This is a genomic window from Acanthopleuribacter pedis (assembly GCF_017377855.1).
GTDB lineage: Bacteria > Acidobacteriota > Holophagae > Acanthopleuribacterales > Acanthopleuribacteraceae > Acanthopleuribacter > Acanthopleuribacter pedis.
The window spans coordinates 1-57,671 of sequence record NZ_JAFREP010000012.1; the positions used below are offsets into that span (position 1 = coordinate 1).

Genomic DNA, 57,671 nt, shown 5'->3' on the forward strand with positions numbered 1-57,671 from the left:
CTTCTACCTTTGGGGGTTGGGTACCCCTTGTGGTTTGGGTCCCCACGCCCGCGTTTTTTAAGGTTTCGTGCTTGTTGCGGCACGAACCACCGTTTCGTCGGCTCAGGCCGCCTGGCGACGCTGGGCACTGAAGATTGCGCCGCCCAACATGAGCGCGGCCATCAGCGCGATGACTGCCAGTTCCGGGGCGATGTGCAGGAGGGCCTCGGCCAGATTGTGGTTGGGATCGGCGCGCCAGAAGATTTTGAGGTACCCGTCGATGGCCCAGCCGTTAAAGGTGAACTTTCCCGCGGTGGCCATGGCGGGCGGCATGATAAAGCGCGGGACCATGCTGCCGCCGACAGCCGACATAATCAAAATGACCACCGTCGACAAACCGCTGAGTTGGGCGCGGCTTTTGCTCACCGTGGCCAGGAACATGCCGAACGCCGCCGCCCCCATCGCGGAGACCGTGGTCATCAGCAGGAAGGCGGTCATGGTTTTGACCGTAAACAGCGGGATCGCGAACACCAGCGCGCCGTAGACAAACATCACCGTGAGTTGCAGCCCGCCGGAGATGGTGTAGAACAGCCATTTGCCCAGCATGAGTTGGTTGATCCCGAGCTGGGAACTGAGCAGGCGGTCGAGGGTGCCGCTTTCCTCTTCCTCGAGGATCGAACCCCCGGCGGCGGTCATGCTGAACAACAGGAACATAATGCCGATGCCCGCGGCGTAATAGGCCACGGTGCTCGGGCTTTGCTTTTCTTCGCCCGTTTCGCCCGAGTCGCGCGCGTCGCGGGCGTCGAGGGGGAGCAGTTCCGCGGTACCGCCGGCTCCGGTACTTGCCGGAGCGCCCTCCGCGTTGAGAAAATCGCGGGCCTCGTCCACCAGTTGTTGCTGTTGCGGGGTGAGCGGTGCGCCCTGGTCGCCGAACATGCTCATGCCGCGGTTCAGCATGATGTCCGGCGCGGTTTGCATCACGTTGGCCTGAATCAGGCCGGCCAAGGCGAAGCGGGCGACGGGATTGGCCGCGTCGTAAACCAGTACCGCTTTGTCGCCGCCGCCGACGCCGAAATTGCCCACGGATTGTTCCAGGGGACTGGGCAGCATGAGTGCGGCGTCATAGGTTCCGGCGCGAACCTGTTGGTGCGCAACGGTTTCAGGGTCCCCTTGCGGGACCGGGTCGAGGTTTTCGAAGCGGGTGATGGTGAGCGAGGGTTGTTCGGCCAATTTGGTGACGAACTTTTCGGCAAAGGCATCGGTTGGTTCGGCGACGACCAGCACGTTGATCGGGTTCATGCCGCCGTTGCTACCGCCGCCCCCGCCAAAGATGACCGCGAAGATCGTGAAAAAAATCAGCGGCATGATGAAGCTGAGCGCTAGGGCGACCGGGTCGCGTTTCAGCGTGAGCCAATTGAGTTTGAGGATGGTTCCGATCATTCGCGCAAATCCTTTCCGGTCAGGTGTAGAAACACCGCTTGCAGGCTGGGTGTTTGGATCCGAAGGTCGAGGAGCTGTTTGTCGCCACCTTTCAAATCGGCAAGAATGCCTGGCAACGCATCGGCGAGGTCGTCGACGGTGTGCTCTTCCTCGGCGACCGTGCCTTCCGCGTTCTTGACCTTGCAGAACACGCCGCGGCGGCTGCCGATGGTTTGTTCGATCAGTTCGTCGAGGGTGCCGGCGGCGATGGTTTGCCCGCCGTCGATAATGACGATGCGGTCACAGATCGTTTGGGCCTCGTCCAATTGGTGGGTGGTCAGCATCAGCGAGGCGCCGTCCGCGCGTAACTCGTTGAGCATTTGCCAGATGCGTTCGCGGCTTTGGGGGTCAACCCCCACGGTCGGTTCGTCGAGCAGGATTACGCTGGGCTGGTGCAAGACGGCGGCGGCAATGTTGAGCCGTCGTTTCATGCCGCCGGAAAAACCTTTGACGTGGTCATGGGCACGGTCGCTGAGCGCGATCCAGTCCAGTGCCCAGCGGATTTTATCGCGCAGGGTCGCGCCGGAGACGCCGTGGAAGCGGCCGAACACCTCGAGGTTTTCCACCGCGGTTAAGTTGGAGTAGAGGGCCAGCTCTTGGGGCACGATGCCCAGCTTGGCGCGTTGTTTTTGGTCGCCCGCTTGTAAAGCGTTGCCGTGGAGCAGAATCTCGCCTTGGTCCAGCTTAAGCCGGCCGGCGATGGTGCGCACCAGCGTGGTTTTACCGGCGCCGTTGGGGCCGAGCAGGGCCAACCACTCGCCTTGGTGAAGGGCGAAGGCGGCGCCGTTGAGCGCGGCGCGATCACCATAGCGTTTGTGGGCCGCGCGAACCTCGAGTACGACCGGTTCGGTTTTGGTCATGGGTATTGCCTCACAAGGAATCGATGGAACGGAACGGGATGGCGTTGTTCCATCCTAGCATTCGGGATAGGGTGTGAAAAGTGAGGCGGATGCAAGCGGGGTAAAGGGCCGGTCGAGACGGGAAATTGATGCGTGTGCCGGAGACAAGCGGACAACGGTGATCGGGCGCGGGGGAACCGTACAGGGGCATGGACGGTTGGCATGTGATCCGGCGTGTGCCGAAGGTACACGCACACCGCAATGCGTGGCCCATTCTTTATTTAAACGCGAGGCGTAGTCTCGCCACCCCCGGCTCTTTTGCCGGCACTTTCAGCGCCTGCTTTTTGGGTACCGCGGTGACCCAGGGTAGGCCCCTTTTTCAAAGGGCCCGACCCTTCGCTGCCATAGTTAGTCGTTACAGGACAGCGGGTTGAGGTCCGCCTGCGGCGAACGTTTAAATCAATGGTGGGCCCGGCATGGCGGTGTGTTCGTCCCGTCAGGACGAACCGGTTCAACGGCCCACATTTGCCTTCGCACCCAACCATGATGTTCACGCGCAATTGATCCCGGTCTTCGCCTACGGCCACCCGCCATCTTCACTTGGGGGTTGATCCGGCGTGTGCCGAAGGTACACGCACACCGCCATGCGTGGCCCATTCTTTATTTAAACGCGAGGCGTAGCCTCGCCACCCCCGGCTACCCTGTAAGGGTTACCTATGACAGCCCAGGGCAACGCCCTGGGTGCTTGGGGTTCACACCAAGCAGGCGCTGAAGGTGCCGACATCCGGGCGGTTAAAAAAGCAATGTTAAGCCGATTGCTCCAGGCTGATGGTGGTGACGGCGGGTGTCTCGGCTTCAGGCTCGGCGGCGGGTTCTGGTGGGGCTTCTTCCACTTCAGGCGCTTCAACCTGCTCGGTTACTTCTTCAACGTCAACGGCGATTTCTTCGGTGGCCAATGCCGTGGTGACGACGGGCTCGGCGGCGGGTTCTTCTTCAACCGCGACTTCTTCCGCTTCCCCATCGTTTTCGTCTTCGCCGATTGCGGCCAGGTCGGCGCGTTCCGCTTCTTCCGTCTCGGCGGTTTGGGCCTCATCTTTCTGTTCCGCTAGAATGCGCGCCATATCGCTGATGACCACTGCATCCAAAACGCTGTCCTTGTTGTCCTCGCCCTCGGGCGCGTCCAACTCAGCCGTCGGTGGCAGCGGCTTAAAAACTTCTCTCAGTAATTGGATGGGATTGGCGTCGATTCTCAAGAGGTGTCCCCTGTGGTTTGTGTCCCGAGGACTACAAACCGTATCGTCTACAACATTCTATCGGTTGGACGACGGATTTACACAAATGTTTCGGCGGAAATTCTAACATATTTGCATTGAAAACTAAAATTTCACCATGCCGCCCTGTTCCTTCCGTTGGGTATGTTGTATCGACTCTGGGGATTAGCTCTTGCCGGTTGGGCGTGTGGGCTAGATCACATTGTGGTGGGCGGCGACCCAAATCCCCCGGCGCTTCGTTACCAAAAAATTGGAAGGGCGCCGCGGCCACCGCCACAACGGCCCCCCCTTTTTTTGCTTAAAGGCTGCAACAGCAGTGGTTTTTGCTTTGTGCGAGAAAAGTTGACACCGCTTCTTTTTTATGTTTCGGTTTCCTTCCGCCAAATCTTTTGCTTTGCGGTTTGTGTCCGATACGAACAAGAAAACCGCCTCACCTCGGAGGGACCTATGGCTGTTCGTGAACCGCAATCGCTGCAAGGGGAACTGACCTTCCAAACCCAGCTTAACGCCGTGAACCAGGAAATTCATGCCGCGCCGGATATTTCCACGATCTTGGCCACCATGTCCGAACCCATCGCCAAGCTGCTCAACGCCGAGCGCATCACCATTTTTGCCGTGGATACCAAACACGACCGCCTCTTTTCGATTAAATTCGGGAGCTACCCGCGGCAAATTATCCGCGTCGCCAAGGACACCAACAGTTTGGCCGGTTTTACCGCGGTCGCCCGTCAAACCATTAACATCGCCAACGTCTATGACGCCGCTTCCCTGAAAGCGATTCATCCCCAGTTGCGTTTCGACGGTCGCTGGGACAAAGCCACCGGGTTCCGCACCCGCCAAGTCTTGGCTGTACCGCTCCTCTTTGAAAAGCGCCTGCTCGGTGTCCTTCAGGTCATCAACAATCGGGCCGAGCCGGAGGCGGCCTTTCCCGACAAGGTCGTGGTTGGCGCGCGTCACCTCGCGAGCACCCTGGCGATTGCTTTTTTTAACCAGAACAAGTGTCGGCGCGCGGAGGGTGGGCGCCGCCGCCTTTACGGTGATTTGGTCGACGGCGGTCTGCTCACCGAGGAGCAACTGGAAGAAGCGGTCACCCACGCACGGGTGAACCACCAATGCTTGGGCCGCCACCTGATGAACCGCTATAAGCTGGACAAAAGCCAACTGACGCAGTCGCTGCAAGACTTCTACAGCGTGCCCGCTTTTGCTTGGGACGGCGAAGCCAAGATGCCCGCCGATCTGGTCGAACGCGTCAAAATGGATTTTTGGCGCAAACACGGCTGTGCACCCATCGCCCGTCAGGGCGGCGTGATGCAGGTCGCGGTGGTCGACCCCTTCGACCTCAACAAAATCGACCTGATCAAATCGGTCAACCTGGCTCCCCGCCTTGAGGTCCACGTCGCCCTGCTGGGTGATATTCAGGATTACCTGAACCAGTCCTACGGGGTGACGGCGGAAAGCGAAGATGATCCTGTTGTTGAGGAAAACGAGTTCGCGGAGATTTTGACCGAACTGTCGGCCGGCGAGATGGGCGAGGTGATCGATCAGGACGACGACGATGCCGAAAGCGACGAGGTTCAAGGGGTCGTGGTGCGTCTGGCCAACAAAATTATTTCCGACGCCTATCGCGCCGGGGTTTCCGACATTCACATCGAACCCCAAGGTAAAAATTTGCCCTGTCGCATTCGCTTCCGTCGCGACGGCAGTTGTTATACCTACCAATCGATTCCGGCCTCGCACCGTACCGCGCTGGTTTCGCGGCTTAAAATTATGGCCCAGCTCGACATTGCCGAGCGACGCAAACCCCAGGACGGCAAAATCCGCTTTCGCATGGCCGACGGCAAGGTCATTGAACTGCGGGTGGCGGTGATTCCCACTTCCGGCGTCAACAACGAGGACATCGTGATGCGGATTCTTGCCGCGAGTAAGCCGATCCCGCTGGATAAACTCGGGATGCATCCCGATAACTACGAACGCTTTAGTTCCATCGTGCGCGAACCCTACGGGTTGATTCTGGTGGTGGGACCGACCGGTTCGGGGAAAACGACCACCTTGCACTCGGCGCTGGGGTTCATCAACCGCGAGGACATTAAAATTTGGACGGCCGAGGATCCGGTGGAAATCACCCAGCCCGGTTTGCGTCAGGTCAACGTCCAGCCGAAGATCGGCTTTGATTTCGCCGCCGCGATGCGTGCCTTTTTGCGGGCCGACCCCGACGTGATCATGATTGGTGAGATGCGCGACCACGAAACCGCGGCGACGGGCATCGAAGCCTCGCTGACCGGCCACTTGGTATTCAGCACGCTGCACACCAACAGCGCGCCCGAAACGGTGACGCGCCTGCTCGACATGGGCTTGGATCCGTTTAACTTTGCCGACGCCTTGCTGGCGGTTCTGGCGCAACGCCTGACGCGCACCCTGTGCAAAGCCTGCAAGCAGGAGAAGCCGGCGAGCAAAGATCTGTTTGATGAATTGCGCAACGCCTACGGGCCCGCCGAGTTTGATCGCGACCTGAAGCGGACCTGGAGCCCTGATTTTCAGTTGCAGACCGCGGTGGGTTGCGGTGAATGTGCGGATACGGGTTACCGCGGCCGCATGGGCATTCACGAGTTGCTCATGGGTTCGGATGGATTGAAAAAAGTCGTGTTGGAAAGCAAAACGGTGGATGAAATCCGCAAGGTCGCCATTGCTGAAGGCATGCTGACCCTGCTGCGGGACGGCATTATCAAAGTACTCGACGGCCACACCGATCTCAGCCAGGTCCGCGCCGTGTGTATGAAGTAATCGATTAGTTGGGAAAGTTCGCGGCCTCGGTATTGAGGGGGGTTGCCGGTTGCCGCTGCAGCCACTCTATGAGCGGGGTTTCCCCGGGTTTGGGCCGGTAGAGTTGGGTGAATGGGTGGTCTTGGCCCAGCGGGGTGCCGTCCGGGTTGACCAAGGACACGCGTGGTTCGTAGTCGAGCGAGACGCCGTCGAAGCGGTAACCGAAATGGAACAAGGAGCGTTCGCGCAGCGTGCGCCAACCGTCGTGGGACCCAGCCATCGCAGAAAAGGGTTCCAGTTGGTTGAGGCGCCAGAAGCGCAGGGTGCCGTCGTCATGGGCCGAGACCAGGGTGTCCCCGTTGGGTGAGAAGACGACATTGTTGGCGTTGCCGCCGGCGGCGTGAAACCCGGCAAAAGGGCGTTGGGTGGCCAGGTTCCAAACACGCACCGTGTCGTCGACGGAGGCCGAGGCCAAGAAGCGACCGTCCGGTGAGAAGTCGACCGACCAGATGGGGGCCTCGTGACCGGAGAGCGTCCCGCGCGGCGTCAGGGTTTCGCTGTCCCACAGGCTGATGGTTTTGTCCCGTGAGGCGGTGGCCAGCAGGGTGCCGTCGGGGGAAAAGGCCACGTCCCAGACCTCGGAGGCGTGGGCGCGCAACGCGTTGGTTGGTTTGAGGGTTTCCATGTCCCAGAGTCGCACGGTTTGGTCGATGGACGCGCTGGCGAGGCGTTTGCCGTCGGGTGAGAACGCCAAACCCCAGACTTCGTTGATGTGACCGTCGAAGGTGATGACGTGTTTTCCGGTGTCCGTGTCCCAAATTTTGACCGAGCCGTCGTAGGCACAGGAGGCGAGGCGATTGGTGTCCGGTGAAAAAACCACGTTGCGGATTTCGCCCTGGTGGTCTTCCAGGCGGTGGAGCAGACGGCGCGATTCCTTGTCCCAAACGGTGATGGACTGATCGTAGGAGGACGATGCGATGAGGCGGCCGTCGGGTGAAAAAGAAATGCACCAAACCGCGGCGCTGTGTCCGAGCAGGGTTTGGATGGGTTTGCCGGAGGGGAAATCCCAGAGTTTGATGGATTGGTCCATGGAGGCCGAGGCGACGGTGCGGCCGTCGGGCGAGAACGCCAGGCCGAGGATGGCCGCCGCGTGGGCTTTGATGGTATCGGCCTGGTCGGATTCGTGAACGGCCCAGCGTTTGAACGTGTTGTCGTAGGAGGCCGTGGCCAGCTCGCGGCCGTCGGGTGAGAAGGCCAGATTCCAGACACCGTCGTTGTGGTCACTGAGTTTGGTAACCAGCGCGCCGTCGTCCACGCGCCAAATGGCGACGGTGGCATCGTAGGAGCCGGAGGCCAGCAAACGGTTGTCGGGAGAAAAGCGGACCGCCAGGGAGGAAGCCGTGTGGCCGCGCAGTTCGTGGCGAATGGTGAAATCGGCCAGGTTCCAGACCAAAACGCGGTGGTCGGCCGAACCTGTTGCCAGCATGCTGCCGTCGGGGGAAAAAGCCGCGGTCCAGACATCGGCGTCGTGGCCGCGCAGCACGCGGCGCTGCTTGCCGGCGGCCCAGTCCCACAGGATGACTTGGCTATCGGCCGAGGTCGAGACCAGGGTTTGGCCGTCCGGGGAAAAGGCGATGCTCCACACCACGCTGTCGTGGCCCTGGAGAATCGCCGCCGTGCCCTTTGCCAGGTTCCAGATTCGGATGCTGTGGTCGTAGGAACTTCCCGCGAGGAAAGCACCGTCCGGGGAGAAGGCCAAGTCGCGTACGGCGAGCGTGTGGCCCTTGAGAATGCGTGGCGGGGCCTCGGGTTGTTCCAGGTCAAACAGTGCGATGGTGCTGTCGGAGGAACCGCTTGCGAGGAAACGGCCGTCGGGCGAGAAGGCAATCGTGAAGATATCGTCTTTCTGATTGAGGAGAACGCGTTTTTGCAAACCTGTTTCGCGGTCCCAAAGGATGACGCGGCGGTCGCGGGAACTGCTGGCAATGAGGCGACCGTCGGGTGAATAGGCCACGTCCCAGACGGCGGCACGGTGCCCGCCCAGCGCGCGTCGGGGACCGTTTTGGTGGGCTTGCCACAGGCTCCATTCACCGTTGCTGAGCGCGGCGCGGCCGTGGTGGCGATCCATCGCCAGCTGCGGTTGCTTGGGCGCGGGGAGTTCGTCGTTTTCGGTGAGCGTTTGGAACAAGTCGGTGGCTTGACGCCAGGTGTTTTTTCCGCTTTTCAGATCCCACAAACGCAGCGTTCCCGAGGCGTGGTAAGTCATGAGTTGCGTGCGGTTGGGCAAAACTGCCAGCGCGAGCGCGTTGTCGGGTGCGGTGCTCGCGGGGCGAACCGGGTCTTGAGGGCCGTCGCGCCACAGGTAGAAGTCACCGTCCTCGTGCAGCGTGATCCAACCTTGTGCCGTCGCCTCGAGGCCGATGATTGCCGCATAGGTGAATCCGGTGCGTTTGCTCCGCGTCTGGTCGTCCAGATGAAGGAAATGAAGCCGGCCCTGGCTATCACCGGCGATAAGCTGATCACCCTCGGCGTTGAAGCGGACGACCCGGAAGGGAACCGCCTCGGACGGGTGGTACTCGGCCGCGGCGCGTGTTTGCTCGGGTTGCCGTGGGTCGACTTGGTAGAGAAAAATCCCGCCTTGGTCCGTGAGTGCGGCCAGCAAGGAACCGTCGGGCGAGAAGGCCAGGTCAACGACCGGGTGTTCGTGGGTCAGGGTTGCCACCGCGGCGGCCATGACCCAAGGCTCGCTGGGTAAGCGCCACAGCCGTACCGCGTAATCGTCTCCGGCCGAGACCAGCAGCGGTTGGTCGGTGTTGGGATGGAAGGCGAGAGCGTTGATCAGGTTGTTGTGACCCTGCAACATGCCGCGTGGGCCGCCGTTGTTCAGATCCAGCAGGCGGATGCGGTGATCCGAACTTGCGACGGCGACGCTTTGTCCGTCGGGGTGGAAGGCCGAGCGGACCGCGCCGGGATTGGCCGGGGAGGACCATATCAGGCGGTCCACGTCGCCCATCTTGGGATCGGCGAAGCGCCCTAGCGCCGTCGGCAGGTCGCGGTCGGCCGGAATTTCGTGGGAGAGGGCCGCGAGGGTATACAACCAGGCGCGTCCGCTTTGGTGTTTTTGCAAGGCGAGGCCCGCTTCTTCCGTGAGCATGGTGGCCAGGCTGAAATTGCCGGCCAGCGTTTGCGCCTCGGCTTCTCGGAGCGCCGTCTCCGCCCGTTGGCGTTCGTGGTTGGCGCGGTCGCGTTCGTGGTTGGCTTGGAACAGCATGGCGAAGGCGAAGGCGGCGAGCAGCAAGGCCGCCAGCGAGGCAACCTGGGCGTGGTTTTTGCGCCGCCGCAGGGCGGTGGCCGTTGCCTCAACGTTCCGGCTCTGTTGGGCCGCGAGGGCCAGACCCGCCGCCACAAACGCCTTCTCCCGCTCGCCCAAATGGGCTTCTTCCGTGCGCACCAGCTCTTGCATTTGGAACAAGGGCCCGCCGCGCAACAGATGGTCCTCGTCGCGGCCGGCTTCGTCCCAGGTGGTTGCGAATTGGCGCAGGCGGTTGAGCAGGCGCGCCGTTTCGCGGCCTTCCTCCATCCATTCCTTGATGCGCGACCAACTGCCGATCAGCGCCTCGTGGGCGACCTCGTAAACTTCCGCGTCGCGGGCCGTATCGCGCGACGCCGTGAGCAGGTGAACCTCGGTCCAGGTCCGCAGGAGCGGCGGAACCTCGGCACCGCCGATGGCGATGAGTTCGGGGCCTGTTGCTTGACGGCGCGTGTCCTCGGTGCCTTCGCCCGGCTGGATCAGGGCAAGGATGAACATTTTGCGCAACACGTGCTGTTGGGTCGGGTTGAGGCGGCCGTATTCGTACTCGGCGCGTTTGGCGAGGGCGCCTTTGATGCCGCCGATCTCGTCGTAGGCGCGCCGCGTCAGTAAGGGACCTTCGCGTTTTTGGTAGAGCTCCAGCAGTGCGTGTTCCAGCAGGGGCAGGGCGCCGGGTGCACCGCTGACCTCGTTGAGCACCTGTTCGAGCAGGCCGGCCTGCAGGTTGAGTCCGGCAAGGCGGGCCGGGGCTTCCACCGCGCGCGCCAGCTCCTCACGGTTCATGGGACCGAGTTGGAGGAAATGGTCGGTGATCAGGTCGTTGAGGTCGTGGAAAACGGCACATTTGCCCAGGAAATCGGAGCGCATCGTGACCAGCAGGTGGAGGTGGTCGTTGCTGTGTTCCACCGCGTTGCAGAGCGCGTCGACGAAGACCTTGCGTTCCGCCAGGTTTTTGCATTGGGTGAAGATTTCCTCGAATTGATCGACCACCACCAGCAGGCGGCGACCGTGTCGCAGGCGGAACTCGGCCGCGAGGGCGCTGAGCCGGCCCGGTACCGTGCGCAGTTGGTGTTCGAGGACTTGGTGGGAGCGGCCGAAGAAGTCGGGCAGCACCTCGCGCAGGGCGCCGACCAGATGGGCGGTGGGTAGGTGGCCGGGGCGGAACAGGCAGATTTCGAAGCCGAAGGCGCGCAGACGCGGGTTGACCCCGGCCTGGACCAGCGAGGATTTGCCGCTGCCGGAGGGGCCCAGCACGGCGCCGAAGGGTCGGCGCAAGATGTATTCGGCGATGCGTTGTGAAACCGCCTCGCGGCCGAAGAAAAGGTGGCGATCTTGTTCGCGGAAGACCTCGAGGCCGCGGAAGGGACAGGTTCCCGGCGGAAGCTCGCGGACCTGTCCTTCGCCTTGAATACCGCGGATCGCCGCGACCAGCGGTTGCAAGCCCTCCACCGCGATATCCTCCAGGCGCAGCCAGGTTTTGCCCCGCAGAAAACTGGGTAATAAGCTTTGTTTTTCGGGGAAGGCGGCGTGGGGGAGCAGGAGCGGTAGGAAATGGTAGAGACGGGCGTGGAAGGCGAGTTTGTCGCGCAGCGCCGGTGCCCATTGCCAGGGTGTTTTTTCGGCCGCATCGGTTGGATCGCCGAGGCAGACCACGCACACCTTGGCCTGTTCCAGGGTATGGTGCAGCGCCCGCGAACCGGGATTTTGGTCCGAGGGGTAGACCGCCGTCAGACCGGGTTCGCGCTGGAGCAAGGCGACCAGGTGGCGCACGCGGTCGGCGAAATCGGGGTGACACCAAAAAACCGCGTCGTACCGGGTTCCGCCGCGGCGTTGGTCCGGTTCGTCGCCGCGCATGGCGGTGAGCACTTGGTCGAGGCTGCTCACGAAGGCGTCCATGGATGGGAAGCGGTCGTTGATCGTCGGCGCCAGGGCGCGGCGCATCACGTAACCCAGCGATTCGGGAAGCGGGTCGCCGGGTTCGGTGGGTTCCCCTTCGGCGTCGCTAGGTTGGGGATCCATGGTGGGATCGTATTTGCTGGTGAGGGTGGCGTCGTTGTCGCTGAAATCGCGTTGAATGGGTTGGCGTCCGTGCAGGGTGAGCCGGGTCACCGCCTCGAGCGGGTCGCAGCCGAGCCGGGCGGGCGGGCGCCCGATCAGCAGTTGGAGGAGGACCAGGCCGAGCGCGTAGACGTCGGCGGCGGCGGAGATGGTGCCTTCCTTCTGTTCGGGCGCGGCGTAGGCGGGGGTCATCAGCGATTCGCGTCCCTTGGCGGTCGGTGTTTCGCCGTCGTCGACCGCCATTTGAGCGATGCCGAAATCGAGCAGCTTGGGTTCGCCGTCGCGGTTGATCATCAGGTTTTGGGGTTTGATATCGCAGTGGATGACGCCGGTGCGGTGGGCGTGGCCGAGGGCTTGCGCCGCCTTGCGGATCAGCAGCAGGATGCGTTCGGTGGAGGCGTTGTTCTCGGCGCACCAAACGTCGATGTGGGTGCCCTGGACCCATTCCATAATCAGCCAGGGATGGCCGTCGTCGGTGGTGCCCGCGTCCATGAGTTGGGCGATGTTGGGGTGGCGCAAGTCGGCCAGGGTTTGGCGTTCGCGGCGGAAGCGGGCCAGCACGCGTGGGGTCGACCACTCGCGGTGCAGCAGCTTCACCGCGACCTTCATGCTTAGCTCATCGTCTTGGCGAATACCGAGGTAGACGGTACCCATGCCGCCGCGGCCCAATTGTTGTTGGAGCAGGTAGGGGCCGATGTGGCGCCCAGTCATGTCGGCGCTCAAATCAAAATCGTCGGCAGGTTTCATGAGCCTCTTTCCGAGGGACGGGGCATAGGCGGCGACGCGTGGCGCGAGGGCGCCGGGACCACCAGTGAAGCTGGGTTGTGTGGGGGAAGATCAGCGCCGTGATTATAGCACAGGCGAGCCCGGCGCCGCGGTCACTCGGGAAACAGCGCTAAGCAGCATTCACCCTAAGTCAGTGTTTGGTTCATTTTTGTGAAGAAATTCAACGGGTTTGTTTATAATTAGTGAATCCCAGAAGTATTTCTCAATCTAAGTGAAGTAGTCTTTGAATGAAGTTGCAACGAGCCTATTATATTTCAAGGTTTGAGAATGCCTTTTTAAGAGCAAAAGGAAACGAATTCCAAACGCTTTTCGAAGCGCTAATGAACCGCGCATACGGTCATGATTTCCTGCCTTGTGTTCCTTGGGGTAACCGAGGTGATCGAAAGAATGACGGATTTCTTCAGTCGGAACGTTGTTTGTTTCAGGTTTATGCTCCGCTCGAGATGACTGAGTACAAAGCTGTAAAAAAAATCAAAGAAGACTTCGAAGGTGCCGTGCGGCATTGGCGCTCACATTTTCATAAATGGATTTTTGTGCATAATGCGCCTGGCTTACCGCCCGGGGTAATGGAAACCTTTTTAACCCTTAAGCAGACTCACCCTGGAATTGACATAGACGCATGGGGTGAACATGAGCTTCGAAAGATATTTGAGCAGCTGGAACGCGACACGATGGCCGAATGGTTTGGGCCGGCGCCTACAGAGGCAACTCAGGCAAAACTAGGTTTTGACGAATTGCAGGTGGTTCTTGAGCACATTGCCGGCCAACCACCTGTCGGCAGTCTTGTGGTGGATGATGTACCTATGGGAAAAATAGAGGCGAATGCTTTGTCGGAGAGCACCGCGGCGCTTCTCAAGGCCGGCTACATAAAAACACCCTTGGTAGCGCGGTTTTTTGATCGTTGGCATGATCCGCTGTTTGGGGAACGCATCGCCGGGGCCTTTCGGGCCCGGTACGCCGGATTGCGTGGGCGTATGATCCCCAATCGCATTTTTGGCGAGCTTCAAGCGTGGGCTGGGGGTTCCCAACGGGGAACCGGCGAACATGAGGTTCCCGTGTTGGCGGTCCTTGCCTACTTCTTCGAACGATGTGATATTTTTGAAAAGCCGAAGGGGGAGGACCTGTGATTTTACCCTCAAAACACCTGTCGCAAGATCGTGCCCTGCTCACCATTGGTGCGCTGATTCTCAAAACATTGCAAGCGCCGCGTACCGTTTCCTCTTTGTGGGAGTCCGTTTCCCGTGCGCGAGATTTCAGGCTCCCCTACGATCATTTTATTCTCGCACTTGACTTACTCTTCATGATGGGCGCGGTGCGTTTGGAGGATGGGGTTTTGCTCCCCGGTGAAACATGATCCACCAAATTACATCCAGTTTGCCTAGTTTTAAAACGCTGACCTTCTCGCCTGGTCTCAATGTCCTCTTGGCGCACAAGGAACACGGGGCGAGTGATCGACAAACCCGCAATCGGGCGGGCAAAACCAGCTTGGTCGAAATTGTCCATTATTTGCTGGGGGCAATGGCGAACAAGGAATCATTGTTTCGCGCGCCTGCATTGCGCGGTAGAACATTTGAGATGAGCCTGGACCTTGGGGCCGATTCTTTTGTGGTTTCTCGAACTGCGAGGGACAAGGCCAAACCGGTGGTAAAGGCGCCTGAAAGTGAACCGGAAACCCTCGCCAACACTCAATGGAACGAAATACTTGGCCGTCGTTTGTTTGAACTTGGGAGCGTTGGTGTTGCGGCGCAAGGAAGAAAGCCGACCTTTCGTTCTCTCTTCGCTTATTTTGCGCGTCGGGAACAAAGTGGCGGTTTTACCGCTCCTGAAAAACAGGCGGGTATGCAGCAACTGGTAGATATTCAAGTGTCGCTTTTGTACCTACTCGGGCTTGATTGGCAAATCGCTGCCGATTGGCAGCTTGTTCGAGATCGTGAAAAAACCCTCAAGGAGCTAAAGAAAGCGGCAAAGGAGGGGGCATTCGGCGCTGTTCTGGGTAAATCTGCCGACCTTAGGACCGAATTAACGGTTAAGGAAGGACGTTTAAAAGCTTTGCAAGAGCGAATCGCCGCGTTCCGCGTTCACCCTGAATATCGAGCGTTAGAGTTGGAGGCCGACCAAATTACCCGTAACTTAAATGAACTGGCCAACGACAACACTTTGGACCATGCCGCGGTACGCGATATGGAAGCAGCATTGGCCGTGGAGGCACCGCCCGCGATTCTCGATTTGGCGGCGGTATATGCGCAAGCCGGTGTCGTCCTGCCGGGTGTTGCGCTCCAGCAATACGACGATGTGCGGCGCTTCCACGAATCGGTGATTCGGAACCGCAAGGATTACCTCTTGGGTGAACTTGAGGAAGCCCGACAGCGTATTTCGGCACGGGACCATCAAAAAGGGGTGTTGGACGCACGGCGTTCCGAATTGTTGGCCCTCCTGAACAGCCATGGCGCACTTGAGCAATTTTCCAAACTTCAAGCGGAGGGGACCCGTTTGGATGCCGAGGTGAATCATCTGCGACAGCGGTATGAATCGGCATTGCAAATAGAAGGGAGCAAAAACGAGCTGGATTTCGAACGAAGCAGGTTAAGCTTGCGATTGAAACGGGATTTTGTCGAACAGGAAGCGCGTTTGCAGGAGGCGATTCTCGTTTACGAGAATATTTCGAAGAGCCTTTATGAATCGGCAGGTAGCATGCAGGTCGATACGGGATCCAATGGGCCGGGTTTCTCGTTTCCCATTCAAGGCGCACGAAGCAAAGGCATCAAAAATATGAAGATCTTTTGTTTCGACATGATGCTAATGTGTTTGTGTGGCGCGCGCGGAATAGGGCCGGGTTTTCTTATTCACGATAGCCATTTATTCGACGGTGTAGATGGACGCCAGGTGATTAGTGCCTTAAAGGTGGGTGCGCGTTTGGCGGAAGAGCATCAATTTCAATATATAGTAACCATGAATGAAGACGATGCCTTCAAGGAAACCCTACCCGGCTTCGATTTAAGCGACTACGTAATGGACGTTAAACTAACGGATGCAAGCGAAGACGGGGGCTTGTTTGGTATTCGGTTTTAGACGAGCGATGCTTGGTAGCGCACATGCATGATCTGTTGGGTTTTCTCTGGGGAAAACTGGACGTTGTCTCGGACCTAAGCGGCGCTGAAGCGAAGGTTTTTGGTTAAAGGCCTGAAAAAAATAGTTTAGATAAAAACATCGGGAACGCGCTCAATCTTTGACGAAAAGTGTTGTCTGGAAGCTTTGCGTTGGCGTTAGGAAATGCTTTCTGGAAAATAAGGTTGGCGGAATAAAAAGTTATTTTAGATGTAAGTGAAAAAGCTGTTTTCGTTGAAAATATATGATAGCGTGTTGTTTGTGTGTTGGGCGGTAAGGCCTGTGTTATCAGTGAGTGTGAGCCCGTGTTCGGGGGGGCCTTGGGCGAAACCGCCACTCCCCACCTTGTCCTCTGCTTGGCTTTGGCACCATTGCGGTCTGCCGTCCAAACCCTAACCAACCATCCACGAGGTGACCTATGAAATTCCCTAGACGATTGATCGCCCTAACCTGTGCTTTCCTTGTTGCCGGCTTTTCTCTTCCCGCACTCGCCGACTTCAACCCGAAAAAACCCCAACGCCTCTCCGAGGTCTTGCCGGTTGTCTTAAAAGCGTCGGTCATGCTGAAAGATGCCTTTTACCAAGGAACCGCTTCCCAGGCCGCGATCCAAGATAACAAGCTGTACACCCCTTTTTGTGGGCCGACGTACATTTACGAGGTTCCCCTATCCGAAAACCTGATTTGGACAATCGAGGCTTCGCCCAACACCGTGGTTCTTTCTTGGCGCGGTCAACCGAGTGAAGCCGTTGGCGAAGGTGCCGGCGAATTGGGCAGCTATCGTTTGCAGCGGAACCCAAAAGATCTTAGCTTTGAAGAACGGGTGGTACTTGACAATGCTAAGTACCACATTGATTTGCTCCACTGGCAATCGGTGTTTAACGCCTTGTTGGTTATGACGGACAAACTCAACGTATTGGAACAACAGCGGGCCTTAAACTTTTCACCCACGCTGGTGGGTTCCGACATGTATCAGATCAAGGCTTGTGAAACAGAGCCCAGTTTTTTGTTTCAATTTGAAGACAACGGCCACCTTGTTTGGTCGCTTCAAAACCTGGATAACGTGGTTTCCAATACCGATGGACGCTTTATCAGTAAGGGCTATTCCATCGGATGGGAAATTCCCAGGGGCACGGCCGATGCGCGTGGCATTCGTCGCGGCGGTATCGTGATTCATTTCGAACCGGACATCTGGTCTTTTCCGATTACCATCGACCAAGTGACCGTGGAATAAGTCTGTCATAACGCTTAAAACGAAAGGGGCTTGGCAAGGGAAATCCAGCCAAGCCCCTTTTTGCGTGTACCAGGTTGGGTGCCCTGGCACTTTTCTCGACACGTTCGCCACGGCGATGAGCCAAATAACACCTAAGTTACGCAGCATAAGGTGAATAGGGTTTTCAAAGTGCGCGCTTCGAACATTGGTTTAGGTGATAAAGGTAAAGAGGTATGGATGAATTTCAATACGTGGCGATTGTATTGTGCGGCATTCTCATTTTTGTTGAACTGTTTGGCCGGCGTTTCGTGGGTAGTGCAATTGCCGCGGTGATGATGGTGTTCCTCGTTCAAAACCCTTCGCCCTTGAACTGCCTCATCTCTGCCTTTCTTGCCCTGCCCATCGTTTTTGAAGAACGAAGTAAACAGCAAAAGGCGTGGAATCGTGCCTTGTTGGCAGCCGGCATTATCGCCGTTAACGGGGCGATGCTCGCGCGTGGGGTATTTCCCGACGTCATTTATTTCCAGATCGGGAACCCCTGAGCGGGGATCGTCTGGAGGGTCTCGGTCTGTCGCTTAACGGTTGAATTCCATCCGGGGTACAACATTGTTTCATCTAGAATAAGGGCAAAGACCAAAAAGGCGGTGGCGAATGTGGTTTGTATTCCTGGCGGGATCGCTCTTTTTTCTGGGTGGTGAGACGATGACAACCGATACCGACAAAAAAGCGGCCGCCGTTCGTGAAGTCGAGGAATTCCACCAGTTCTTCCAAGATTGGTTTACCGGCACCTTACCGCGCACCGCGCAAGCCTTTGCGCGCTTCAGCGACAACCTCGCGCCCGACTTTGAACTGATCTCGCCACGCGGCGACTTGTTGGCGCGATCCGCCCTGGTCAACGGCTTGGAACAAGCCCACGGCAAGCTGCCCAAAACCATCAAAATCTGGGTGCGCGACGTTAAGGTGCGTTCCCTCGGCGCAGGTTTGTGGTTGGCCACCTACGAGGAATGGCAGGATAAAGGCGACGGCGAGCGCGGCCGTTTGAGCACGGTTGTGTTCCGCGAACACGCCGCCTCACCCAACGGCATGCTCTGGCTTCACGTTCACGAAACCTGGCTTCCCGATGCCAAATAACTATTTTTTCTTTGGCTCTTTCTTTTTGTCACCACCGGGAACAGAAAACATTGAGGTGATTTCTTCGTTCGGGTTGGGAATGGTCAGTTTTCCGCCGCGATCAAACAAATAGCGAATCACCGCGAAAAGCAAACCCAATACATTAAGTCCCATGGTGACCACGGCCCACTTTAATACTTCGTTGTCTAGCTTAAAACCAAAGAAATTGAACCCCTGAAGGATAAACATTAGGGCAATGAAGCCGAGCCAAAAGCATACTAACCAATAAACCTTGCTCGCATAATTCTTGCGCTCGTCGATATCTTGCTGAAGACCCCGTAGTTGAATGCTGGAAAGGGTCTGCTGTTCCTTTGAGCTTTCGCCCGTGCGCGTGTGAAAGGATGGGGCCTGTTCCGAGGCGTTTTGGTAAAAGGACACTTCGTCCCGGCTATCGTCTTTTGGATCTTGGACGACCTTGGGCAGTGGCGGAACGATTTTTGGTTCAGACGGCTCTTGATTGGTTGGCATCGTTAACCCAGTTGGCAAAGTGATCTCGAATCAATTCGTTGGGAATATCTTTTCCGTAAATGCCCTCTTCGTAGGCGCGATCCCAGGGGCCGCCCGGCTCGTGCGTGAGGTTGTAGAGTTGGGTGGTAGAAAGGTGCCCGTATTGGTTTACGACCTGGTCAATGACGCTTTTTGCCCCGTTGTAATTCGGGGTGGCCGGGATTTCCGGCTTGGAGAACCACCCGGTGGCCGGCACAAAATCAAGTGCGAAGCGTTTAATGGGGTTGCCGCCCCACTCTTTAAACTCATGGTAAAGCGTTGGGATGACCGGGCCGTATTTCCAGGCTTCCACGGTTTCGTTGATCAGCGGTTGGCCGTAAAGTGCGTAGTAGAATCCGTGGGCTAGGTAGGTAAGCTTTTGGATTTGGAACGGGGTAAAGCCGTCGAATGCTTCAGAGTGGTTCAGTATTTCATTCGCAACGGCTTTTGATGGTAGATAGGCCATACCTCACCTCCTCCTTGAAGCCTGGGTCATGTCGAACCAATAACAGGTTAACACAACTTTTTGTTTGTTAAAGTTCCAACCTAGTCCGTTATTTTTTGAAAGTCAAGTGGGTGCAACGACAAATCGAGGCTCCTCAAGCCCCTGGCGTTTTTGGGTTAACGGCGGCGGCGGGTGCCTCGCGCTTGCTTGCGTTTGCGGGCTCGGTCGCGGGCCTCATCCGCCGCGACTTGGCCTTGGTCCGCGCCCCTGAGAGCCTCTGCCAGCGTGACCACCGTTGGGTTGGCGAAGATGTCGGTGACCTTTACCTCGCGATCCAGTTGCGCCTGCAGCGTGCCCTGGAGCTGGACCAGTTGCAGCGAGTTGGCGCCCAGCTCAAAGAAGTTGTCGCGCGTGCCGATGCGTTCCACTTCGAAGATGGCCGCCGCGGCTTCCGCGATTTGCTGTTCCAAAGCGTCCCGTGGGGTGCCTTCGCCCGATGCGCCGCCCGTTTTGGGTTCTTCCTCTTGCAGCAGGATGCTGTTGTCTTGGGGGAGTTGGTCGACCCACAGGACCTGGTGTGGCAAGGCAAATGCCGGCAAGCGTTCCGTCAAAGTGATTTGTAAGGCCTCGGTGTTAACCCCCGCCTCGGCGGCGGTCAAGGTGCGCGGGCCGTCTGCCATGGCTGCCGCACCGCGCTGTTCCGTCACCATCTGTTGGGTGATCTTTTGTTGTTCGGCCAAGGCGTCGTTAAGGGCGAGCGGCTTTTCGGCAATCGCACCCCCGAAGAAGAAGTGAATGCACTGGTAACCCTCGCTGAAGGCGGCGAGGTCGCGCCAGTTCGCCACGTCCATGCCGCCCAGCGGACAGACGCCGATGTGGTACCGCATGCCCTCGTGCATCAGGCGTTGACCCAGGTCGCCCGCGTCGACCAGGTTCCAGGCCGCGTAGGGCGTGGATTGATCGGCTAGGAAGAGCAGGGTGAAAGCCGCGCTGTCGAAAATGGGCCGGTTGATGGGGCCGTGGTCGTTGCGTTTGGCGCGCGGACGCGCCGCGACCTGTTGTAGCTGGTGGGTGTCGGGTTGGTACTGATAGACACCCGCGGGCAAACCCGCAACGGCGCCGGCCTTGAGTTCCAGTAGGAACCGGAACATGGTTGCATCGACCCGGTCGTTTTGTTCCGAGGCCGGCGGGCGCAACGCGGCCAGCCAACTGCCGAACACGGCGACGGGGATGGCGCGTTGTTCGTAGACCCGGGGCGAACGGCGTCCGGCGAACAGGCGTTCGGTAATGCTGTCGACGGCGGCGGGTTGCAGCGCAACGGCCGTGGCACTGTCGAAGTCACGGGGTAAACCGCGTTGTTCCATTTTGAAGCTGAGGCGCGCGAAGGGATCGGTGACGGGTTCGAAAGACGGGGCGCTGTCCGCCGCGGCCAAGCCGGGCGGCACGGCGCGATCAGTTTCCGTGGTCGCGACCGAACCGCCCGCGGTGCAAAGCGCGGTGCCGTGGACCCAGCGTTCGTTATCACCCCAGGTGAGCATCGTGGCAAGCTCGGCGGCGATCCGGGGGTTGACGGGGCTACAGCTGAGGCCGAGTTGATCGGCTTCTTCCGCCACCAGGCGGTTCATGTAACCGGCTTCGAGGTAACAGAAATCGATGCCCCAGTCCGGGTAAAGCGGCAGGACGGCGTCGTGCAGGCCGACAAAATGCAGGGCGACGCTTGGACTGTTGCTCGGGACTTGGTCGCTGAGGTAAGCCAGCTTGAATTCGGCCGGGTGGAATTGGTAAATCCCCGCGGCGAAACCCGGCACGCCGTCATCGGCGAGGACCAGGTAGACCTGGACCGGGTAGAGACCGCCGCCGGAGGGATAGCGGTACTTGGGCACGGCCACGCCGTCTGGTTGGATCTGGCGCAGGCAGGCGAGCACGCGACCGAGGAGCTCGCCGCTCCAGCGTTCGACCACGGTGGGAATGGCCGGTTTCCATGGGGCCGGCTCGTCCTCGGCCAGGTCGAAACAGGGCAGGGTTGTGTCTTCCTGTGTGGGTGTTCCTTGTTCGCCTCGGGCGGGGACCAAGTAGGCGGTCAACTGGTCATCGGTTCCGGGGCGCGACGTCCAACGCAAGCTTGCCTCGGCCACGTCGGGATGGTTGCGCAGGATGGTTTCAACATCATCAACGGCCACGCGCATCCCGCCGTGTTGCAGGTGGCGCGGGGGTTCGGCGATCAGGTGCAGCAGGCCGTTGCCGTCGATGCGTGCTTTGTGGCCGGTACGCAGCAGGCGTGCGCCGGTGTCCGGGTGTTGCAGCCAGGCCGGGTTGGGTTCGTCGGTTTCCGGGAAGGGTCGGCCGAGCAGCGGGCCGCCGAGGACCAGTTCCCCGGCAACATGCAGCGGGCAGGGTGCCAAACGGCTGTTCAGCACGGCGACTTGCATCCCCGGCAGCGCAAAGCCGTGGGGGACATGTCCGGTGACGTCGTCGTTCGCTTCCAGCACCAGGCAGGTCGCCCACAAGGCCGAACCCGGGAACGCGTGGTATCGGGTGAGTGCGGTGCCGGGAACCAGCTCGCGCCACCGGGCGAGGTCGCTGTCGCGGAGCGGGCTGTCGTTGACGATCAGGCGGCGCAGGTTCGCGGGTGGGGTGAGCGGTTCGCCGGCGGCGCGCCGGGCCTCGAAGCGGTTGAGGAAGGCGGTGACCTGATCCCAGGGTGCCCGCCACAGCGTCACCCCTTCTTGTTCCAACATGGTGTGGTGTTGATCGGGTTCGAAACGGGCCGGTTTCTCGGGAAGCACGAGGGTGACGCCGGCGCCGAGCATCCCGAAGATGTCGTAGAGCGATCCGGGTTGGCCGAGGGGACAGGTAACCGCGAGGCGATCACCGGCCAGAGGTTCGAGCAAGCGCGTGAAGGAGAACACGGCGTGCTGTAAGGTGCCGTGGTCGTAGCGCAACGCGCGTGGCGGATCGGCGAAGGGCGCTTCGAAAATAAGGCAGGCCGGATCGCTCGCGCTCGCGGGGCAGGCGTTGAGGCGGTGGATGGGTTCGCGGAACCAGTCCTGGTTAAAGATCAGCGCGGGTGCCTCGCTGTCGGCACCGAGGGATAGGCGCGCGGCGAGGTGGGGCAGGGTAATCACGGCGACGGCCCCACTCCGCGCCAGCATGGCGGCGGCGCAGGGGTCGGGCAGGTGGGCGTCGATGACGGTGAAGGCGGCGCCGGCTTCCAGCACACCCAGCATGGCGGCGATTTGCAGCGGCGGGGTGTCCAGGTAGACAGCGACCATGTCGCCGACGTTGACGGGGTTGCGTTCCAAGGCGGCGGCCACCTGGTGGGCGGCGTTGGTCAGGCGTTTGGTGCGGGTGCGCGATTCCCCGTGAACCAAGGCAACCGCGTCAGGGTCGGCGCCGGCTTGTTCGAAGAAGGCGCTTTGCAGCAGCGCATCGTGGGGCGGGTTGAAGGTCGGTGCGCCTGGCATGGGCGCGGCGGGCAGGAAGTCGGCGGCGGATTGAGACCAATCGGCATCCTCGGCCGCGAGTTGGTTCAACAAGCGGTTGTAGGCGGCGAACATGTCCTCGACCACGTGCTCGTGGAACAAGCCGTCGACGACGTCCCAGGTCCAGGAGAGTTGCCCGTCTTCCTCCACAACCTGGTGATCGAGCCAGACCTGGGGCGTTTGGGAAACGCTGTAAACGACGTCGCCGAAGGCCTGGCGTTTGCGCTGGTCGTCCTCGCCGTGGTCGCCGCCGAAGAGGCGGCTGGTGAAGACGATGGGCGCGCGCGGGGCTACGTCGCCGCCGGAACGGCGCACGATCTCGCGCAGAACCTCGACGCCGTTCATCTCGCGATGGTCGAGGTCGCGCCAGAGCTGTTCTTGCACGCGGCGGGCGCGTTCGCTGAAGGCGGGATCGCGGTCGCCGGAGAAATCGGTGTCGACGGCGAGCAAGGTCAGCGAGGTGAAGTCGCCCATCAGTTCGTTGACGTCGGGATGGTAGGCGGTGCGGTTGAAGGTGGTCAGGTTGAGGGTGAAGCGCGGGTTGCTGCTCCAGGCGCCGAGGATTTCGCAGAAGGCGGCCAGCAACAAACCGGAGGGGGTGAGGTTGCGTTGTTGGGCGCGGCGGCTCAGGGTGTGCCAGGTGCTTTGCGGCAGGTGGGCCTGGAAGCGGCGGAAACGTGGGGTATCGCCGGGTTGCGGCAGCTTGGCCACGGGTAGGTCGGGCCCACCCGGCAGGTGGTCGAGGCGGCGCAGCCAATAATCGCGGGCGCGTGCGAAGCGGGCCTCGGTGCGCATGGTGTTTTGGGTAAGGACGTAGTCGCGGAAGGAACAACCCAGTTGGGGCAGTTCGTCGCCGCGGCCTTCCATCACCATGGCCAGATCGCGGAACAGGATCCGCGAGGACCAAGCGTCGGCGATGAGTAGGTCGAAACTGAGGTGCAGGCGGGTGCGGTTCTCGGGCAGCAGCGAGGCGCGCACCTCGAAGATCGGCCAAACGGTGGTGTCGCGCACCTGGTGGGACATGCGTTCGCGCGTTGCCCACAGGGCGGCGCCGAGGTCGGCCTCGTTGTGCGCGCGCAGGTCCTCGCGGCCGATGGCGTAGTCGTCGGGATCTTCGAGGATCCGCTGTTCCCCGCCGGCGTCAATCACGAGGCGCAGTGCTTCGTGACGTTGAATCATTTGCTGGAAGCCGGCCTCGAAGCGGTCGAGATCAAAATGATCGCGTTCCAGTTCATAGTAGGCGTGGGCGGCGATGTTGCCGCCGGCAAGGCCCTGCATGCGGCCGATCCAATAGGCTTGTTGCACGGGGGTTAGTGGGAAGGGTTGGTGACCGTTGGCGGGATCGGCGACGAGCGCGGGCAGTTCGTCCGCGCGTTCGAGGGTTTCACCGCGGGCGCGCATCTCCCCGACGACGGTGGCCAACTTGGCGACGGTGAGGTTGTCGAACAGGTGTTGCAGGGTGAGTGGGACGTGCAGGAAGCGGCGCAGCGCGGTCAACAAGCTGAGCGCGAGCAAGGAGTTGCCGCCCAGATCGAAGAAGGCGTCGTTGCGGCCGACCTGATCGATGCGAAGCACCTCCTGCCAGAGTTCGGCGATGCGTTCCTCCAGCGGACCCCGGCCGGCGTCGTGGATGCGGTCGCCTTTGCCCGGTTGCGGGCTGGGCAATGCTTTGCGGTCGAGTTTGCCGTTGGCGGTGAGCGGCAGGTGGTCCAGTTGCAGGAAGAATTGCGGCACCATGTACTCGGGCAGATCATGGGCGACGAAGGCGCGGTAATGGTCAAGATCGAGCGGGGTTTCCCGTTGTTCGGGGTGACGCACGATGTAGGCAACCAGACGGCGTGTGCCGCCGGGGCCGGCTTGGCCGTCGACCCAAGGCGCGTCGACGACGGCCTCCACCACCCCGGGATGGCGCAGCAGGCAGGCTTCGATTTCGCCCAGCTCGATGCGGTAACCGCCGACTTTGACCTGGTGGTCGATGCGGCCGAGGAACTCGATGTTCCCGTCGGGCAACAGACGGCCGAGGTCGCCGGTGCGGTAGAGGCGGTTGCCGTCGGGGTCGCTGAAGAAGGCTTTGCGGGTGAGGTCGGGGGCGCCGTAGTACTCGCGGGCGACGCCGATCCCGCCGATGTAAATGTCGCCGGCGACCCAGTGGGGACGGGGTTGGCGGCGTTGGTCCAAGACCCACATGCTCTGGTTGGCCATGGCTTTGCCGTAGGGCACGCTGACGGCGTCGGCGGGCAAGGTATCGATGGGGTAGATAATCGACCAAATCGAACCCTCGGTGGCACCGCCCATGGAGATCACGGTGACGTCCGGCAATTGGGCGCGTAGGCGCGGCGGGGTATCGAGCGCGATCCAGTCGCCGCTGAGCATCACCAGCCGCAGCGAATCGGGCAGCTGTTCGCCGTTGCCCTCGCAGTAAGTGAGCAGGAGCGCGACCAAGGCGGGCACCGAGTTCCAAATGCTGACCCGGTGCTGTTCGAGCAGGTTCAGCCAGGAGGCGGGGTCGGGGTGTTCGCTGTCGACCGGGTAAACCACGGTTGCCCCGGCGGCGAGGGTGCCGAATAGGTCGTAGACGGAGAGGTCGAAGTGGAGCTGCGAAAGGGCGAACACGGCGTCGCCGGCTTTGACGGAAAACCGTTCGTTGATATCGGCGCAGGTGTTGACGGCGCCGCGGTGTTCGATGGCGACGCCCTTGGGTTCACCGGTCGAACCGGAGGTGAAAATGACATAGGCGAGGCGGTTGGGGGTGGTGTCGCGGGGCGGCGGTTGGGTCGGTGCTTCGTTGGGATCGCACCAGTCGACACGCAGGTGGGTGGTGGTGTCGGGCCAACTGAGGCGGTCGTCCCAGGTGGCGGTGGTCAGCACCAGGCGGGTGTGGGCGCGGTCCAAAATGCGTTGGCGGCGTTCCAACGGCCACCTGGGATCCATCGGCAAGTAGGCGGCGCCGGCGAGGGTGACACCCAGCGCGGCGGCGGCCTGGAAACGGCCTTTTTCCATGCAGACCACGACCAGTTCTTCCTGTTTGACGCCTTGTTCCTGCAACCAAGTCGCGATCTGGAAGGCGCGTTTGGCGAGTTGGTCGTAGGTCCAGCTTTGGTCGCCGTCGATGATTGCCGGCGCATCCGGTTTTTGGCGCCATTGGGCCAGGAAGCCGTCGTGCAACAGACCTTGCGGTAATTCGGCGGCCGTGTTGTTGACCTCGGCGACTTGCTGCAACACGGTTTCCGGGGTCAGGGCGGCGAGGGTTTGCGACCCGATTTGGGGATCGTCGGCCATGGTGTTCAACAAGGTCTCAAACGCGGCGAACATGTGGTCGACGACGCCCGGCATGAACAGGTCGGCGACGGTGTCCCAGGTCCAGGCGAGGGTGCCGTCTTCCTCGAAGACCTGCTTGTCGAGCCAGACCTGAGGGGTTTGGGACACGGCGTAAACGACGCGCGAGGGCGAGCCGTCCTGGTTGGCGGGCAGCAGGGGCTGTTCTTCCTCGCCGCCGAAGAGGCGGCTGGTGAAGACAACCGGCATCAAGGCGCCGGGCGCGCGACCGCTGCGGCGGGCCAGATCGCGGATGACCTGGATGCCGCTGTAATGGCGGTGGTCGAGATCTTGCCAAAGCTGCTGTTGCAGGCGGCGGGCACGGGCGCCGAAGGCCTGATCCTCCGCCTCGCGGTGGTCGACGGCGAGTAGGGTTAGCGACGTGAAGTCACCGACCAGTTCGTCGATGTCGTCGTGGAGCGGGAGTCGGTTAAAGGTGGTGACGTTGATGGTGAAGGCTGGGTTCTGACTCCAGCAACCCAGCACCTCGGCGTAGGCGGCCAGCACCAATCCGGTCGGGGTCACGCCGAGCCGGCCCGCGAGGCGTTGCAGGCGTTGCCATTGTTGGGCGTTAAGCGCGCCGGCGCGGCGTTCGAAACGCGGGTCGGTGATGCTGCCGGGATCGGTGGCCTGGGGCAGGTCGGGCGCGGCGGGAAGGTCGCCGAGCCGGGCCGACCAGTAGGCGGCGGAACGCTGGTACAGCTCGGTTTCGGGCAGGTGCTGCATGGCGGTAACCACGTCGCGGAACTGGAGTGCCAGTGGCGGGCGGACGCTTGTCGGGTCCGCGTACAGCGCGGTGAATTCCTGGAACAGCAGGCGCGCGCTCCAGGCGTCGGCGATGAGCAGGTCGAAGCTGAAGTGCAGACGGACCCGCGCATCGTCGAGACGGCTGAGGCGAATTTCGAACAGCGGCCACTTGTCGGTTTCGAGGACCTGGTGGGAAAGCTGCTCGCGGGTGTTTTCCAGGTGGTAACGCTGTTCACCCGGCTCAAGTGCGCGGTAGTCGGCGGTAGCGATCTCAAAGGGCGGCAGGCTGTCGAAGGGAAGCACCCGTTGCATACCCTCGTCGTCGATCACGCAACGCAGCATGTCGTGGCGTTGGATCAGCGTGCGCCATGCGGCGGTGGTGCGGTTGGGATCGTTGGTGGTCAAGTCCAATTCAAAGTAAAAGTGCGCGGCGATGTTGCCCAGTTCCATCGCACCCTGGCGACCCATCCAGTAGGCGTGCTGGATGTCGTTGAGGGGGAAGGGTTGATGCCGTTGTTCGGCATCCAAGGTCAGCGGCGGCAGGTCGACGCCGCCGGTTTCGCCGCGTTCACCGCCCTGGCGTTCGCTGACGAGACGCGACAAGGCACCGATGGTTGGTTGGTCGAAGAACTCCCGCAGGGAGACGTCCACCCCGGTCTCCTTGTGGAGTTGGTTGAGCATGCGGATGGCGAGCAGCGAGTTGCCGCCAAAGCGGAAAAAGCCCGTGGCCAGGTTCAGCTCTTCCGTCGGCACGTTCAGCGTGCGTGACCAAGTGTCGACCAGTTTAAATTCGAGTGGCGTGTGGGGGCGGTGGTCCTCGTCGCCTTCGCCGGCTTGGAAGTCGGGCGCGGGCAAAGCTTTGCGGTCGAGCTTGCCGTTGGCGGTGAGGGGCAGGTGGTCGAGGGCGACCCAGGCGGCGGGGATCATGTAATCGGGTAAACGCCGCGCAAGCTGTTGTTCCAACTCGGGAATCGGCGGTAATTCGCCGTCCTCGGTGACCAGCCAAGCGACCAGGCGTTTGGGGCCGCCCGCTTCGCCGAGGGCGCCGCAGATCGCGCTTTGCACCGCTTCTATCGCGTTGAGGGCACTTTCGATTTCGCCCAGCTCAATGCGGTGGCCTTGGATTTTGACCTGGAAATCCTCGCGGCCGAGAAATTCGATGTTGCCGTCGGGTTGGTAGCGGCCCAGGTCGCCGGTGCGGTACAGCCGTTCGCCGGTGCGGGGATGCAGTACAAAGGCCGCGTTGGTTTTTTGCGGGTCGTTCCAGTAACAGCGGGCGAGGCCGGCGCCGCCGATGTAAAGGTCGCCGGGGACCCAGACGGGGCAGGCCTCCATGGCGTGGTTGAGCACGTGGAAGGTCTGGTTGCGCATGGGTTTGCCGTAGGGAATGCTGTTCCACTCGGCGGAGACGGTGTCGATGGGGTAGAGGATGGACCACACGGCGGCCTCGGTGGCACCGCCGCCGCTCCACAAGGTGATCTCGGGCGCGCGTTGGCGGATGCGGTTGGGCAGGTCGAGCGGGATCCAGTCGCCGGACATGAGCACGAGGCGCAGGCGTTCAGGGAGATCCTGCTCGCGGCCCTCGCAATAAATCACCAGCATTTCCATCAGGGCGGGGACCGAGTTCCAGAAACTCACGCCGTGTTTTTGACAGAGTTCGAACCAGCGGTCGGGGGCGCGGGTGGCGTCGGCCTCGGGCAGGACCAGCGCGGCGCCGACGGTGAGCGGTCCAAAGATGTCGTAAACGGAAAGGTCGAAGCTCAACGAGGAGAGCGCAAAGACGCGGTCCTCGGCGGTAAGGGCGAAACGCGCGTTGATGTCGACGAGGGTGTTGTACGCGGCGCCGTGGTCGAGGGCGACGCCCTTCGGGTGCCCGGTCGATCCCGACGTATATATAATGTAGGCGAGGTCGTAAGGCGACTGGCGCGAGACCCCGGGCCGGGGCGTGCCCACCTCGGGGGCGGCGTCGGGTAGGACGACGATGGGGACGTGGTCGGGGAAGGAAAGCGATCCGGCCAAGGTCGCGGTGGTGACCACGGCGCGGGCGCCGGCATTGGCGATGATGTAGTCGCGCCGTTGTTGCGGGAGCGCGGCGTCGATGGGCAGGTAGGCGCCGCCGGCGTCGTGGATACCGAGCACCGCGGCGACCTGCTGCCAGCCCTTGTGCATCACGACCGCCACGCACAAGCCGGCTTTAATCCCTTGGTCGACCAGCCGGCCGCCCAGTTCTTGGGCCGCGGCGGCGAGCACACCGTAGGAGAGCGTCGTCTCGCCGGTGATCAGCGCGGGCCGTTGCGGGTGTTGCAGCGCGTTTTTAAAGAAGGCGTCGTGCAGGCAGTGGGGTTCGACGTCGACGATGGTGTTGTTGACCTCGCGGCACAGGTCTTGTTGCCATTTGGGGAGCAGGTGTAGGTAGGGGACCTCCCAGGCGGGCGGGTTCTCGGCGAGGTCGATCAATAGGTTGTGGTAGGCCTTGAACAGATCGTCGGCGAGTCCGTCCGGCAGAAGGTCGGCGATGATGTCCCAGGTTAGGAACAGTCGGCCGTCTTGCTCACGCACCTGGTGGTCGAGCCAGACTTGTGGGGTTTGGGAGGTGGCGTACACCACGTCGCCACCGAGGGGGACGAAGTCGCCGCTTTTGCCGTAGCTGTCGAGCAGGCTGGTAAACACGATGGGGGCGAGCGCACCGGGAGCCCGGCCGAGGCGACGCGCCCACTCGCGCATGACTTCCAGGCCGCCGAAGGCACGGTGTTCCAAATCCTGCCAAAGTTGTTCTTGCAGGGTTTTGGCACGATGGGCGAAGTTGTTGCCGTTCCCGTCGATTTCGAGCAGGTTCATCGAGGTGAAGTCACCGACGACGTGGTCGACCTGTTCGTGGACCTGTTGGCGGTTAAAGGTGGTGACATTCAGGGTGAAGCGGCGCGTGCGGCTCCAGCGACCCAACACCTCGGCGAAGGCGGCGAGCACCAGGCCGGACGGGCTGAGGCCGCGTTTTTTGGCGTCGTTGGTGAGGGACAACCAATGGGCGGGTTCGAGCACGGCGTGGTAGCGCTCGAAGCGCGGCTCCCCAATCTCGCCGAGGCTTTTCTCCAGCGGCAGTTGCGGCGCGGGCGGCAGTTGTTCGAGACGGTTGATCCACCACACGCGGTCGCGCCGGTAGGCTTCGTGCTCCACGCGCTGCAGGTCGGCGAGCAGGTAGTCGCGGAAGGTGAGGTCGAGCGCGGGCAAGGGTTGGCCGGGGTTGCGGTAGGCCCGTTCCAGATCGCCGAACAGGATTTGCACGCTCCAGGCGTCGGCGACGAGCAGGTCGAGCCCGAAATGGAGGCGGCCGTGCCGGTTGGGGAGCAGGCTGAGGCGGAAGTCAAACAAGGGCCACTTGGCGGGGTTCATCACCTGCTGTGACATGGCCTCGCGAATGTGGGCCAGCTCGGTTTCGACGGCGTCATTTTCAAGGCGGTGGAAGTCGTGAAAGGGCAGGTCGTAATTGGGGACGGTGGCGAGGGTGCGCTGATTGCCGTCCTCGTCGAACACGGTGCGCAACATTGGGTGGCGTTCGATCACCCGTTGCCAGGCCTGTTGCAGGCGTTCGTGTTCTATTTCGGCCAGGTCCACTTCCAGGTAGAAGTAGGCCGCCACGTTGCCCAGCTCCAAACCGCCGCGGCGACCAATCCAATAGGCCTGCTGGATGGCGTTGAGCGGGTAAGGTTGGTGGTGTTGGTCCGGGTTCAGTTGGATTTCGCCTGTTTCGCTTTGGCTTTCGCTGTCCGCGCCCTGCTGTTTGGTTTCGATTTCGCGGGCGAGGGTGGCCACCGAGGCGCCGTCGCCGAGCACGGCGGTGAGCGGGATCTCGACGTTGTATTGCTTGCGCAGCCGGGCGGCGGCGGTAATCGCGATCAATGAGTTGCAGCCGAGTTGGAGCAGGTCGTCGTTAACCCCGACCCGTTCGACTTCCAGCAACTCGGTCCAGAGCGCGCACAGTTGCTCTTCCAGCGGCGTACGCGGTTCTTGGTAACCGGTGTGTTCGGGTTCAACGTGGCTGCCTTTTTCGCGCAGGGCGTTGCGGTCGAGCTTGCCGGTGGGGGTCAGGGGCAGCGCGTAATGGGTCATCATGGCCGCGGGCACCATGTAGCCGGGTAGGTGGTCGCTGAGCCACAAGCGCACGGCGTCGAGGTCGAGGTCGGCGCCCTCGGCGGGCACGATATGGCCGACCAAGCGTTGGCTGTGGCGGTCGCGGCCGACGGCGAGCACCACGGCCTGGTTGATGTCGTGGTGTTGTTCGAGCGCGGTTTCGATTTCACCCAATTCGATGCGGTAACCCTGGATTTTGACTTGGAAATCCTCGCGGCCGAGGAACTCGATGTTGCCGTCGTCGCGGTAGCGGCCTTGGTCGCCGGTACGGTAGAGGCGTTCACCGCTGACGGGGTGGATGATAAAGGAAGCGGCGGTTTTGTCGGGGTCGCGCCAGTATTCACGGGCGAGGCCGACGCCGCCGATGTAGAGGTCGCCGGTGACCCAGTCGGGGGTGGGTTCGAGGTGTTCGTCCAAAACATGGAAATGTTGGTTTTCCATGGGTTTGCCGTAGGGGATGCCCGTCCAAGCGGGGTCGACGGTTTCGATGGGGTAGGTGATCGACCAAATCGAGGCCTCGGTGGCGCCGCCGCCGCTGACCACATGCGCGTTGGGTGCCAGGGCGCGGATGCGGTCGGGCAAACTGACCGGGATCCAATCGCCGGACATGAAGACGGTGCCGAGCGATTGCGGCAGACGTTCGCCGCGTTCGCGGGCGTGGGTCACGAGCATGTCCATCAGCGCGGGAACCGAGTTCCACAGGCTAACCTCGTGGCGGAACAGCAGGTCGAGCCAGTGTTCGGGATCGCGCAATTGTTCGTGGTGGGGCAGGACGAGGGCGGCGCCGGCGGCGAAGGTACCGAATAGGTCGTAGACGGAAAGGTCGAAGTTGAGCGCGGAAAGGCCGAAGACCCGGTCGTGGGGACCGACGTCGAAGCGGTGGTTAATGTCGCGAATGGTGTTGACGGCGCCGGCGTGTTCGATGGCGACGCCCTTGGGTTGGCCGGTGGAGCCGGAGGTAAAGATGACGTAGGCGAGGTCGTCTGCCGCGGCCCGTTGTGGCGGCGCGGGACGGGCTTGCCCGGTTTCAGGGTGGGCTTCGACGATCAAGGCGGTGACGCCGTCCGGCAGCGCGAGCGCGTCATGTAATGCCGCTTGGGTGAGGACGACGCGGGCGCGGCCTTGGTCGAGCAGATAGGCGCGGCGGGCGGCGGGCCAATGGGGGTCGATGGGTTGGTAGGCGGCGCCCGCCTTGAGAATCGCGAGGGTGGCGACGGCGGTGTGCCATTCCTTGTGCATGATGACCGCGACCAATTCGCCCACGGCCACCTCGGCCGCGAGCAGGCGTTCGGCCAGGTGGTTGGCCTCGTGTTCCAACTGGCGGTAGCTGAGCCGGCGGCTGGGGCTGATCACGGCGGCGGCCTCGGGGGCTTGCCGTGCCTGCTTTTCAAAGCCGTGGTGAAGCAGGTCGTCGCTGAGGGGTGCCGCGGTTTGGTTGACGACGGCGCGGCGGGCCAACTGGTGTTCGGGCACCAGGCGCGGTGCGCCTTTCCAGGCGCCGATCTGTTCCAAGGAGGTGAGCAGTTGCTCCAGTGCGTTGAAGAGGTCGTCGACCAGGCCGGCGGGGAAGGCTTCGTCGATGCTGTCCATCATGACGAGCAGGTCGCCGTCGTCCTCGAACCACTGACAATCCAGCACGACTTGCGGGGTTTGGCTGGTCTGGTAATGGATGCGGCCGAGCTCGGCGACGGCGTTGTGGGGCGAGGTGGCGCCGCTCATTTCCAGGTCGAGCGCGGAGGTGAACACCACCGGCATCAGCGCGCGCGAGGCTTGGCGGCGCAGGCGGGCCAGCTCACGCAAAACGGTCACGCCGCTCACGCTTCGGTGCTCCAGGTCTTGCCAAAGCTGCTGTTGGTTGCGGCGGGCGGCGCTTTCGAAATCGTCCTCGCCGAAGCGACGGGTTTCAACCAGCACGTTGGAGGTGAAGTCGCCGGCGATGTCGTACACCTCGGGGTGCAGGTTTTGGCGGTTAAACAGGGTGACGTTGAGGGTGTGGGCCTCGCCGCGGCTCCAGCGTTGCAGCACGCTGTTGTACACGGTGAGCGCCAGCGCCGACCGGCTGATGCCGAAGCGGGCGGCCGCGGCTTTAATGCGGTCCCAACGGGCGGCGGGGAGGCGTAAGGCGCGGTGGTTGACCTGGTAATTGCGCAGTGAACCCAGCGCGACGCGGTAGGGCAGGGCGGGGGCGTTGGGCATCTCGGGCAGTTTGGCGCGCCAATAGGCGTAACTTCGCGCGTAGGCCTCGGTTAGGCGTTGGTTTTCCAGCGCGAGCACGTAGTCGCGGAAGGTGAGCGTTAGGGCGGGCGGGGCGAAGGCGGCGTCGCGGTACCGGCGGCCCCATTCCTTCATGATGAGAAAGAAACTGCCGCCGTCGATGTGAACCGCGGCGATGCTGACAAACAAACGCGAACGGCGCTCGTCCAAGTGGACCAGGCGCAGATCGAAGGTGGGCCATTCCGCGGGCGACAAGACCTGGTGCGAGAGGTCACCGCGCAGGGCGTCGAGCGCCTCGGTTTGGTCGGCTTCGTCGCTGTCGCGCAGGTTGGTTTGGTGGATGCGGTAGGGTTGCACGCGGTCGCGGACCTGCTCGAAACCCTGGTCGTCGATCACGGCGCGCAACATGTCGTGGCGCTGGATCACCGCCTGCCAAGCCTGTTCCAGGCGGTCGGCGTCCACGTCGTCCATGTCGATTTCGAGATACAGGTGCATGGACACATCACTGAGCTCGAGCGAGGCGGAACGGCCGATCCAGTAGGCTTGCTGGATTTCCGTGAGCGGGAAGGGTTCAAAGCGTTTGGTGGGATCCGGTTCGATGCGTTGGCGCGTGGCGGTGGTTTTGCTGCCGCCCGGTTCCCGAGCTTCCAGGATTTGCGCCAATTGTGCGACGGTGGGTGCACTCAAAAAGGTGGGCGCATCCAGCTCAAAGCCGTGTTTGTCGCGCAGTTTTTGCAGGAACTGGATGGCGAGGATGGAGTGTCCGCCAAGCTGGAAAAAGTGATCGGTTCGGCCCACCTTTTTCACGTTGAGGGTTTGGGCAAACAGGGCGGCCAGTTTTTGTTCGAGTTCGCCTTGGGGTGGCGTATCGTCCGCGCCGTCGTCCTGTTGCAGGAGGTCCTGCAAGGCGTCGCGGTCGATGCTTCCGTCATCGCGGCGGGGCAGGCTGTCGAGCAGATGTTGTTGTACCGGAATCGCCGTGCCAAATGGATCGTGAGGTTGGACGACCAGGTTCTCGGTGCAGATTAAATGAAGCTGTTCGCGGGGTTGGGCCTCGACCGGGACGCGGAACGGCCTGATCCAGGCGTTTTCGCCGTTGAGGCCGACGTTGAGATTGGCGGCCGGGCTGAAGCCCGCGGCGAGGAGTGAAAGCCGGCCGTCCTCGGGGGAGAGCAGGTGGTAGCCGCGTGCCTCGGTGACGGACTTTGCCGCGAAATCGGCGCTCATACCTACGTCTTCCCACATTGAGAAGGCGCGGCAGGCGACCGGGTAGGCAGCTTGACGGCGCCAGTTATCGGCAAAGGCCTCGAGCGCGCGGTTGGCGGCGGCGTAAGCGCCGACCCCGTTGCCGCCGAGGGTGGCGGTGATCGAAGAGAACAGCGTGACAGGACAGGCGTTTTCTTCCAAGGCCTCGCGCAGGGCGACGGCGCCCGCGAGTTTGGCGCGGAGCAGCGCGGCTACGTCGGCGCCGCGCAACTGGTCGAGCGGTGCGTCGTGGGTGGCGCCGGCGAGGTGGTAGGCGCCGCGCAGGGGGCGGTTGAAATAACGCACGCCCTCGTCCACGGCTTTGCGGATGACGGCCGCGGCCTCGGGCGCGCCGAGATCGAGGGACACATAATGGATGTTGTCGCCGGCCGGGTCGATGGCGGCCAACGCTTTTTGCAGCGCGGGATCTTCGCTGTCGCGGCGCCCGATCAGAATGAGTTTGGCGTCGTAGTCCTGCCGCAAGGACGCCGCCACGATGCAGCCGACGCCGCCGGTTGCGCCGGTCAGCAGCAGGAGGTCGCCTTGTTCGGGTTGGTAGGGGTTGTCGTCGGCGAAGGTGGTGCGTTGGTGGAAGGCCGCAAAACGCTGGGCTTCCCGCCAGGCGATTTCCTCGCGGCGGTCACCGTGGTGGCGTTCGTAGACCAGGCGGGCCGCGTTAACCGTGGGCGCATCGCAACCCATGTCGATCAGGCGGTAGCGGTGGACGGCCTGCTCGCTGTTGGCGGTGCACACCAGCGCGGCCACGGCGGCGTGGGCCGGATCGGTGCTTGCGGCGGGGACCATCGCGGTATCGAAAACTACCGCGTTGTTGGTGACCACCAACACCTCGAGTGGCTGTTCGCCGAAGTTGCGTTGCAGTGCTTGGAACAACAGCAGGCGTTGGTCCAGCAAGGCGGTGTCGTCCGGGTGGACGTCGTTTTGGTAGTCGCCGAAGCAGCGCAAATCAACAACCGTCTGTAAGGGGGGCATGTCGTGGGCGGCCCATTGCGCCAGGCAGCGATCCAAGCCCGCGGACGAGGCGAGGTCCGCGTACCAGGCGTTGGCGTCGTCGTAGTTCTCGTCATCGAGCGCGCCGTGACACCACACCGCCGCGACGCCTTGTTGTTCCAGGCAAGCCCAGAACCGTGCGGCGGTATCCCTTTGCAGGTCGCTGATGCCGGCGGCGAGGATCAGCACGCCGCCGCGGGCGCCGGCGGCGCCGCTTGCCTCGGTGGGTAACCAAATGCGTTCGAGGAACCAGTGCGGCAAGGTGCGGTCGTTGCCTTCTTCCAGATCACGCTGCCGTTGTTCGGCCGCGAAACCGCCGCGTTCGTAGTCTTTGCGCAGGCGGGCGCGTTGAATTTTGCCAATGCCGGTTTTGGGGATTTGGGCCGGTTCCAGCGGGAGCAACACCTCGGGGAAAAGCGAGCACTGGGCGGCGACGTGTTCGCGAATGCGGCGGCACAAGGCGTTGCGGGCGGAACCGGTCAGCGGTGTATGGAAAAAAACCGCCAGGCGGTCCGTGACCCCGTCCCCATCGCGCACCGCGCAGGCCGCGGTGAAGGAGGGCACGACCCCGTCCAATTCCTCGACCGCGGCCTCGATTTCGTGGGCGTAAAAGTTGAGGCCGTGAATGATGATGACGTCTTTTTCGCGACCGGTCAGGAACAAACGGCCGTCGCGCAGCAGGGCCAAATCGCCGGTTTTAAACCAGCCGTCCGGCGTAAAACTCTCGGCCGTGACCGCCGCGTTGCGGTAGTAACCAGTCATCACCGCGCAGCCCTTGACTTGGAAACGGCCCACGGTCCCTTCCGGCACGGGTACGCCGCGTTCGTCGACGACGCGCAACCCAAATCCGGCGATGGGATCGCCCAGGTCCATGAAGGCGGCCTCGGGATCGGCGTTTTCCAGGTTGAAGTCGGCGGTATAGGTCACGCCGGATGCGGTTTCCGACATGCCCCAGGCGGGCAACATGGCGTCGCCCGGCAGACCGAAACGGGCCAGTTCGGAAAGGAAGCGGCAGGCGGTGCGCACTACGATGGATTCACCGGCATTGATCAGGTGGCGCACGCACGAGAGGTCCCAATCATGATCGCCGTCGCGGCTGAGGTGGTCGACCACGAGCGCGTAGGCGAAGTTGGGCGCCCAGCTAATCGCCACCTTAAATTGCGAGAGCAGCGCGGGCCAGCGCAGCGGATTGGCGAGCACGTGGCTGGTGGGGACCTGCACCTGGTCGGCGCCGACGAACATATCGCGCAGGTGGAAATCGACAATGCCGGCGACGTGGTCGAGCGGCAACCAGTTGAGCGAGGTCGTGGTGCGGTCCAGGCCAAGCATGTCGACCGTGCCCCGTTGCCGTTGGATCAGCGAGCGGTGACAGTGGGTCACACATTTGGGCATGCCGGTGCTGCCGGAGGTCAGCAGCAAGAGACAGGGATCCTCGGGTTCGGCGAGGTGGGCTTGCCACGCGGCGTCGACCGCGGTTTGGCCCAGTTCACCGAGCGTGATCACACGGGCGTCGTCCATGCCGCGGCGTTGGGCGAAGGCGATAAGGGGTTCGCGCAAGGCGTCGCCCGTGAGGATCGGCGCACCTTCGAGGAGTTGCCAGGCCGCCGCCAAGCGGGCGTTAACCTGGTTGTCGACGCCGTAGTCTGGGGCGATGGCGACCGGTACCGATAAACAGCCCGCGAGGAAACACGCCCACAGCGCCTCTAGAAAATCGCGGCGTTCGTCGCACTGCAACAGCACGGGATCGCCGACGCCGTACCCCAAGGCATGTAACGCGGCGGCGGCCTGTTCGGCCCGTTGCGCCAGTTCACGGTAGGTCAGGCGTTCCGCGTTGTGGTCGGCATCGACAAACAGCATGCCTTGTTCGGGAAATTCGCGCACCACGTCACGCAACAAGGTGGTGAGGTTGTCGGGTAAACCCGCGCTGTCAAGCGGGGGGCCGGCCACGATGGAAGGCGCGCCTTCCGCGACGACCGCGGCGGGCTCGGTCGTGGTTTCGGGTTGCTCCGTTGGCGCGGCGATCCGCCGCGCGGTTCCCACAAAGGTCTCGCGGTGGAGGCGGGGCGTGGTCGGGGCCGGACGCTCGCCGACCAGCAGCGCCCAGTTTGCACCCGAGTCGGCTTGCAAACCAGCCATGTGTTCGCGGTCCAAAACCGGAAGTAGGGCAAGTTGCTCCAAGTGGGGTAGGCCGTCGCGGTCACGGGGCAGCGCGCGTGCCGTCACCAGGTGATGAATCTGAGATTGGGGTGGACATTGTCGGTTGAGTTCCTCGCGTGCGGTTTCGCTGTCGACGGCCGCTAGGGGAACGGCAAACACCAGGATGCGTTGTTCTCCCTTTTGATTGCGTCGCACACACACCACATGTTCCAAAAAACGGCCGTCGTCGCGAACGACACGGCTCAGGGCGGCGTAGGCACTGCCCGCAACCGCCAAAACCGGTTCCGTTTCTACTTCGGCGAGGGCCGTTGCCGCCGTAAGCGTGTCTCCCGGTTGAACCAGCCAACGGGTTAGGCAACCCGCCGTGTCGAGACCGATCCCCCGTAGTTGGTCGCCGACCTGGACCAGCAGTGCCGGTTCGCCTGGCTGAATAAGGGTGCCGCACGGGATCAGGGCTTGCAGAAAAACGGCTTGTTCGGCCGGGAACGCACCCGCGGCCATGGTAACTTTGGTGTCAGACATAAAACCACCGAATCAAATGATGAGCGTCGGGCGCGCCGATCAGCCCCGGTCGTTGCCGGGTTTCGTGGAGCGGCCACCTGTGAAGGGATGTGTGAAACGGCTAGCGTCGGTTGGCGTAAGGGGGAAGCGGGGCGCCTTTCGACCCGAGGCTGGGTGGGACGGCGAAACCCTTGCACATGACCTAAGAAGCGCTGACGCGGCGATTTTGGCTAAGCCTCTGGGCTACAATGGCCTGTAAAAATGCTCACCGCACCCGACGGGTGCGGTCGGGCGCGACCCCGGCTCGCTTTTACAAACCATTTCGCTCCAGATCTTTAGCCAAAATCCCTCTCTCTTATCGCACCTCTTAGGTACGAACCCCATAGAGTCATTGATGGAATGGTTAACCCGCATTTCTCACAAGGAATTCTGCTACAAAGCCGAAACCCATGTGATTACTTTGCTTACTCGGTCGAGCCGCCTTCACCGTAGCGCTGCTACGCTTCTGCCGGCTCTCGGTCGTAATCTTCGTACGCATAGGGCTTTCTGCTTCTCGCGACGAATCCTTGTGAGAAATGCGGGCTAAACCCCGAAAAACCGCGCCAAATTCGAGCGCGGAAAACAAACATGTCCCGACGATAATCGTGACGCCTAGTATAACCACTAATTCCGCGAAAAAAAACCTCATCCTCCCGGTGGCTTGACCAGTTGGGACTCTTGGCTTGACCCGTGATCGTGCGCCTTGACGCGGTCCGCAACTGCCTGCTACTTTGGGGACATTCCCTTGTTGATGATCAATGGGTTTGCCGTGGAACCTTCGCTCCGGCCAAACCCGGGCCTGTGCCTCCCTCTCTCTCGTGGCGACCTCACCGCAACCTCGGCGCTTTTGGCATCACCAAACAGGGAAACCCCGTGTTCTGTTTTGTGCTCGCAAAAAACTTTAAGGGAGGCTACCGTGCCGTTACCCGACTTTCCTACCGCCGACCAAGAGGTGATTCACGTTCACCACAAGGGCAACAACCTGGGTCCCTTTGCCGGTCCCAAGCTGGTTGACATGCTTGATGCCGGTGAACTGGCCGCTGAGGATCCGTTCTGGTTTCCCGGAATGAGCGACTGGATCAAACTCAAACAGGCGCCTCAGTTCATCGACCATTTCCGCGCCGCGGCAAAACCCGTCGGCCCGCCCCCACCCGTGCCGCAATCGCGCGACGATCAACTCGACGCGGTATTCGGCAAGCTGATTGACAAAAGCTGGGCCTATCTCGACGAATACAACTTCGCCTCCCGCATCGACGAAATTTTCCTGGGCGCGGTGATCACTTCCACCCTCGACGCCGGCTACAACCTGATCGACCTCAACTCCGACGGTCAAAACCACTACCTGCGTTTCGAGAATTTTGACGACGGCAGCCGCACCATTTTCCGGCTCAACCACTTCACCGGCGATCTGGTTTCGTCCAACGTCATCGGCCAGAAGGCACGGGTGATGGTGGGTTACGGCGAACGGGTCGGCAACATCGGCACCATTATGTCCGCGTTGAAAGCCGAGGTGAAAAGCGGCATTTTCAACAATGCCGAACCCGGCTCCATTGTGGTCGACGCCGACCTGACCTCCGGTTACATTTACTGTCAGGTCGACATGTTCTGGTCGCTGGACGAAATCATCAGCCGCAACTACGACATCGATTACGAAACCCTGGCCGAATGGATTCGTGCCTCCAACAATGCCCTGCGCAAGTACCTGCGCGGCCGTTTCGCGAACTAGGAGGAAACCATGTTCGGCATTATCAGCAAGTTTGCCCACAAGTCGGAGATGCGCGAGTCCAAGGACGAAATGCTCATCGGCGAAATCGTGCGTGCCATGTCCCGCGACGGGTACGTCTCCATCAGCTTCCAGGCCCACAGCGACCGCCAATTGGTGCGTTTCTACGCCCCGCAAAACGAACTTTTAAATTCCGTCTGTATTACCCTCGACCGCAAAACCGGGACCGGCATGGTCAGCGCGGCTTTGCTTGGTTCCAAGGCAACCCTGCAAATCATGGCGGAGGTCAAAAACAAAATGACCGATCCCGACGACCTGTTGGCGATGTTCAAAACGGACCTGGCCAACCTGTTCAAGTTACCGGTGGTCGGCGGCATCAAACTCAACCACGAAATGAACAGTGTCTTCGCCTCGGTCACCAAAATTATCGAAATCGACAACTTCATCGGTAAAGGCGAGGCCGGTACCGCCCAACTGATGGAGATCATCGGTGGGACCATTCACGAACTCAGCGAGAAGCTGAAACCCTACAAACGCGCCTAACGTACAAGGCCGGGTAAACCAATAGGTTGCCCGGCGCACCTGAGCGGCCGCGGCGAAGGACGAGCCCATGATGGAGCAGATTGTAGCGGGCGTGTTTTGCGCGCGGCGTCCCCTGCGGTTCCTCGGCGTTGAAGTCGGCGCGCGCATGACCGTGCTGCAACTCGACGGCGGGTTGTTGTATTCGCCGATTGATGTCGATGAACAGGCGGTCACGGCATTGGGCAAGCCACGCTGGGTTGTGGCCCCCAATAAGCTGCACCATTTATTTGCGGGTCCCTGGCTGGAGCGGGGTCTGGAGGGCTGGGCCGCGCCGGGTTTGGCCGAAAAACGTTCCGATTTAAACTTTGTCGGGACCCTCGACCGTGGCGAACATCCCTTTGGCGACGCGGTGGAAACCCTCACCCTGACCTGTTTTCCCATGACCAACGAGGTGGTTTTGTTCCACCGGCCGAGCCGCACCCTGGTGGTCACCGATTTTGTGTTTAACTTTGCACCGACCGCGCCTTGGTTCACGCGTTTTGCGATGCGCGGCGCGGGTTGTTATCCCGGTTGTCGCGCCAGTCATTTGGAACGGGCGTTGATGAAACGCGATGTCGCTCGCCGTGAATTGGCGACGATGCTGCGCTGGGATTTTGAGCGCATCATCCCCGCCCACGGTGAGGTGGTGACCGGTGACGCCCGCCGTGCCTTGGTCGATGCGTATCATTGGTTAGGCGTCGGTGGGTGATTTTTTGGGGTGTCGGTTTATCGGGGCTTGTTGGTTCTTTGATGTGAGGCCGGCCCCGTTTCGGTTACAGTGGATCTAGGCGAATCGTGAAGGTTTCGTTGTCGATGCCTTCCACCGACAGCGTTTTGTTGCCCCCCGGCCAATGCAGGGTCAGGCTGCCCGCCTCGCAATGATAGGCCGCGGTGTACAAGGTACCGAAACCCTCGCGGTAACGGCGGTGGTACAGCGGCGGTCCCAGAAAATGACGGGTCATGTCGGCCGCCCTTTCCCTCGGGTCGCGCAAGCGATTGGCTAAAAACATTTCGCGCTCATAGCTGGCCACCGCCTGGTGGTAAGGTCGTCGGTGCAGGCCGTCCTGGTGGTTGGTTGCCAGCGGGCGCGGTGCACGACGTGGCGGCCGCGAACCCGCCCCCACGTAAAGTGTTTGGGTTGCGCCTGTCGTGTCCGCGAAGGTCAAATTGTAGTTCATATGGCTCGGCAAACGGGCTGTCGCCGCAACCGCCTCGGCCACGTTGTGACAGGTCTCCAACAGGTAGCGGACCACCACCGGAATGCCGAACCCGTCGTCGACCTGGTCACCACCGCCGAACGCCAGTGACACCGCCAAACCCGCGCCGTTGATCCCGTCGAGCGCGCCCCAGATGCAATCGGTGACACAGAGTACCGGTTGCAACCAGTGGGTGCGCATCACCGTCGCCTCAAAGCGATCCGGTGAATAGTCGTAGTTGCGAATCAGATGGGTGCCGTGCTCGGGGGCACCGCGCGGACCGAGTGCTACCTGGGAGCACCCGGTCAGAAACGCGGGGGGGCGGTACAAGCTCAAAAAGGCGGTTAACTTTTCGTGTTGTTCCGGGAGAAAGGCTTGTAACCGGTTCAGCCACGGGACCAATTCGGGCATATCGCGCGCCACAGCCTGTTGGCAAATCGTGGCCGGGGGGCGAACCCCCTGTGCCTCGGCAAAGTACCAGTCAGCATAGCGCGGCCATTGGCGCACAAGGTGCTCGCGATAACGCGGGCCGGGTTGTTGTTCGTTGACACACCAAAATCGGACGTCCAAGAGCACCTACATTAACTTGAAGCCGCCGTATTGGGCCTCGGGTGGGAAAGTCAGCGGTTTGGTGGAGAAACGCTTGCGGATGCCGCGAATCCAGGCTTGGGCGCGATCGTTCAGGGCGTAATCATCGGTCATAAAACGACCGCGACTCACCAGAATGCCAAGGTCGGCGCCCTTGTAACGGTACTCACCCGGTTGCAGAATGCGCAGGAAAAAGGCCTCGTTCTCATCTTCAACCGCGCGGCGGTGGGTGTCGAAACGGGCGTAATGAACCTCGCCGCGATCATCCATGCGCCAAATACCGCTGGGTGGTGCCTCCGTAAGAACGTCGACGCTGTCCTCGCAGTGTTTGATGATCATTTGGCCCCAGCCGTCGGTGTTCTCCGGCAGGTTCCAGCGGCGGTTGATGTCGCGCAAGTTGATTTTGTAGTCCACGTCCATCCATTCCAACAGGTGGAACATGAACAACGGCATATCGGCCAAGGCAAAGACCGCGTGGTTGGTAATCGAGCTGGCGCCGGTAATGCGGGGGTTGAGCTCGCCCAGGTAGAGCTTGTCGGTATCGAGATCAATCAAAAAGTCGAGTTCGAAATAACCGCGATACCCTTCCTTGAGCAACTGATTCCCGAAGGCGACGGTGGCGCGACGGGCCTGGCGGCGCACTTTTTCGGAAAAGACGTCGGGGAGAATTTCATTGCCGCACCAACCGCCTTTATAAGGCGTGAGTTCGGGGAAACCCACCAACTCCGTCATCAAAGGCGCCACGATGGTGCCGTGGCGGGTGACACAGGCCTCAATGGCGGTCCCGCGGCAGCGGATTTTCTTCATGACCTTGACTTCTTTTTCGCCGACAATCTCGTCCGCGTGATTGTTCCAGTCGTCCTCGTTGGAGATGAAGAAGGTGGTGTGCCCCGAATCGCCGAAAGGGGTTTGGACCACGAGTTCGGGGCCGAGCCGGGCCGCGACCTTGCGCAGGGTTTTGTAGCTGTCGACTTTGGCCAATACATTCGGAACCGATTTAACACCGGCCGCATCAGCCACACGGGTGGTGACCACCTTGTTGTCCAGGTGCGTGCGCAGCGACGCCTTGGGGAAACAAATTTCAAGGCCAAGCTTCTCAGCCAAGGCTTCGGTTTGTTCATCGAACATCAGGAACAAGGCCTTGCCGTTGCGGCGTTTTTTGATGTAGTCGACCACCTCGGGGTGTTGCAGCATATAGTTGTTGATGTCTTCGATGCTTTCGAAAGGTTCGTGATCGACCTGTTCCTTAGGCACAAACACGTTGGGGTGTTGCCCGTCAAAACAGTCGATGTAGCTGATGTACTTCAGGCCTTTGACCCACTCGTCGGCGCCGAGTAGGTTGAAGTTGGTCGCACTAATAAAGTAAATCGGTATCTCGTTTTTGAAGAAGAAACGACGGATATCGTGGATGCCTTTGAGGAAGGGTGCTTCTTTTTGAGGTGTTTTGGCTTTCGTCGATGCATTCATTCAAGCAGCTCCTTTTTTAGCTTAAGTCCCACTGGGTTGTGAGGGGCGCGGTCGCTTGCGGGACGGACGTTTGGTGTTGGGTTTGGCGGCGATGGGTTCAGCGGCGTCACCGGATTCGCCCGCGGTAACGGCCTTGACCGGTTGCAGGTTCCCCGAGCCCGACGCGCTTTCACCGGTGTTGAGCGCCTCCGCGTTAAGCGTTTCCGCGTTAAGCGCCTCCGCGTTAAGCGCCTCCGCGTTAAGCGCCTCCGCGCGGAACACCTTGAGCCCCAATTCCGCGTTGTAGCCGTGGATTTCCTTGACGTCGAGCGCCAACAAAAATTCGAGGATTTCAGGGCTGACCACTTGGCCGGGCACAAGGATCGGAAAGCCCGGCGGGTAGGGGGTGACAAAAGTGGTGCTGACCAGCTCCGTTCCTTGGCGAACCCGTGCCACCAATTCTTCGCACAGGGGTTCATAGGCGCAATTTTCGCGGTCGTAGGCCAGGTAATAGGCACGGCGCATATCGCCCGCCGGTCCCTCGCCCTCGGCTTGGAAAAACGGATGGAACCCGCTGAAGTGCGGCAGCGGCGGCAGATCCTCGGTTAAACTTTGAATGCGCAGGGTCAAGGCGCGGTGTTTTTGCGGTGTCAAATCGTGTTGCAGGTTGCGAATCATCTTGGCGATTTTGATGAGCACCGAAATCAAAAAGGCAATCGCGCTGCGGTTGGAACCGATGTTCGTCATCATCAGGATCGTGTTGCGGGACGTTTTGTTGACCTGAATCCCAAACTTATCCATCAGGTAGGTTTTGCGGAAGGTATCGCCGTCGATGCCGGTCCGGCCGATGTAAAGCGTGATCCGCGTCGGGTCGAGGACAAACTCGTCCTCCTGCCACGCTGGTTCGGCCGAAACCCATCCCGTCTCCGCCTTGAAGAAATGCTCAAAGCCGGAAGGTCGGAATTCGGACGGGATTAATTCGCCCGGCCCCAAACAGGAGAAGTAACGCTTCAGCAGCGGTTGGGTCTTGAGGGTTTCGCGCACGATCATGGCCATTTCGATGCTTTTTTGGACCAACTCATAACCTTCCAACTCGGCCTGGCGTCTGGCAACGTCCAGGGACGCCAAGATTTGGTAGTTGGGCGAGGTGGAGGTATGGGTCATGTAGGCTTCGTTGAAAAAGGACTCGGTGCGGGTGTAGAAGCACTCGTCGTAAATGTGGATCATGCTGCCTTGCCGCAATGAAGACAGGGTTTTGTGGGTCGAGTGGGTGGCGTAGACGCGGATTTTGATGCGGTCGGGATCGGGGAACCACGGCTGCGAAAGCAAGGTGTCGTCGTCTTGGCTAAAATCGGTCGGCGTCTTGAATTCGCGATAGGCGTCCGAACGCAGGTATTTGTTCAAACGCTTGGCGCTGGACATCGCGGCGCGGCGACGGTACATGTGGTGAAAGTGGGCAAAACCAAACCAAGCCTCGTCCCACAGAAAAATAAGGTCCGGTTTGATGGCCAGGAGTTCCTGCATCACCCGCATGGGATCGTAAATGAGGCCGTCGAAGGTGGAGTTTGTCAGAACCAGCATGCGCACCCGGTCCAGTTTGCCTTCTCGCTTAAACCGCAACAGCGTGCGTTTAATTTCCAAGAGCGGGACCCCGCCGTAAATCGAGTATTCCCGCAGGGGGTAGGCGTCCAGGTAAACCGGGCAACCGCCGGAAAGCATAATGCCGTAGTGGTGCGACTTGTGGCAGTCGCGGTCGATGAGCACGATGTCCCCGGGTTTGAGCAGGGCCAATTGCACGATTTTGTTGGCGGTTGAGGTGCCGTTGGTCACGAAGTAGGTGAACATGGCGCCGAACGCCTTGGCGGCCCGTTCCTGGGCTTCTTTGAGCGGGCCGGTTGGGTTGAGGAGGGAATCCAAACCGCCGGTGGTGGCCGAGGTTTCCGCCAGGAAAATGTTTTTGCCGTAAAAATCGCCCATGTCTTTGATCCAGTGGGTTTTGTACACGGAATTGCCACGCGACAGGGGCATGGCGTGGAACACGCCGGTGGGGCGTTTGCTGAATTCGATCAAGGCGTTAAAAAACGGCGTGTGGTAGCGTTCTCGAATACCGCGGCAAATACTCAGGTGCAATTCCAGATAATCTTCGTTGCGGTAAAAGATGCGACGAAAATGACGCGAGCCCTTGACCGAGGCCTCTTCTACCCCGGCGTCGGTGACCAGGTAAAGGTCGATTTCCGGTCGGATCTTGTGGAGAAAGCTACCCAAGGCCAAACTGCGCGAGACGCCGGTTTTGGCGTTTACGTCGATTTCCTCCAGGGCGGTGACGTGGGGGCCGAGGAGTTTGGTCGGGGAATCGGATTTGACGGGGAACCCGTAGCGAATGACGACACATTGGATGTTGGGGTTGAGAATCACCGCCAGCAGGGCGTCCTCAAAGCTGGGTGCCACGATGACGTCGTAAATCGACGTGCCTTTGGGGTCTTGTTGCGAGCGCATCTCGTCCCGCAAGGCGACCTCGTGCTCGGGGTGTAGGTTGTCGACCACCAGCACCTCAAAGTAGTTGCGCTCGCTGTCGTCGCTCGTCGGCGGAATCGAGGAGGAGAGCACCAGGTCATTGATGGGGACATGTCGGGAGGCCAGCCGACGGCGGTAGCTTTCGCTGATAATGCCGCGCACCACATGAGACACGGCGCGCATGAACAAAAACGCATCGTTGCTGGCTAAAATGGCGCGCAGTTCTTCCACCGTGGCCTTGCCGGGATAGGCCCAGTACCGTTCAACCGGTTCCAAAATATCGAAACAGGCGGCGATGGTCGCCTCGGTTTCGCGCTGGTGCAGACCCTTCTGTTCGCGTTCGTAGTGTTTGGCGGCTGTCACCTTCAGCCGGTTCCAGGTTTCTTGCCGCAGCTCGGTGGTGTTGTAATGAAACTCAAGCCCGGCGTTTTTTTGGGGTGCTGACATATTTTCCTCAATTCGCGCGTCTGTTACCTAAAGTGAGTAATGCTTGGCGGCGCACGCGTGCAATCTTTCTGACTGGTACCTGTTTTGCCTTGTGCGCCACCGCGTTTTTCAACACCTTTCGGTTTGGTCCAGGGCGTCTTCAGCGCCGCCAGGCGTGCAACGGCATCAATGCGAATCGCACACTTTAGGTGTTACTGTTCGGTTTGATCCTGGGTATTGGGTGGAACCCCGTCCTCAAAAAAACGTTCGTCGCCACGCGCCAGCGCACGCCGTGTTTTCTTCTCTAAGGTACCCAGCTTGGAGAGGTATCCAAAGTCGACTTCCGGGCGGTAGACATCAAAAACGACCTTGCGGTCGCGAAAACTTTTTAACGGCTGGCCCAAGCCTTGAATGCCCTCGCGGCGGGTGTGGTCGACCCGGTCCAGGTTAATCTCAACCGGCATCAGTTCTGAGCCGCTGCCGGCTTGGTGGATGACGTAACCCTCGGGCCCGACGATCAGCGATTGGCCGTTGCCGCAATCGCCCAGACCGTTCATGTCGAGAATGTACATTTGGTTTTGGGCCGCGCTTGCGCGTACGATTGCCAGTTCCACGTTGCGGTCGATGGTGTTGGTCATGGTGGGGTGGAGCAAGACTTGGGCACCCATGGCTGCAAGGGTTCGGGTCGTTTCCGGGAACCAAATGTCGTAGCAGATGCTGACACCGAAGCGCCCCACATCGGGTACATCAAACACCAGGAACTCGTCGCCGGCGGCCACGTGTTCCTCGTAGGGTCGGAAGGGAAACATCTTGCGGTAGCGGCCGACCACGGTTCCGTCCGGGTTGATGACCGGCACCGTGTTGTAAATCTTGCCGTCTTTCTTTTCGTACATGCTGCCCGGAATCAACCAGATCTTGTGTTTGCGCGCCATTTCACAGAAGGCGTTTTCGGTTGGGCCCGGCATGGTTTCGGCCTTAGACAGAAAAAAGCCGTGTGGGGCCAATTCGCTAAACATCACCATTTCCACCCAGGGAAAGGTCGACAACAACACATCCAATCGTGAACGCATGGGTTCCAGATTACTGTGAACGGCGGAGAGGTACATCTGTACCCCGGCAATGGCAAAACGCATAGCGTTCAACTCCTCATTTATTCCGGTGACGGCGGGGCGCGCCTTGCCAGGCCGCCCCGTCCTTTTATTCGGATTGGAAACTTTGGTCGAGGGCGTGAGAGAGGATGTCCATCCCGCGCTTGAGGGTGGCGTCCTCAATGGTGAGGGGCACCAGCAGGCGGATCACGTTTTTGTAGGTTCCGGCGGGAATCACCAGCAGGCCTTTTTCCCAACAGGTTTCTAGGATGCGGCGACAGCGCGCCGGGTCGGGGCGATGGGGATCGCCGTCCTGAACCAGTTCCATGGCACGCATCGCGCCCATGCCGCGAACATCACCTACTACCCGCGGGTACTGTTCTTGGAAGGCGGCGAAGCGTTCACCGATCAGGTTGCCGATGTGCGTTGCCCGGCCACATAAGTCCTGGTCCTTCATGACTTGGATGGTGGCCCGTGCCGCCGCGCAGGTGACCGGGTTGCCCGGATAGGTGCCGCCGATGGTGCCTGGCTGGGCTTTGTCCATAATTCCGGCGCGACCCATCACCGCGCCGATCGGCATGCCCGAACCCATGGCTTTGGCCCAGGTCGAAATGTCCGGCGTGACACCCGCGTACTCGTAACAGGCCCAGCGACCCGTGCGACAAAAGCCGGTCTGTACCTCGTCGAGAATCAGCATGATGCCGTGTTGATCGCAAATTCGGCGCAAACCCTGCAAGTAGGCGGCGGGTGCGGCGACAAAGCCGCCTTCGCCGAGGATGGGTTCGATGATGATCGCGGCCACCTCGTCCGCGGGAACCATGGTTTGGAAGGCGTCTTCGACACGACGCAATTCGCGGCTGACGAACGCGTCCTGGCTCAAGCCGTCGCCTTGGTGGTAGTAGTCTGGATAAGGCAGGCGGTAAACGCCGCCCGGGAATGGGCCGCACCAGCGCTTATAGGCTACCTTGGAGGTTAAGGCCATCCCCATCATGGTTCGGCCGTGAAAGGCGCCGGTGTAACAAAGGACGCCGGAACGACGGGTCGCTTGGCGGGCTATTTTGATCGCGTTTTCGACCGATTCGGCACCGGTCGTGGTCAACATGACCTTGGTCCGTTCTCCATGGGGAAACAAGGCGACCAGGTCTTCCGCCAGGGCCACATAGGGCTCGTAGGTGGCGACCATCACGCAGGTGTGAATGAGTTGGCGGGCTTGGTTTTCGATGGCGGCCACTACCCGGTCGGGGCAATGGCCCGCCGAGGTGACGCCGATGCCTGAGGCGAAATCGATAATCTCTCTGCCGTCCAGGTCGATCAAAATACTGTTTTTTCCTGAAGCGGCGGTTAGCGGGGTCACCATGCCCAATCCGTCTGAGATGACGGCACGGCGACGTTGGATGAGTTCTTCGGAAACAGTCATGGAGTACCTCTTAAGGGTCAGTCAATCCAAATGGTTTTGACGTTGACAAATTCGCGAATGCCGAAGATCGATAACTCGCGGCCGTAGCCGGAGTCTTTCACCCCGCCGAAGGGAAGGCGTGGGTCGGATCGCACGAAGCTGTTGACGAAACAGGCGCCCACGTTGAGTTGCTTGGTGGCAATTTCACGGCCGCGTGCCCTGTCCGCGGTAAATACGGCCGCGCCCAATCCGTAGGGGCTCTGGTTGGCTAAGGCGATCGCGTCGGCTTCGTCTTTTGCGGTGATAATGGAGGCGACCGGGCCGAACAATTCCTCGCGGAACGCCGGTGCGTTCAGCGGGACGTCGCCGAGTAAGGTTGGCGGGTAATAACAGCCCGGTCCCGGCGGTAAGGTACCGCCCAAAAGTCTTTTGGCGCCCACGGCGACACTTTCTTCTACCTGGTGGTGCAGTTCATCGCGCAGGTCTTTCCGTGCCATTGGGCCGATGTCGAAACGGCCCGCCATGGGATCACCGAAGGTTTTGTTGTTCATCAGTTCGAGCACCTTTTGGGTGAACGCCGCCGCAATCGGGGCGACGACAATGAACCGCTTGGCGGCGATGCAGCTTTGCCCGCTGTTAATCAGACGTGACGTGACACATGCGTTTGCGGCCAGGTCCAAGTCGGCGTCCGCCAAAATGAGATAGGGGTCGCTGCCGCCTAACTCCAGCACCACCTTTTTTAAGTGGCGCCCCGCTGTTTCAGCCACCGCGCGTCCCGCGCGGGTGCTCCCGGTAAGGGTCACCGCCTTAATTTGGGGTTGCGCGATTATGTCGCTGACGACGTCCAGCTCGGCCACCAGCAATTCGAAAAGGTCGGGCGGGAAGCCCGCGTCCTTGACAAGACGTGTCATGAGTTGGGCACAACCCGTCACGTTGGGTGCGTGTTTGAGCATCACCGTGTTGCCGGCCATGAGTGCCGGCGCGGCAAAACGGAACACCTGCCAGAAAGGGAAATTCCAGGGCATGATGGACAGAATGACCCCGAGTGGTTCAAAGGCCACAAAACTGTTGGCGGCTTCGGTGGGGAAGGGTTGGGGCGCGAGAAATTTGGTGCCTTTTTCGGCGAAATACTCGCAAACCCAAGCACATTTTTCCATTTCCGAGCGGCCCTCGTGGAGGGGTTTTCCCATTTCGAGTGCCATTAGGCGCGCGCCCTCTTCCGCGTTGTCGCGCAACTGTTTGGCGAGTTCTAACAGGCAGCGGGACCGTTTTTCAAAGGACGCGTTGCACCACTTTTGCTGTGCATGATCCAAGCGATCTAAGACGGCCAGGGCCTGGTCGCGGTTGATCGTCGGGTAGACGGCAAGCTGTTCGTCAGTGGCCGGGTTAACGGATGTAAAAGCCAAAAAGAGCCTCCTGCAGATCTCCCAGGTTCGGTGGGGATTCAGGAAACGGAGTACAAGGTCGAAGGCGTTCGAACCTGGTTATGGTGAATTTATAACAGCATAGCACAGTTTTGGTTCACTGCTACTCAGGTGCGCTTTTTGACAGTGTGCGGCGGGTTAAACCCGGTGGAACAGCGCTTCCAGTACCGCGCTTTTTTTGCCGACTTGGACCGCGAAAATGTGGCCGCCGTGGATGTCGTGGCGGCCGCCGCCATGAACCACCGCGACCACGCGGTACAGATAGGCACGTTCGCCGACTTCCAACTCAATCAGCTCGTTGTGGCGGGGGAGGGTGGCGAAATCACGGGCGCCCATGCCTTCCCACATGCTGTTGCCGGGGTTTTTTACGAGAATAAAAGCGGTAATGGTTGGGTGGCTGGTTTCTTTTGATTGCGGCATCCGGGGAAAAAATCCTCTCGCTTAGGTTGGCACGTCCCCGGTGCTGCTGTTGATACGGTAGCCTTGGACCCGGACGTGTTCGGTCATCGATCCCAAATATACCAAATTTCCGTCCTCTTGGCGGTAGCCAAGGTCACCGGTACGGACCATTCGCAAGCCTGGTCGGAAGGGATCTTCGACGAAGCGGTGCGCGTGGGGTCCGTCGTGCAGATAACCCTGGGCCACGGCCGAACCGCTGATGCAAATTTCACCGATTAATCCGGGCGGTAACAACTGCAAATTGTCGCTTAGGATGTACACACTGAAATCACCCAAGGCCTTGCCCACCGGCAGGTGGTCGCCGCAAATGTCTTCCGGGTAAATGTGGTAAAAGCTGATCCAGCCGCCGGTTTCCGGGGTTCCATAAACGTTGAAGAAGTGATGGGATTGCGCGTAGCGGCCCGCCAGTTCGGCCAAACGCGCTTTGCCTTTGGTCATGATCACGCGCAAATGGGCCAGGGTCTCGGGTTCGAGCTGTGCCAAGACGTCGGGCGTGAAGGCCGCGATGGTGACCCCGGTTGCGGTTAAAAATGAATGCAGCCGTTGTTGGTTCTGCAACAGGGCCGGGTCGAACAAAACCCCGGCCGCGCCCGCGGTCCAGGTGGTCAACAGCTCGATGGGACTCATTTCCGCGGCCGGTCCATCAACCAATAAAACGCGGTCGCTCGGCGTGAGATCGAAACCCTCTGCTTGGATCCGGGTGCTGTTGGCCAGCATCGCGTGGGTTAGCGGGATAAACGCCTCGTTTTGTGCGCTGTAAACGATCAACGCGGTGTCCGCCGCCTTGACCAGAATCGGTAGGTTGGCGATGTCGTCGCGCCAGAACAAACGGTGTAGGTGAAGCTGTTTGCCGCGCGCGGATAGATTCTTAGCCGCCGCCTCATCGGCCAGTATGGTTAAATGCGGGTCCAGCGCTTCCAACCGCGCCGCGGCCAAGTCGGGCTCCTGATCGCGGTCCATCGGGCAGGCGATGGCGCCTGCTTTGAGAATACCCAGCAAGGTGATGGCCGAGGTCAAGCTTCGGTCCGGGTACCAAGCCACGCGATGGCCGTGGTTGACCGCGTGTTCCGCCCACAGGGTGGCCGCCAAAAAGTTGGCGCGCTGGTTGAGCTGGGCATAGGTTAATTTCTCGCCATCACTGAATAACGCGGTGTGATCCGGTTGTTTGCGGCAGGTTTGCTCCCAGTTGCTGATCAGCGTTTGCGCCGTCGGCGCATGGTTGACCGGCCCGTAAAAATGGAGCATGCGTTTTTGCTGGTTCTCGTTGAGTACCGACAAACGGCCGCAGGGCAGGGTGGGATCTTCGAACTGACGCAAAACGTGCTGCCAATGTCGGCAGAACTCTTCCAGGAACGCGGCGTCGAAACGGCTGCTTTCGGCGTCCAGGCACCATTGGGTGCGACCTTCTTCGCGTTTAAGGAAGATGCACAGCGGGTAATCGGTGGATTTGGGCGTGTGATGAATGCGGTTGTAGGCCAGCAAGATCGGGGAGGTGGTGCCACTCAGGTGGAACGCCTCGTCTTCAACTTCTTCCAACTCGAAATCTTGGTACTGATAACTGTCGTCGAGGGTTTGGCGCACTTGGGCCAGGAAATCCACCGTGCTTTGGCGCGGGTTCAATTTTTCGATAATGCTCACGTGGCCGCCGGCCGGGCGAAAGCGGAAGCCGGGCGTGTCGACGATAATGCAGGTTTGGCGGGCGTAAATTCCCAGCACCTGGTGGAGGGCGGCCAAATGGTAAACAAACGGGGTGACCGGATTGTCGTCCGGTTGCGGTTCGACCAAGTCGGCAACCGCCGTGTCGAGGGTAAAACGGAATTGAAAGCGACCGGTCGCATCGGCGGCTTGTTGCTGCCGCACGCACTGAAAGTGGAACGGTTGCTCAATCCGGGTCAACCGTTGGCGCCAAAAATCATGGTGTTTGCGGCGCTGATCGCTGTTGTGTAGAACTTGGGTAACCGTACTCATGGACGTCGCTTTCTCCCACGATGGGGGGTGGTGTTGGCGAGGTTGGCGGCCTGGGGGTTTGTTATCCTGTTCAAACGAGAATGCCTGGAGAAGGTTTCTCGATGTGCAGCGAAAGTCCATAATGCTGAAGATCGATTCAGAGCGAAGGGACGCGCCATAAAAGGATCCGTGGATCGTGGCAAAACCCGGTGGAACACCGATGGTATCAATCGAGCGTAAGCCCTCTGCCTTTCAAAAAAGGCGTGTCCTGGTTCGAGTAACGCGGACGGGATGGGTGGGGCGGAATGCGTGCCGGTGTGCGCGGCATTAAGGGATAAGGTCCGCCGACCGTAAATCGTCCGGGCGATAGAAAATCGTACAGGATTGAGGACAGGCTCACATTGTGCCACGGCCCGCGTCACCTGAAAAGCTGAATCCCATCGAGGAACCTTTCTGGTTATCCGTGGTTAAGCGTGGGGGAAAGCTGAAAATCATTGTAAATTCAGTGTTTTGGGTTGATCAGGTGGCCAGGCCGGCTCCGGTTCTTCGGGTGTCTGCCTAACCAGAAAAGATCAACCTGTGATTGATCTCACGTGCGTTCGGCCGGTTCCCCTCGTGTAATGCCATGGTTTTGCGTGGGGCACAAAAAAAGCCCGCCGAATGAGGCGGGCTTTTCGGGTTGAAATCAACCGCGGGTAACTTATGCGAGGGCGACGGGACCGTGGTTGTCGCAGTGGCCGTTGTGCTGGTGGTGCAGGTGGCCGTCTACCAAGTAGTCGACATGGTCGCCGTGAGGAACGGCTTCATGGCCGCAATCGGCGCCGTGAACGTGGTCGGCGGCGTGGGCTTCGCAAGCGTGGCCGTCGGTGCAGGCGGCGGGGTTTTCGCCGGAAACCTCAAGGGCATGCTCATCAACGTGATCGCCGTGTACGTGGTGCATGTGACCGTCGTGCAGGTAGTCAACGTGATCGCCGTGTTTGACAGCAGTGTGGCCGCAGTCAGGGCCGTGGGTGTGCGCGTGGTTCGCGTGTACCTTACATTCAGACATAACAAACCTCCGTAGAAGTGCATTTAGGCTTTTTTAAACACTTCATCAAGTGTTCAAGTGTATTCTTGATTGGTTGATAAATCCTGTCAACCCCTTCCTGTCTGTTTTTTCGCGATGGGTCTGGCTGTCGGGCGGTGTCCGGCGCGTCCGTGGTTTTGAATGTTCCTTCCCGGTTTTGAACCGTGAAACCGAAACAGGGTGAGCGTGCCTTGTCACTTGTTGCCCAAATTTTGTCCGGGGCCTTCGGAATTCGGCTTAGAATGTTTCTACCTAAGAAGCGCTGACGCGGCGATTTTGGCTAAACCTTTGGGCTGCAACGGCCTGTAAAAATGCTCAGGGCCAACGGGTGCGGACGTGCGCGACCCTGGTCCGCTTTTTCCAAACCATTTTGCTCCAGATCTTTAGCCAAATTTCCTCACGCTTATCGCGCCGCTTAGGTTTTACCCTTTGCCCGGGTACACCCCAATCCTTTCGTAACCTAGAGACAATCCCCATGCTGTTAATTAGTTTATTGCCCTTGTTTGCCGCCCCTCTTTTGCACATCCTTTGCCAACGCAACACCACGCTTGCCAAGACGATGGACGGTTTCATCTTCATGGCCATCGGTGGCTTAATCCTGATGGATATCCTTCCCGCCGTGGTTTACGCCGGTGGCTGGTGGACCTTGCCCCTCCTTCTTCTCGGCTTTTTGGTGCCGACCCTTTCCGAGCGGGTTTGGCACAATGTGCGCGGCGTTCACCGCGCCGCTTTGGTATTTGGTTTGGTGGGTTTGTTTATCCACGCCGTTACCGACGGTGCCGCTTTGGTTCACACCGGTGGGGGCGATCATGGACACGGGCATCATCACGACCACGAAAGCCTGCTTTCTCTGGGTGTCCTTTTGCATCGAATTCCTATCGGACTGACCATTTGGTATTTTGTGCGGCCGCAGTTCGGCCGCATCGCCGCCTGGGGCGTTTTGTGTTTGATCGCATTGGGCACCTTCGTTGGTTATCACCAAGCGGAGGCGTTGCTGGCGCCACTGAGTACCGCCGGCATGGCTTATTTCCAAGCATTTGTGGTGGGCTCCCTCCTCCATATTTTGTTCCACCGACCCCACGCCGATGGGGAATCCTGCGATCACCATCACGGCAAAAGCAATTGGGCCGAGGGTTTTGGCAACCTCTTGGGCGTTCTTTTTGTTGCCCAGTTTTCCCACCAACATCATCTGTCCGAAACCGCCTGGTTTGACGAAATGACCCACGCGCTGCTGGACCTCACCCTGGAAAGCGCACCGGCGCTGGTGCTGGCTTACGTGCTGGCCGGGTTGGCCACCTCGTTTGTGCCCAAGTCCTACGCCCAATGGATGGGGCGTGGTCGTCCGCTGATGCAGTCCTTCCGCGGGATGGTCGTCGGCTTGCCGTTGCCGGTGTGTTCCTGTGGGGTGGTCCCGCTTTACCACACCCTCGTGCGCAAAGGCGCACCGCCCACCGCCGCCATGGCCTTTTTGATTGCCACACCCGAGCTGGGCATTGATGCGGTGCTGATTTCGCTTCCTCTGCTGGGCGAAACCATGACGGGGATTCGCATAGTCGCCGCCGCGCTGGTGGCCTTGACCGTGGGGATCTTAATCGGGCGGCTCGCCAAACCCAATGAGGAACCCTCGGCGGCCATGAATCTGGCCGAAAACCAAGACCTAACTTGGCAACAAAAGGTCAAACAGGGTTTTACCCACGGCATGGGCGAATTGGTCGATCATACCGGGCCTTGGATTCTTTTCGGCCTGTTGATTGCCGCCGCCATGCAGCCCTTCCTCGGCAACGGCATGCTCAGCCAAATCCCGGCCGGTTGGGAAGTTCCCTTGTTCGCTTTGTTGGGTATGCCCCTATATGTATGTGCTTCCGGGGCCACACCCCTCATCGCCGTGTTTTTGTTCCACGGCGTTTCGCCGGGCGCCGCGCTGGCCTTTTTAATTACCGGCCCGGCGACCAATGTCACCACCTTTGGGGTTTTGTCGCGCCTTCACGGCCCCAAAATCGCCGCGGCTTTTGGCGGAGCGACCTTCGTCATTACCGTGCTCTTGGGTTTTGCCACCAACTGGTTGGTTCCCGAGTTTGATCCCAAGCCGGTCATCGGTGAACACCACCACGGTTCACTGCTGCAAAACGGCTCCACCGCCATCCTCATTCTTATGTTCGGTTATTCCTGGCTGCGACGCGGTGCGCGCGCCTTCCTGGGCGAGCTAATCACCCAAGGCCACGACCACGACCATGATCACGACCATGGACACGGGCATGGTCATGCACACCACCATCACGGTGATTGCGGGCACGACCACGGCCATGGGCACAAACACGACCACGGACACCATCAGCATGATGACCACGGGCACGATCACAAACCCGACGATGGCCACAACCACGCCCATGATCAGGGTGATTGCGCGCACGATCACGGCGTTGGAAAAGGCCGCGGGCACCACAACAAAGAGGGGCGCTAAGGATTCTGTTTTCGCGGGCGCGGGGGGACACCCACCGCAAACAGAACCGAATATCCCCTAAAACTGGGTCTTTGGTTTGTAATTGTGGTGCCGGCTCTTTAAGATTTGTTCAGACTTAATGATTGAATTTTGCACAAAAAGGCCGAACTGTATGACGCAAGACCCCACTGACCTGCCCGACCACGATCATGACCACTCGGCCATCCGCGCCCTCGATGGTGTCAGCGACGACACCTTGGAAAAAGCCGCGCGCATTTTCCGCGCTTTGGCCGATCCATCACGCTTGAGGTTGCTGACCATCCTCTCCCAAGGTGAAGCCTGCGTTTCCGAGCTGGCGGACAAGGACCAGCTTTCAACCGTATCGCAACGGCTGCGTACCCTGCGCGCCGAAAACCTGGTCACGCGCCGTCGCAACGGCAAGCACCTGATCTACAGCCTGTCCGACGACCACGTGCTCGACATGATCCGAAATGCACTGGCCCACGCCGGCGAACCCCACGAATAACCAAAACGCCCGCAAACCTCAGTTGCTGCGACCCCGTTTACCGATTTCCTATGGGTTAGGGTGGTCGGTCGAGATGTTTTGTCCGGTTTGGCTGTTTGTCGCGCTATGGTTCAGCAGACAAAGGGGTTAGAAAAAAATAACTGTCGGGTTTTTTCAACCGGTTTTCTCTAACGAACCATTTCCTTGCCTTGTTTGAAAGGCTCGTGGTTTTTTAATTAAGTTTATTTAAACAAAAGGTTTAGGTGGTCTTGTTGGAGTTGGCCCGGGGTTTGCCTTAGAGAAGGGCGTACAGTGATTCCGGTGTTTTCCCGACAGCGCACCATGCGTTTGTCGTGTCCCGATTGCCGCTTCGTCTTGAATGCCACGGTTGTTTTCCCACCTGGTGTTTTTACCGCCTGGCGGCAAAGGGTTGGGTTGAGCCTTGAGATGTGGTGTCCTTAGGAAACCACATCTTAGGCTCGCCTTTTTTTTATCCCCATTGATATTTCGCGCCATTGTTCCGATGAAGGTTTTGACGATCATCGCCCCTAACCGCCGACCTTGAGAACCGGACCTCAGTACTGGGTCGCCGGCGTGTCGGGGTGACTCCTGTCGTCACAGCCGCCTTGGGACAGGGTGCGGAATTGTGATCCACAAGGGAGGTTTCACATGAAAATTCGATTTCTGATGATTGTGCTTAGTTTAATGGTCCTTGTTCCCGCGGGCACCGCCCAGGTCCGCGAAACCTTCGCCAACGATGCCTACCGCGGCAAAACCGACGCCAATGTGATCATTGTGCGCGGGCGTGGTGAGGTGAAGGCTGTTCCCGACATCGCCACCTTCAACGTGGGTGTCGAAACCGAAGACGCCAACGCCTCGGTCGCAATTTCTACCAACGCGATTCGAGCCAACCAAATCCATTCGGTTTTAACGAGCAACGGCATTGCCGCGGAAGACATTCGTACCTCGGAATACAACGTTTATCCCGTATATAACAACGGTTCGAGCAGCATCCGCGGCTACCGTGTCAACAACACCATTGCCGTGGTGGTGCGCGATGTTTCTGCACTTGGACAACTCTTGGATACGTTAATTAGTTCCGGTGCGAACCGTTTTTATGGTATTAATTTTGCGGTATCCAACGCCAACCAGCTACGC

The 57,671-nt window shown here is 60.4% G+C and carries 29 protein-coding genes (1 of these 29 running past the window's edge); 13 read left to right on the plus strand and 16 right to left on the minus strand.

What is annotated here, in order from left to right:
• Positions 1-102: 102 nt before the first annotated feature.
• From J3U88_RS13565 to J3U88_RS13575, 3 genes are all read right to left on the minus strand, one after another.
• Complete coding sequence (locus tag J3U88_RS13565) at positions 103-1,419, minus strand: ABC transporter permease (RefSeq protein WP_207859365.1); 1,317 nt, start codon at positions 1,417-1,419, stop codon at positions 103-105.
• Positions 1,416-2,318 carry an ABC transporter ATP-binding protein gene (locus tag J3U88_RS13570; RefSeq protein WP_207859367.1) on the minus strand — a complete coding sequence of 301 codons (903 nt, stop codon included), beginning with the start codon at positions 2,316-2,318 and terminating at the stop codon, positions 1,416-1,418. Before J3U88_RS13570 ends, J3U88_RS13565 begins: the two co-directional genes overlap by 4 nt.
• 785 nt (positions 2,319-3,103) lie before the next feature.
• Positions 3,104-3,550: a hypothetical protein gene (locus J3U88_RS13575; protein WP_207859368.1), complete on the minus strand. Its 447-nt coding sequence runs from the start codon at positions 3,548-3,550 to the stop codon at positions 3,104-3,106.
• Between the two features lie 465 nt (positions 3,551-4,015).
• Here J3U88_RS13575 and J3U88_RS13580 point away from each other — a divergent pair, with 465 nt between their 5' ends.
• Entirely contained in the window at positions 4,016-6,349 is a 2,334-nt protein-coding gene (locus J3U88_RS13580; RefSeq protein WP_207859370.1) for a GspE/PulE family protein, read from the plus strand.
• A 4-nt stretch (positions 6,350-6,353) separates the two neighbouring features.
• Here J3U88_RS13580 and J3U88_RS13585 read toward each other — a convergent pair whose 3' ends face one another.
• Positions 6,354-12,443 carry a WD40 repeat domain-containing serine/threonine protein kinase gene (locus J3U88_RS13585; RefSeq protein WP_207859372.1) on the minus strand — a complete coding sequence of 2,030 codons (6,090 nt, stop codon included), beginning with the start codon at positions 12,441-12,443 and terminating at the stop codon, positions 6,354-6,356.
• A 266-nt stretch (positions 12,444-12,709) separates the two neighbouring features.
• Here J3U88_RS13585 and J3U88_RS13590 point away from each other — a divergent pair, with 266 nt between their 5' ends.
• From J3U88_RS13590 to J3U88_RS13615, 6 genes are all read left to right on the plus strand, one after another.
• Positions 12,710-13,609 (plus strand): ABC-three component system protein, encoded by a 900-nt coding sequence (locus J3U88_RS13590; protein ID WP_207859374.1) that lies wholly within the window; start codon positions 12,710-12,712, stop codon positions 13,607-13,609.
• Entirely contained in the window at positions 13,606-13,836 is a 231-nt protein-coding gene (locus J3U88_RS13595) for an ABC-three component system middle component 6 (protein WP_207859376.1), read from the plus strand. Before J3U88_RS13590 ends, J3U88_RS13595 begins: the two co-directional genes overlap by 4 nt.
• On the plus strand, positions 13,833-15,551 hold the full coding sequence (locus J3U88_RS13600; protein ID WP_207859378.1) for an ABC-three component system protein: 1,719 nt from the start codon (positions 13,833-13,835) through the stop codon (positions 15,549-15,551). The genes J3U88_RS13595 and J3U88_RS13600 overlap by 4 nt, the downstream gene beginning before the upstream one ends.
• Before the next feature lie 454 nt (positions 15,552-16,005).
• Positions 16,006-16,818, plus strand: coding sequence for a hypothetical protein (locus J3U88_RS13605; RefSeq protein WP_207859380.1), 813 nt, complete (start codon positions 16,006-16,008; stop codon positions 16,816-16,818).
• Positions 16,819-17,030: 212 nt separating this feature from the next.
• Entirely contained in the window at positions 17,031-17,339 is a 309-nt protein-coding gene (locus J3U88_RS13610) for a hypothetical protein (protein ID WP_207859382.1), read from the plus strand.
• A 109-nt stretch (positions 17,340-17,448) separates the two neighbouring features.
• The gene (locus tag J3U88_RS13615; protein WP_207859384.1) at positions 17,449-17,928 is read left to right on the plus strand and encodes a DUF4440 domain-containing protein; all 480 of its coding nucleotides are present in this window, start codon (positions 17,449-17,451) and stop codon (positions 17,926-17,928) included.
• Here J3U88_RS13615 and J3U88_RS13620 read toward each other — a convergent pair whose 3' ends face one another.
• The 3 genes from J3U88_RS13620 to J3U88_RS13630 all read right to left on the minus strand — a co-directional run bounded on the left by J3U88_RS13620 (position 17,929) and on the right by J3U88_RS13630 (position 37,716).
• Complete coding sequence (locus J3U88_RS13620; protein WP_207859386.1) at positions 17,929-18,435, minus strand: hypothetical protein; 507 nt, start codon at positions 18,433-18,435, stop codon at positions 17,929-17,931.
• On the minus strand, positions 18,410-18,919 hold the full coding sequence (locus J3U88_RS13625) for a Panacea domain-containing protein (protein ID WP_207859388.1): 510 nt from the start codon (positions 18,917-18,919) through the stop codon (positions 18,410-18,412). Before J3U88_RS13625 ends, J3U88_RS13620 begins: the two co-directional genes overlap by 26 nt.
• Before the next feature lie 155 nt (positions 18,920-19,074).
• Positions 19,075-37,716, minus strand: a complete 18,642-nt coding sequence (locus J3U88_RS13630) for a non-ribosomal peptide synthetase (RefSeq protein ID WP_207859389.1) — start codon at positions 37,714-37,716, stop codon at positions 19,075-19,077.
• Positions 37,717-38,650: 934 nt separating this feature from the next.
• Here J3U88_RS13630 and J3U88_RS13635 point away from each other — a divergent pair.
• The 3 genes from J3U88_RS13635 to J3U88_RS13645 all read left to right on the plus strand — a co-directional run bounded on the left by J3U88_RS13635 (position 38,651) and on the right by J3U88_RS13645 (position 40,727).
• On the plus strand, positions 38,651-39,460 hold the full coding sequence (locus J3U88_RS13635; protein WP_207859391.1) for a GYF domain-containing protein: 810 nt from the start codon (positions 38,651-38,653) through the stop codon (positions 39,458-39,460).
• 9 nt (positions 39,461-39,469) lie between these two features.
• Positions 39,470-40,000 (plus strand): hypothetical protein, encoded by a 531-nt coding sequence (locus J3U88_RS13640; RefSeq protein WP_207859393.1) that lies wholly within the window; start codon positions 39,470-39,472, stop codon positions 39,998-40,000.
• 67 nt (positions 40,001-40,067) lie between these two features.
• The gene (locus J3U88_RS13645) at positions 40,068-40,727 is read left to right on the plus strand and encodes a DUF4336 domain-containing protein (RefSeq protein ID WP_207859395.1); all 660 of its coding nucleotides are present in this window, start codon (positions 40,068-40,070) and stop codon (positions 40,725-40,727) included.
• 64 nt (positions 40,728-40,791) lie between these two features.
• Here J3U88_RS13645 and J3U88_RS13650 read toward each other — a convergent pair whose 3' ends face one another.
• From J3U88_RS13650 to J3U88_RS13690, 9 genes are all read right to left on the minus strand, one after another.
• On the minus strand, positions 40,792-41,784 hold the full coding sequence (locus tag J3U88_RS13650) for a C45 family autoproteolytic acyltransferase/hydrolase (RefSeq protein WP_207859397.1): 993 nt from the start codon (positions 41,782-41,784) through the stop codon (positions 40,792-40,794).
• Positions 41,785-41,790: 6 nt separating this feature from the next.
• On the minus strand, positions 41,791-43,269 hold the full coding sequence (locus tag J3U88_RS13655; RefSeq protein ID WP_207859399.1) for a biotin carboxylase: 1,479 nt from the start codon (positions 43,267-43,269) through the stop codon (positions 41,791-41,793).
• Positions 43,270-43,290: 21 nt separating this feature from the next.
• Positions 43,291-46,209, minus strand: a complete 2,919-nt coding sequence (locus J3U88_RS13660; RefSeq protein WP_207859400.1) for an aminotransferase class I/II-fold pyridoxal phosphate-dependent enzyme — start codon at positions 46,207-46,209, stop codon at positions 43,291-43,293.
• 191 nt (positions 46,210-46,400) lie between these two features.
• Positions 46,401-47,321 (minus strand): carbon-nitrogen hydrolase family protein, encoded by a 921-nt coding sequence (locus J3U88_RS13665; protein WP_207859402.1) that lies wholly within the window; start codon positions 47,319-47,321, stop codon positions 46,401-46,403.
• A gap of 64 nt (positions 47,322-47,385) precedes the next feature.
• Positions 47,386-48,693, minus strand: coding sequence for an aspartate aminotransferase family protein (locus J3U88_RS13670; RefSeq protein WP_207859404.1), 1,308 nt, complete (start codon positions 48,691-48,693; stop codon positions 47,386-47,388).
• Between the two features lie 17 nt (positions 48,694-48,710).
• On the minus strand, positions 48,711-50,078 hold the full coding sequence (locus tag J3U88_RS13675) for an NAD-dependent succinate-semialdehyde dehydrogenase (RefSeq protein WP_207859407.1): 1,368 nt from the start codon (positions 50,076-50,078) through the stop codon (positions 48,711-48,713).
• A 156-nt stretch (positions 50,079-50,234) separates the two neighbouring features.
• Entirely contained in the window at positions 50,235-50,516 is a 282-nt protein-coding gene (locus tag J3U88_RS13680) for a hypothetical protein (RefSeq protein ID WP_207859409.1), read from the minus strand.
• A 21-nt stretch (positions 50,517-50,537) separates the two neighbouring features.
• Positions 50,538-52,523: an AMP-binding protein gene (locus J3U88_RS13685; protein ID WP_207859411.1), complete on the minus strand. Its 1,986-nt coding sequence runs from the start codon at positions 52,521-52,523 to the stop codon at positions 50,538-50,540.
• Between the two features lie 679 nt (positions 52,524-53,202).
• Complete coding sequence (locus J3U88_RS13690; protein WP_207859413.1) at positions 53,203-53,550, minus strand: hypothetical protein; 348 nt, start codon at positions 53,548-53,550, stop codon at positions 53,203-53,205.
• A gap of 493 nt (positions 53,551-54,043) precedes the next feature.
• Between J3U88_RS13690 and J3U88_RS13695 the strand changes: the two genes are divergently transcribed.
• From J3U88_RS13695 to J3U88_RS13705, 3 genes are all read left to right on the plus strand, one after another.
• Positions 54,044-56,029, plus strand: a complete 1,986-nt coding sequence (locus tag J3U88_RS13695; RefSeq protein WP_207859415.1) for a permease — start codon at positions 54,044-54,046, stop codon at positions 56,027-56,029.
• A 151-nt stretch (positions 56,030-56,180) separates the two neighbouring features.
• On the plus strand, positions 56,181-56,534 hold the full coding sequence (locus J3U88_RS13700) for an ArsR/SmtB family transcription factor (RefSeq protein ID WP_207859417.1): 354 nt from the start codon (positions 56,181-56,183) through the stop codon (positions 56,532-56,534).
• A gap of 648 nt (positions 56,535-57,182) precedes the next feature.
• On the plus strand, positions 57,183-57,671 hold the 5' portion of the coding sequence (locus tag J3U88_RS13705) for an SIMPL domain-containing protein (protein WP_207859419.1). Its footprint extends 225 nt past the window's final position; only the first 489 of its 714 coding nucleotides appear in the window; its start codon is at positions 57,183-57,185; its stop codon lies beyond the right edge, outside the window.

What these genes read in the sequence shown, in the direction of transcription:
- J3U88_RS13645 (WP_207859395.1), top strand. Translation starts at nt 40,068, where the DNA reads ATGATGGAGCAGATTGTAGCGGGCGTGTTTTGCGCGCGGCGTCCCCTG.
- J3U88_RS13570 (WP_207859367.1), bottom strand. Translation starts at nt 2,318, where the DNA reads ATGACCAAAACCGAACCGGTCGTACTCGAGGTTCGCGCGGCCCACAAA.
- J3U88_RS13690 (WP_207859413.1), bottom strand. Translation starts at nt 53,550, where the DNA reads ATGTCTGAATGTAAGGTACACGCGAACCACGCGCACACCCACGGCCCT.
- J3U88_RS13665 (WP_207859402.1), bottom strand. Translation starts at nt 47,321, where the DNA reads ATGCGTTTTGCCATTGCCGGGGTACAGATGTACCTCTCCGCCGTTCAC.
- J3U88_RS13615 (WP_207859384.1), top strand. Translation starts at nt 17,449, where the DNA reads ATGTGGTTTGTATTCCTGGCGGGATCGCTCTTTTTTCTGGGTGGTGAG.
- J3U88_RS13660 (WP_207859400.1), bottom strand. Translation starts at nt 46,209, where the DNA reads ATGTCAGCACCCCAAAAAAACGCCGGGCTTGAGTTTCATTACAACACC.
- J3U88_RS13600 (WP_207859378.1), top strand. Translation starts at nt 13,833, where the DNA reads ATGATCCACCAAATTACATCCAGTTTGCCTAGTTTTAAAACGCTGACC.
- J3U88_RS13620 (WP_207859386.1), bottom strand. Translation starts at nt 18,435, where the DNA reads ATGCCAACCAATCAAGAGCCGTCTGAACCAAAAATCGTTCCGCCACTG.
- J3U88_RS13695 (WP_207859415.1), top strand. Translation starts at nt 54,044, where the DNA reads ATGCTGTTAATTAGTTTATTGCCCTTGTTTGCCGCCCCTCTTTTGCAC.
- J3U88_RS13565 (WP_207859365.1), bottom strand. Translation starts at nt 1,419, where the DNA reads ATGATCGGAACCATCCTCAAACTCAATTGGCTCACGCTGAAACGCGAC.
- J3U88_RS13605 (WP_207859380.1), top strand. Translation starts at nt 16,006, where the DNA reads ATGAAATTCCCTAGACGATTGATCGCCCTAACCTGTGCTTTCCTTGTT.
- J3U88_RS13685 (WP_207859411.1), bottom strand. Translation starts at nt 52,523, where the DNA reads ATGAGTACGGTTACCCAAGTTCTACACAACAGCGATCAGCGCCGCAAA.
- J3U88_RS13585 (WP_207859372.1), bottom strand. Translation starts at nt 12,443, where the DNA reads ATGAAACCTGCCGACGATTTTGATTTGAGCGCCGACATGACTGGGCGC.
- J3U88_RS13640 (WP_207859393.1), top strand. Translation starts at nt 39,470, where the DNA reads ATGTTCGGCATTATCAGCAAGTTTGCCCACAAGTCGGAGATGCGCGAG.
- J3U88_RS13670 (WP_207859404.1), bottom strand. Translation starts at nt 48,693, where the DNA reads ATGACTGTTTCCGAAGAACTCATCCAACGTCGCCGTGCCGTCATCTCA.
- J3U88_RS13590 (WP_207859374.1), top strand. Translation starts at nt 12,710, where the DNA reads ATGAAGTTGCAACGAGCCTATTATATTTCAAGGTTTGAGAATGCCTTT.
- J3U88_RS13655 (WP_207859399.1), bottom strand. Translation starts at nt 43,269, where the DNA reads ATGAATGCATCGACGAAAGCCAAAACACCTCAAAAAGAAGCACCCTTC.
- J3U88_RS13625 (WP_207859388.1), bottom strand. Translation starts at nt 18,919, where the DNA reads ATGGCCTATCTACCATCAAAAGCCGTTGCGAATGAAATACTGAACCAC.
- J3U88_RS13580 (WP_207859370.1), top strand. Translation starts at nt 4,016, where the DNA reads ATGGCTGTTCGTGAACCGCAATCGCTGCAAGGGGAACTGACCTTCCAA.
- J3U88_RS13610 (WP_207859382.1), top strand. Translation starts at nt 17,031, where the DNA reads ATGGATGAATTTCAATACGTGGCGATTGTATTGTGCGGCATTCTCATT.
- J3U88_RS13680 (WP_207859409.1), bottom strand. Translation starts at nt 50,516, where the DNA reads ATGCCGCAATCAAAAGAAACCAGCCACCCAACCATTACCGCTTTTATT.
- J3U88_RS13700 (WP_207859417.1), top strand. Translation starts at nt 56,181, where the DNA reads ATGACGCAAGACCCCACTGACCTGCCCGACCACGATCATGACCACTCG.
- J3U88_RS13630 (WP_207859389.1), bottom strand. Translation starts at nt 37,716, where the DNA reads ATGTCTGACACCAAAGTTACCATGGCCGCGGGTGCGTTCCCGGCCGAA.